Genomic DNA, 42435 nt, shown 5'->3' on the forward strand with positions numbered 1-42435 from the left:
TAAAAAGCCCGCCGAAGCGGGCTGTGGGCCTGCGGTACGTGCTTATTTTTTGGTAGCACTGGCCGCAGCGGCCGGTGCGCTTGCCGGCGTGGTCGCAGCGGCAGTGGCGGTCTTGGCATCCTTGTCGGCTTTTTTCCCGGTGGCTTTTTCCACCTTGTCGCCCTTTGCATTTTTTGCATCGGACCGGGCTGCGGCGGTCTGGCTGAATTTCTTGCCATTGACCGTGAGACCTTCGGCAGAGAACTTGGCCGCCGTTTTCTCGCCCACGCCGCCTACGCGGGCGATGAAGTCACTCCAGTCCTTAAAATTGCCGTTCTTGCGTTCGTCCAGGATACGGGTGGAGATGCCTGGGCCAATGCCCTTGATGCCGTCCAGTTCGGCCGCAGTGGCTTTGTTCACGTCCACCGCTGCGAAAGCGGCAGCGGCGTACAGCATGGTGATGATGAGCAGGATTTTCTTGAACACGATAAAGCTCCCCCGAGAGTGTGGTGTGATGGTTTTTGTCGCGGCATCGAGTTGCCGCGGCGCCATCTTATCCACGGCTGGCAAGGCCATGTTGCCAGTTGTTTCAGGGGCTCAGAGCTCTTCCACGCGGCGTGCCGGATAGCTGTCCCAGGTCTGGCAACCGGGGCATTGCCAGAAATGCTGGCGGGCCTCGAACCCGCAGGCCGCGCAGCGGTAGCGCGTCAGGGGCTTGACCGCGTGCTCCAGCGCGCGCTGGATCTGCGGGTGAAATTCTTCGTGCTCCAGCTTCTCGGTGGCCAGCCATTTCGCCGCGGCGACCAGCGAGCGTTCCTTGTCCAGGTGCTCCACGTAACGCTGCCGGGCGGAGGGGCGGGTAGCCTCGTCGGCGGCTTCCATGGCCACGATGCTCTCCAGCACATCCAGCGAAGGGGCCTGCGCATAGTGGGCCTTGAGCAGGGCGTGGACCTCTTCGGTGCGCCCGGCGGCCATGGCGGCCTCGACCATCAGCGGGGCGGCCAGTGGCAGTGCGGCGGGGTTGCGCTCGCCCAGGGCCTTGAGTGTGGCCAGCACTGCCGCCGGTTGGCCCATGAGGCGCTGCAGGCGCGCCAGCTCAATGCGTGCGCGTGCGGCTTCCGGGGCGGCTGCCACGGCCTGCTCCAGCAAGGCCTGTGCGCCGGGCAGGTCGCCCTGGGCGCTCAGCGCCAGCGCCTGCTCGCACAGGTAGTGGGCCTGGCGGGTGCTGAAGTCGCCCTGGTCGGCATCGTGCATCTTGCGGGCGATGGTGGCTGCGTGGGGCCAGTCGCGTGAGCGTTCATAAATGGCCAGCAGCGCCAGGCGGGCCTGTGCCTCGAAGGGCGTGCCTTCCAGGCGGTGCAGGGCTTCTTCCGCGCGGTCGAGCAGGCCGGCCTTGAGAAAGTCGAGCGCCAGCGCGTGCTGGGCGCGTTCACGGTCGGTGCGGGAGAGGTCGCCGCGCGAGAGCAGGTGCTCGTGCACGCGCACGGCGCGGTCGTATTCGCCCCGACGGCGGAAGAGGTTGCCCAGGGCAAAGTGCAGCTCCGACGTGTCGGGGTCGTTCTGCACGGCCTCGATGAAGGCGTCGATGGCCTGGTCCTGCTGCTCGTTGAGCAGGAAGTTCAGGCCTTTGAAATAGGCCTTGGGCGCACGGCGGTTTTCGGCGCGCAGCTGGCGCACGTCAAAGCGCGAAGCCAGCCAGCCCAGCACAAAGGCCAGGGGCAGACCCAGCAGGATCCAGGTCAGGTCAAATTCCATGGACGGAAGGCAGGTCTGGCGGTGGTGGCGGGGCGGGGGGCGTGGGGCTGGCTGCTGCGGGAGATGCGCCTGGCGTGGGCGCTGGCGCCGCTGCATGGGCACGCCGTGCAGCGGCGCGGTGCCGCCACCAGCGCGGCACCATGCCCAGCACGCCCACGACCAGGCCTGCAGAGAAGGCGGTCAGCACCACCAGCACCAGTGGTGCGCGCCATTGCGTGCCAAAAAAGAAGTGCACGGTAGCGTCCTGCTGGTTGTTCAGCGCGAAGGCAAACAGCGTAAAAAAAATGGCTGCCTTGAGCAGCCACAGGAGGTATTTCATCGGTCTCCCCAGTGGTGGGGCGATTCTAAGAGCTTGGGGCCTGAAGCGCGGCCCGGTAGTCTCACGCAAAAATAAAGGTAAAAAATGGCTCCAGCGCTTATCCATAAAGCGCCAGCAGCTATTATTTTTGAATGAGTGTGTTCCCGGATGGCGCGGAGCTTTCTTCCATTTCAGCGGTGCGCTTGTCCACGGCTTCCCGCAGGGCCTTGCCGGGCTTGAAATGGGGCACACGCTTTTCCGGAATGGCAACCGCTTCACCGCTGCGCGGGTTGCGGCCCATGCGGGGCGGTCGGTGGTTGACCGAGAAACTGCCAAAGCCCCGGATTTCGATGCGGTGCCCGCGCACCAGGGCCTCACCCACGGCGTCCAGAATGGTCTTGACGGCGTATTCGGCATCGCGGTGGGTGAGCTGGCCAAAGCGGGCGGCCAGTTCTTCGACGAGGTCTGAGCGGGTCATGGAATCTTGGGGCATGGGCGGGCTGCGCTGGGCAGGTCTTTCAAAAAAAGAGCGGGCGCCGAAGCGCCCGCTGTCTGACCGTATGAGGAGCCTTTGCACGAGTCATCGCGCAGAGACTTCTTGACGGGTCAGCGCTTTACTTTTCCGAGTTGTCCAGCTTGGCGCGCAGCAGGGCGCCCAGGCTGGTCGTACCGGCGCTTTCGCGGCTCGATTGCTGGCTCAGGTTGGCCATGGCGCCTTGTTCGTCAGCCATGTCCTTTTGCTTGATCGACAGCTGGATGTTGCGGGTCTTGCGATCCACGTTCACCACCACGGCCGTGACTTCGTCGCCTTCCTTGAGCACGTTGCGGGCATCTTCCACGCGGTCGCGGGAGATTTCCGAAGCGCGCAGGTAACCCACGATGTCTTCGCCGAGGTCGATTTCAGCGCCACGGGCGTCCACGGTCTTGACCTTGCCGGTCACCGTCTGGCCCTTGTCGTTAACCGTCACGAAGGTCGTGAATGGGTCGCCGTCGAGCTGCTTGATGCCCAGGGAGATGCGTTCGCGGTCCACGTCCACAGCCAACACGATGGCTTCGACTTCCTGGCCCTTCTTGTAGTTACGAACTGCGGCTTCGCCAGCTTCGTTCCACGAGAGGTCAGACAGGTGCACCAGGCCGTCGATGCCGGCAGCCAGGCCCACGAACACGCCGAAGTCGGTGATCGACTTGATAGGACCCTTCACGCGGTCGCCGCGCTTCGTGTCCTGTGCGAATTCTTGCCATGGGTTGGCCTTGCACTGCTTCATGCCCAGGCTGATGCGGCGCTTGTCTTCGTCGATTTCGAGGACCATGACTTCGACTTCGTCGCCCAGCGAAACCAGCTTGGCGGGAGCGATGTTCTTGTTGGTCCAGTCCATTTCAGACACGTGCACCAGGCCTTCGATGCCGGGTTCGAGTTCGACGAACGCGCCGTAGTCGGCAATGTTCGTGATCTTGCCGAACAGGCGGGTGCCTTGGGGGTAGCGGCGGTTCACGCCCATCCATGGGTCGTCGCCCATCTGCTTCAGACCCAGCGAGACACGGTTCTTCTCGGTATCGAACTTCAGGATCTTGGCCGTGATTTCCTGGCCAGCGGTCACCACTTCGGAAGGGTGACGCACGCGGCGCCATGCCATGTCGGTGATGTGCAGCAGGCCGTCGATGCCGCCCAGGTCCACGAACGCACCGTATTCGGTGATGTTCTTGACCACGCCCTGAACGATGGAGCCTTCCTTCAGGGTTTCCATCAGCTTGGCGCGCTCTTCGCCCATGGAGGCTTCCACCACAGCGCGGCGGCTCAGCACCACGTTGTTGCGCTTGCGGTCCAGCTTGATGACCTTGAACTCCATGGTCTTGTTTTCGTACGGCGTCAGATCCTTGATCGGACGGGTATCGATCAGCGAACCGGGCAGGAATGCGCGGATGCCGTTGACCAGAACGGTCAGACCGCCCTTGACCTTGCCGCTGGTCGTGCCAGTGACGAATTCGCCGGATTCCAGGGCCTTTTCCAGGCTCATCCACGAAGCCAGACGCTTGGCGGTGTCGCGCGACAGGATGGTGTCGCCGTAGCCGTTTTCGATGGAGCCAATGGCCACCGACACGAAGTCACCCACTTGGACTTCGACTTCGCCCTTGTCGTTCTTGAACTCTTCCAGCGGCACGTAGGCTTCGGACTTGAGGCCAGCGTTCACGACCACGAAGTTGTGCTCGACGCGCACGACTTCAGCGGTGATGACTTCGCCTGGGCGCATTTCCGTGCGCGTCAAGGATTCTTCAAAAAGGGCGGCAAAAGATTCGGACATGTGTTTCCTTGCCACAAACAGGATTCCGGCAGCACCATTGCTGTCGTTTTTATAGCTGTTTGCGGTGGTTTTTTGCGGCTGGGCCGCGGGTTAGGTTATCGATCCACACCACCGGTGCGCTGGCGCGCGAGAGGGGTGGCGTGGGCCTGTGGCAGGGCCTTGCAGACCTGCCTGGAGCCCGAGGGCTCCACGGTGTCAGCCCTTTGCCGCAGCTGCAGAAAAGGGCTGGCGCTCTTGCCACCAGGTCAGCACCTGTTCGACGGCTTCATCAATCGTCAAATGGGAGTTGTCCAGGACCAGAGCGTCCTGCGCGGGCTTGAGGGGTGCAACCGGGCGAGAGCTATCTCGCAGGTCACGCGCTTCAAGGTCCGCGCGAAGGTCGTCGATACTAGCCGAAAAACCCTTTGAAATCAACTGTTTATAACGCCGCTCTGCGCGGCAGGCGGCGCTGGCCGTCAGGTAGACCTTCAAAGGGGCCTCGGGGAAGATCACGGTGCCCATGTCACGACCGTCAGCCACCAGCCCCGGCAGGCGCCGGAAGCTGTGCTGCAGCGCCACCAACGCCTGCCGCACGGCGGGCAGGGCGGACACGCGCGAGGCGTTCATGCCGGCCTCTTCGGTGCGGATGGCCTCCGTGACGTCGTCGCTTCCCAGCCACACCCGGCCGGCCTCGAAGCGCACGGGCAGGGTTTCGGCCATTTGGGCAATGCGGGCCTCGTGCCCTGCGTCGATTTGCAGGCCGGCACGAAGGGCGGCCAGTGCGGTGATGCGGTACATGGCGCCCGAGTCCAGAAAACGATAACCCAGCCGTTGTGCCACGGCGGCGGCCACCGTGCCCTTGCCCGAGGCCGTGGGGCCGTCAATGCAGATCACCGGCACCCGGTCGGTGGCCGCGTGCGACACGGAGAACAGCGTCTCGAAGTAATCGGGAAAGGTCTTGGCCACGCACTTGGGGTCTTCGATGCGCACGGGCATGCCCGCCGGGTTGAACGCCGCCAGCGAGAAGCACATGGCCACGCGGTGGTCGTCGTAGGTGTGGATGCTGGCCGCTTTCCAGTCTTGGGCTTGGGCGGGTGGCGTGACGCGGATGAAATCCGCCCCTTCTTCCACCGTGGCTCCGAGCTTGCGCAGCTCGGTGGCCATGGCGGCGATGCGGTCGGTTTCCTTCACGCGCCAGCTGGCAATGTTGCGCAGCGTGGTAGTGCCCTCGGCATACAGCGCCATCACGGCCAGTGTCATCGCGGCATCGGGGGTGTGGTTGCAGTCCAGGTCGATGGCCTTGAGTGGCCAGCCCTGGCCCGGTTCACCCCGCTGGATGTGCAGCCAGTTGGGACCACCGGTGACCACCGCACCCATGGCGCGGGCCGCCTCGACAAAACGGATGTCGCCCTGGATCGAATCGAGGCCCACGCCATGAATCTTGATGCCATTTTGGCCGCCAGCGCTTGATGTGATTGCGCCAAGCGCTATGAAATAACTAGCAGATGAGGCATCCGCCTCAACATGGATGGTGCCGGGCGACTGGTAGCGGCTGCCCGCTGCAATCGTGAACCGCTGCCAGTCCTGGTGCTCGACCACGATGCCGAAGCGTGCCAGAAGCTGGAGGGTGATGGCGATGTACGGCTTGGAGATCAGCTCCCCCACCACCTCGATCACGATGCTTTGCGTGCCTGCCGCCAGTGGCAACGCCATGAGCAGGGCGGTGAGGAACTGGCTAGACACATCGCCGCGCACGCGGATGGGAGCAGCCAGTGCCAGCGCCGGGACGCCATTGGCGTGGGCGATGCGCAACGGCGGGTAGCCGTCGTTGCCCAGGTAGTCGATCTGGCAGCCAAGCTGGCGCAGTGCATCCACCAGGTCGCCAATAGGGCGTTCGTGCATGCGCGGAACGCCCGACAGCTCAAATTCACCACCCAGCAGCGCCAGCGCGGCCGTGAGGGGGCGCATGGCGGTGCCGGCATTGCCCATGAAGAGCTTGGCGGGTGACTGGGGCAGGCGGCCACCCAGGCCGGTGATGCGCACGGTGTTGCCTGCTTCATCCACCGTGCAGCCGATCTGGCGCAGCGCGTCCAGCATCACGCGTGTGTCGTCTGACGCCAGCAGGTCGTTCACGGTGGTCGTGCCATTGCTCAGCGCGGCGAGCAGCAGCACCCGGTTGGAGATGCTCTTGGAGCCTGGCAGGTGGACTTCACCTGCGGCGGCTTGCAAGGGCGGCAGATCGAGGAATGCGGTGCTGTACATCGTGGTGGTGTGTCCATTGCAGCTCAAAGAGCTTTTTTGCCAGAGCCTAAGCAACTGGCGTAGCCCAATCCCAGTGCACCCGTGGCGCTGGCTCTGCCAGGCCACCGGGTGCCTCCCCCTTGGGGGAAGGCGCCGAAAGCGACTCAGCGGGTCATTTCCGCTTTGCCCCCATGCGCCAATGCGCCCGGGTCTCGCTGGCCAGCGTCAGCATGTCTTCCAGCGCCTGGGCATCGCCTTTTTCCATGGCCTGCTCGATGGTGCGCAGCGCCTGCTGGAACAGTTTGGACTGTGCGATCAGCTCCTCGCGGTTGGACAGCAGGATGTCGCGCCACACCTTGGGGTCGCTGGCCGCGATGCGCGTGAAGTCCCGAAACCCCGGGCCCGCCAGCGACAGGAAGTCGTCCCCATGGGCTTGGCCAGTGATGCTGTTCATCATGGCAAACGCCAGCAAATGGGGCAGGTGGCTGACGGCCGCAAAGGCGGCATCGTGCGACTCGGGCGACATGCTGGTCACGCGGCTGCCCAGCGCGGTCCAGATGTCCTGGGCCTTTTGCAGCTGAGCGGTGAAGGTGCGCTCGGTGGGCGTGAGGATGACCTGGCGCCCACTGTAAAGGTCGGCCTCGGCATGTTCCACGCCCGAGACCTCGCGCCCTGTGATCGGGTGCGCGGGCACAAAAGAGCCCACCTGGTCGCGCAGTGCGCGGCGGGCCGCCTGAACCACGTCGGCCTTGGTGGAGCCCACATCCATGATCAGCATCTGGGGCGTAACCAGGTGCTTGATGGCCTTGAGCGTGGCCTCGGTTGCAGCCACCGGCACGGCCACCAGCACAATGTCAGCGCCCGCCACGGCCAGCAGGGCGGACGGCGCCTCGACATCGATCACCCCCAGCTGGCGCGCGCGGTCGGTGGTGGACGGCGACTTGCTGTAGCCCACCACGCGTTTGACCAGGCCGGCCTTTTTCATGGCGAGGGCGAAGGAGCCGCCCATGAGCCCGCAGCCGATCAGTCCCAATTGTTCAAACATGGCGGCGGCTCCTTACGACCCAACCGGGTAGGTGCCCAGGACCTTGTAGAACGCGCAAAGACTGCGCAGTTCTTCCAGGGCCCGGGCCACGTGGGGTTGCGCGGGATGGCCGTCGAGGTCGATGTAGAAGTAGTACTCCCACTGCCCGGTGCGCGCGGGGCGCGACTCAAAGCGCGTCATGGACACGCCATGGGTTTTGAGCGGCACGAGCAGATCGTGCACGGCACCAGGGCGGTTGGGCACCGACACCACGAGACTGGTGCAGTCCTTGCCCGAAGGCGGCGGCGTCTGCAGCGTGTGCGGCAGGCAGATGATGGCAAAGCGCGTGCGGTTGTATGCATCATCCTGGATCGCGTGGGCCACGATGTGCAGGCCGAACTGCTGCGCGGCACGCTCGCTGGACAGGGCGGCCCAGGCCGGATTGGTGGTGGCCAGGCGCGCCCCCTCGGCGTTGCTAGACACCGGACGGCGCTCGGCGTGCGGCAGGTGCTTGGACAGCCACGCCTGGCACTGGGCCAAGGCCTGCGGGTGCGCCAGCACGGCCTCGATGCCATCGAGCGAATTGCTGGTGCGCAGCAGGTTGTGGCGCACGAGCAGGCTGACTTCGCCCACCACGTGCGTGGGGGTGTGCAGGAAGAGGTCGAGCGAGCGGGTGACCACGCCTTCGGTGGAGTTTTCCACGCCCACCACCCCGTATTGCGCGCTGCCAGCGGCTGTGGCGTGGAACACCTCGTCGAAGTTGGCGCAGTACATCAGGTCGGCCGCGCCGCCAAAGAACTCGATCGCAGCCTGTTCGCAGAACGTGCCCTCGGGGCCCAGCACGGCCACGCGCTGGGGCGATTCAAGCGCCAGGCAGGCGGACATGATCTCGCGCCAGATGGCGGCCACGTGTGCACCCTTGAGCGGGCCGGGATTCGCGTGGGTGATCTTGTCAATGACCTGGGCTACACGGTCGGGGCGGAAAAAGGGCGTGCCCTCGCGCTTTTTGACTTCACCCACCTGTTCGGCCACCAGCGCCCTCTGGTTCAGCAGCGTGAGCAGTTGCTGGTCGATGCTGTCGATCTGCACGCGCAGGCTGGCGAGGTCGGGTGAGGCTTGCGGATTGTTCATGAATGGGAGATCTGTGCGGGGCTGTTGTTGGGTGGGTGAGCCACTGGCGCGCACGCCTTGTCAGGCGTGTTTTTGTTCAAATTCTCGCATGTAGTCCACCAGTGCCTGCACGCCCTCCAGCGGCATGGCGTTGTAGATGCTGGCACGCATCCCGCCCACGGACTTGTGGCCCTTGAGCTGAAGAAGGCCGCGCTCCTTGGCGCCCGCCAGAAACGCATCGTTGCGACTTTCGTCACGCAAAAAGAACGGGATGTTCATGCGCGAGCGGTAGTTGGCCGCCACTTTGTTGACGTACAACTGGGACTGGTCGATGGCGTTGTACAGCAGCGCGGCCTTGGCGATGTTGCGTTGCTCCATGGCGGCCACCCCGCTGAGGGCGCCTTCGGTCTGACGCTTGAGCCATTGGAACGTCAGCCCCGCAACATAGATGCCCCATGTGGGCGGCGTGTTGTACATCGACTGGTTGTCCGCCACCGTCTTGTAGTCGAAAGCGCTCGGACAGGCGGGCAGGGCATGCCCCAGCAGGTCGTCGCGCACGATCACCAGCGTGAGTCCGGCGGGCCCGAGGTTCTTCTGCGCGCCCCCGAAGGCCAGGCCGACACGCGACCAGTCCACAGGCCGGGACGCAACGTGGGAGGAAAAATCAATCACCAGAGGGGCATCACTGCCCAGGGCCTTCAGGTCGGGGAGCTCGTGGAACTCGGTCCCGTTGATGGTCTCGTTGCTGCAGATGTGCAGGTAACTCGCGCCCCGGCTGACCGTCCACGACGCCGGATCGGGCACGGTGGTGAAGCCCGTGTCTTCGGAAGAAGCCACGATGTTCACTTCGGATGCGTATTTGCGTGCTTCCTTCTGCGACTTCTGGCTCCAGCTGCCGGTCACGACAAAATCGACCGCGCCGGCGCGTGAGAGGTTGAGCGGAACGATCGCGTTCTCGGCAAGGCCGCCGCCTTGCATGAACAGGATCTTGAAGTTGGCTGGCACGGCCAGAAGCTCGCGCAGATCGGCTTCCGCCTGTTCGTAGATCGACAGGAACTCTTTGCCCCGATGGCTCATTTCCATCACGCCCATGCCGCTGCCATGCCAGTCCAGCATCTCGGCGGCGGCCTGCTCCAGGACTTCGGTAGGAATGGCGGCCGGGCCGGCCGAGAAGTTGTATGGGCGCTTCATATTCTTCGCAAAAAAGGCTGCCAGCGCTTACTGGGTAAGCGCTAACAGCTCCACTTTTAATAGCATTTCATGGTGTTGCGCGTTCGGTGCTGCAACACGCGGATCTGGCTCAGGCGTCGGGGGTGTCCGTGGCATCTGCCGCAGGCGGTACGCCACCATCGCTGGTGTCTTCGCCGTCCGCCTCAGCCGCATTGGCATCGTTTTCGACAATGCGCTGCAAGCCGCTCAGCTGGGATCCCTCGTCCAGCGCGATCAGCGTGACACCCTGCGTGGCACGGCCGAGTTCACGGATCTCGGAGACGCGGGTGCGAACCAGCACGCCCTTGTCGGTGATCAGCATGATCTCGTCGTCGGCATGCACCAGGGTGGCCGCGACTACCTTGCCGTTGCGCTCGCTCTGCTGGATGGCAATCATCCCCTTGGTGCCACGGCCGTGGCGGGTGTATTCAGTGATGCTGGTGCGCTTGCCGTAGCCGTTTTCTGTGGCTGTGAGCACGCTTTGCGTTTCATCTTCGGCGACCAGCATCGCGATCACGCTCTGGCCGTCCTCCAGCATCATGCCGCGCACACCACGCGCTGCACGGCCCAGCGGGCGCACGTCGTTTTCGTCGAAGCGCACGGCCTTGCCCCCATCGCTGAACAGCATTACGTCGTGCTTGCCGTCCGTGAGCGCTGCGCCGATCAGGTAATCGCCATCATCCAAGTTGACGGCAATGATGCCGCCCTTGCGCGGGTTGCTGAACTCGTCCAGCGCCGTCTTCTTCACGGTGCCCATGCTAGTGGCCATGAACACGTAGTGGTCGGCCGGGAAGGTGCGCATGTCGCCGGTCAGCGGCAGCACCACGTTGATCTTCTCGCCGTCTTGCAACGGGAACATGTTGACGATGGGGCGCCCACGCGATCCGCGCGAGCCGGCCGGCACTTCCCAAACCTTGAGCCAGTACAGCCGGCCGCGATTGGAAAAGCACAGGATGTAGTCGTGCGTGTTGGCGATGAAGAGCTGGTCGATCCAGTCGTCTTCCTTGGTCGCCGTGGCCTGCTTGCCGCGTCCGCCACGCTTTTGGGCACGGTATTCGGACAGGGGCTGGCTCTTGATGTAGCCGGTGTGGCTGAGCGTCACCACCATGTCGGTGGGCGTGATCAGGTCCTCGGTGGAGAGATCTTGAGCGCTGTATTCGACGATCGAGCGGCGCGCGCCGAGCTTGTGCTGGCCGAATTCCTGCTTGATGGAGGTGAGTTCGTCGCCAATGATGGTGGAGACGCGCTCGGGCTTTGCCAGGATGTCCAGCAGGTCTTCGATGACCGCCATGACCTCCTTGTACTCGGCGACGATCTTGTCCTGCTCCAGGCCGGTCAGGCGCTGCAGGCGCATTTGCAGGATTTCTTGCGCCTGGGTTTCAGACAGGCGGTACAGGCCGTCCTGGCCCATGCCGAATTCCTTTTCCAGACCGTCGGGGCGATAGTCGTCGGCGTTGATCACGCCACCGTCGGCACGCGTGCGGGTGAGCATCTCGCGCACCAGCTTGCTGTCCCAGGCGCGGGTCATCAGCTCGGCCTTGGCCACGGGCGGGGTGGGAGCGTTGCGGATGATGGCAATGAAGTCGTCAATGTTGGCCAGGGCCACGGCCAGGCCTTCGAGCACGTGGCCGCGGTCGCGTGCCTTGCGCAGCTCGAACACCGTGCGGCGTGTCACCACCTCGCGGCGGTGCTGCAAAAAGACGCTGATCAGGTCGCGCAGATTGCACAGGCGTGGCTGGCCGTCTATCAGCGCCACCATGTTCATGCCAAAGGTGTCTTGCAGCTGCGTCTGCTTGTACAGGTTGTTGAGCACCACCTCGGGCACTTCGCCACGCTTGAGCTCGATCACCAGGCGCATACCCGACTTGTCAGACTCGTCCTGGATGTGGCTGATGCCTTCGATCTTCTTCTCGTGCACCAGCTCGGCCATGCGCTCCTGCAGGGTCTTCTTGTTGACCTGGTAGGGCAGCTCGTCCACGATGATCGCCTGGCGCTGACCCCGGTCGATGTCCTCGAAATGGCACTTGGCGCGCATCACCACCTTGCCGCGGCCGGTGCGGTAGCCGTCCTTCACGCCATTGATGCCGTAGATGATGCCAGCCGTAGGGAAGTCGGGCGCTGGAATGATTTCCATCAGCTCATCGACCGTGGCCTCAGGGTTGCGCAGCATGTGCAGGCAGCCGTCGACGACTTCGTTGAGGTTGTGCGGCGGAATATTGGTGGCCATGCCCACGGCGATACCGGCGGAACCATTGACCAGCAGATTCGGGAGTTTGCTGGGCAATACCAGCGGTTCTTTTTCACTCCCGTCGTAGTTGGGGCCGAAATCAACGGTTTCCTTGTCAATATCCCCCAGCATTTCGTGGGCGATTTTGGCCAGGCGGATTTCCGTATATCGCATGGCCGCTGCATTGTCACCATCCACAGAGCCAAAATTACCCTGGCCATCCACCAGCATGTGCCGCAGCGAGAAATCCTGGGCCATGCGAACAATGGTGTCATATACGGCCGAGTCACCGTGAGGGTGGTATTTACCGATCACGTCGCCCACGATACGAGCCGATTTCTTGTATGGCCGGTTCCAGTCGTTGTTGAGCTCGTGCATCGCGAACAGCACCCGGCGGTGCACCGGCTTCAAACCGTCGCGCGCGTCGGGCAGGGCCCGGCCTACGATCACGCTCATTGCGTAATCGAGGTAACTGCGCCGCATCTCCTCTTCAAGGCTGATCGGCAGGGTTTCTTTGGCAAACTGGGTCATGGGGGACTGCGGTGGCGGCGAAGGACAGTCATTTTAGAGCGAAGACCGTGTAGCGACCGCGCAACATATCGACGCAATTCCGAATTTGTCCTACGGAGCCGGAGCGCCCTGCGCCGCTTTTGGTCTGTTACGTATGGCACAATCGTTTGAACGTTTCGGGTGATGGTCACCCCAAGCGTCCTGATTCGCAGCGCGGCTGCGGCTTTTTCCCCAAGAGGAGAACCATGAAGAAACTGAACAAAGTGGCGATGTTGTTTGCCTCTGCAGCGCTCGCAACCGCCGCTGGCGCACAAACCGTTGACAACTGGAGAGATGCTTCTGGCCAACTGGTCTGGAAGAACGGCACCAATGAATACTGCTGGCGCAATGCCAACTGGACGCCTGCAACGGCTGCTCCTGGCTGTGATGGCGCTATCGTCGCTGCACCAGCTCCTGCTGCCGCTCCTGCACCCGCTGCTGCTCCAGCTCCGGCTGCTGCTCCTGCGCCCGCAGCTGCACCAGCGCCCGCTGTGGCCACCAAGGTGACCTACGCTGCTGACGCATTCTTTGACTTCGACAAGTCTGTTCTGAAGCCCGAAGGCAAAGCCAAGCTGGATGACCTGGTTTCCAAGGTCAAGGACATCAACCTGGAAGTGATCATCGCCGTGGGTCACACTGACTCCGTGGGTTCTGATGCTTACAACCAGAAGCTGTCGGTGCGTCGTTCCGAAGCTGTGAAGGCTTACCTGGTGTCCAAGGGTATCGAAAAGAACCGCGTCTACACCGAAGGCAAGGGCGAAAAGCAACCTGTGGCTGACAATAAGACCGCCGAAGGCCGTGCGAAGAACCGTCGCGTGGAAATCGAAGTGGTCGGTACCCGCGCTTCCAAGTAATCCTCGGATTGCTTCACAAAAAAGCCCCGGTAACGGGGCTTTTTTGCGTCTGCGTCTGTTCGATAGGGTCCCGTGATGGAGAATCGGAAGAATGACTGACACCCTCAATGCAGATCCGGCCGAGCTGGCCAAGTTTTCAGAGCTGGCGCACCGTTGGTGGGATCCCGAAAGCGAGTTTCGCCCGCTGCATCAAATCAATCCGTTAAGACTTGACTGGATCAACTCTCAGTGCTCTTTGGCGGGTAAGCGTGTGCTTGATGTGGGCTGCGGAGGCGGAATACTGGCCGATTCCATGGCTCGCAAGGGAGCGGATGTGCTGGGCATCGATCTCGCGTCCAAGGCCCTTCGAGTAGCCCAGCTACATGCGCTGGAGGCCCAGACCGCTAATGTCGAGTACCGCGAAATCAGTGTCGAGGCGCTCGCCAAGGAGCAGCCGGCCAGTTTTGACGCCGTGACATGCATGGAGATGCTGGAGCACGTTCCCGATCCGGAGTCGGTCGTTCGTGCGTGCTCTGAACTTGTAAAGCCAGGAGGTTGGGTGTTTTTTTCCACCATCCATCGCAATGCCAAGGCATTTTTGCTTGCGATCGTGGGGGCCGAGTACGTTCTGAACATGTTGCCGCGTGGAACCCATGAGTACGCCAAGATGATTCGCCCCAGCGAACTTGCTGCACATTGCCGCAGTGCTGGCCTGCATGTCCAGCAAACACGGGGCCTGGAATACAACCCCATCACGCAGCGCTACTGGCTCAGTGGAGACACCGGCGTCAACTATCTGTTTTCCACCTGCCGTGGCGCTTGATGAACACCATGTTTTCCGCCGTTCGCGCTGTATTGTTTGATCTGGATGGAACCCTGATTGACAGTGCCCCAGATCTGGGTGCTGCCGCCGACAAGATGCGCACCGACAGGGGTTTGCCTTCCTTGCCCCTGGAGCGCTACCGTCCAATGGCGGGTGTCGGCGCTCGTGGCATGCTGGGCGAGGCATTCGGCATGAAACCTGACCATCCTGAGTTTGTGGCGTTGCGCGAAGAGTTCTTTATGAACTACGAGTTATGCATGACCGAGCGCACCAGCGTCTTTGATGGGGTGCATGAGCTGGTCGCAGAGATCCTTCGCCGCAATCTCGCTTGGGGGGTGGTGACCAACAAGTCTGCCCGCTTCACCGATCCGCTCACCCGCTCCATTCCATTGTTCGCGACAGCCGGAACGGTTATTAGCGGCGATACCACACCCCATGCAAAACCCCATCCCGCCCCTCTGCTTGAAGCGGCAGCACGCTTGAAGCTAGAGCCTGCCCAGTGCATTTATGTAGGTGACGATGAGCGCGACATCGTTGCAGGACACGCGGCCGGCATGGGCACTGTGGCGGCAGCGTATGGTTACCTGGGGGCCAAAACCGACCTGAAGCGCTGGGGTGCCCACGCTGAAATTAAATCTCCTGGAGAGCTCTTGCAATTACTGGGGAGCGCCTAAAATACAGGGCCTGGGGCTGTCCTGGTTTCGACGTGGGTTCGGAATCGGTGTGGTGCATGTCGAGCTTGAGTCACGCTCGTAAATCTCGATTTAACAAACTAACTGCAAACGACGAACGTTTCGCACTCGCTGCTTAATTGCCAGTGAGCCTTGCAACAGTTGGCCGATGGGCTGGGCAAGGGGGTTCTGAGCAATCAGTGCCTCCCGGCTGCAAGGATAATTACATGGGCTGGCTCTGATCCGGGTACCTTGGGTTGGAGCGAGAAAATAGGGTGCTGGCGGCCTGTGTAGCGTGCGACTGCGCGACACAGGCGGTGAGACTCAAATCAGATCGCTAAACATGTAGATCTGCCCGAAGAAGGCTTGCGGACGCGGGTTCAATTCCCGCCAGCTCCACCACTATTTGAAAAACCAACCTTTCTCGGTTGGTTTTTTTTCGCCCTTTCGCCCAGTGTTGGGACGGTGTCCTGGCATCGTCTTGAGAGCGCCACCCTGCGAGGGCGGCGTTTTTGCCCCCGCCGACGCCTCTCTGTTCTCCGTTTTCTCTGGTTTGCTCGGCTTGAAGTCCAGATTGATGCCGAGCAGTGTCATCAGATGCTGCGCGCTGCTGGGTTCGAATTCGAGGAAGTCAGTCTCGTTGTAACGAACGTGGCGTAAAAAACCTGTGCCAGACCGGAGCTCGCTGCCCAGCAGCTAACGCTTTTTTCATTGGCAACTAACAGCCAGCGTTTCATTACCCCAATCTCAGGACCAGCGTTCCGGGAGGGTTGCCGGTGCCAGTACAGGGATTGAGCCACGGCAATTTGGGTCGCGTCGATGGCTTTGCAACCGGATGCCGTTGCTGCTGTGCTCGGATATTGCTGTTCCGGTGCACGTTGCGGCCTTGACGGGTAGGAAATCGTCCTACAAATTGATGCGACTCATAAGACTTGAGCCAGCGGCGTTCCAAAAATACGATGAATCATCTGTATAGCTGGCACCGCCAGATGAAAGGGCCGTATGAGCAGTTGGTACAAATTGGCGCTTGGCAACGACGATGAGGCCTTTGAGCCAGCCCTGCGAATCCAGCAGATGTTCATGTCGAAATTCCTGATGTGTCCTCCCGGTTCTGGAAGGGCACTTTTTTCTTGCTATGACAAGCAGCACGACAACCTCTGGTTGTACTTCTCCCCCGCAGCGGAGGATATTGCGTTGCGGGTGTACGCAAAGCCGTGTAAACCGCCGACTGCATTGGAGTGCATCGGACTCCTGGCAGGGGAGGGAGATGCTCTGGGCGGTTCGGTCGAATTCCCCTTACTGAAGAAGGCGGCATGAGTTCAATGCGACAAGGGTTTATGCAAATTAGGTTTGCTATTGCCGCAATTGTGTAGGTCGGCTCCTGCAAACTTGTGGTCGTGGTTCCGACAGCGCACCGACTCGCACCATGCCCCAATGAACGAATTATTCGACGTTGGCCTTAAGAGGACTGCACATGTTTTCCTACCAGCCGCCTATTTCTCACCATCTCGAAGAAGGCAATGGGGCGCCATTTCTACAGATGGGCCAGCCCGCAGGAATTGCGTCGCAACGCCAGCAAACTGATGACCTGCGGGCATGGCGCAATGACAGCCACGGGCTGGAGCGGGAACTTCAGTTTACCGATCTGGACCATAAGGACGTGCAGGCGATGGGCTGATGGCCCGGCCTTTGACAAATCCATTTGCCAAATAGCGGGGTTATGTCGGTATTGACCTTACATATCCGACCGGAAGGCGCGCAGCAATATCTGGCCAGAGTTTTTGATGGAAAACTGCTCGTGGGCGTTCCCACCGTGCACGCGCAGATCGACGGTGCAATCGAAGCGTACGGCAGCGGTGGCGGCATACAGGGAGTGAGCGCTTTCAACATCTGGTACGGTGGCTGGAGCGTGGGCACCATCCCCCTTGCCCGGATGCGAACCGAGTCGACCGACCTGGCAAAACGTCTGTTGGTTTTATCTGCCGTAGTTCGCTGATTCGGTTGCTGCGCCTTTGGCATGTGTTGTGATCTTGTGCCTGGAAGAAACAAAACGAAATAAACCGATACCGCACCGAGACCTCATCTGTGGTGCGTCTTGGCACCATCAGGTTCATGTTCCACAGCATCCATGAAAAGGACTGCAACATGAAACCCTGGATCCACAAAACCCTGATCGGCATTTTTGGTGCCTCCATCGCCCTTGGCAGCCTGACCGCGTGTTCCAGCAGCCACCATCACCGTGGCCCGATGGGCGCCGAAAAGATGGCGGAGATGCGTGGCAAGGTCTTGAGCCGCGTCAGCAGCAAGCTCGACCTCAATGAAACGCAAAACATCAAGCTCCAAGCGCTCGCAGACAAGCTGGAGGCCCAGCGCGCTGCCTTCATCGGCGAAGTGGCAGACCCACGCACAGAGATCCAGGCGATCATGGCGGGCGCAACTTTTGATCGCGCACGGGCGCAGACCTTGATTGAGGAGAAGACCCGCGCCGTCCAGGCCAATAGTCCTGAATTCATCAACGCGCTGGCCGATTTCTACGACAGCCTGAACCCTGAGCAGCAACAGAAGGTGCGAGAGCTTCTGCAGCGGCGCAAGGGCTGGATGGCGCGCGGCTGAAAGCGGATGCGCGCAATGTCACCTTCACAGGAGCCCCTGTATCGCCTCGCGCAGGGCGTGCGCCAACATGGTTCTGCGCTGCTGGCCGGGGCAACTGATCCCCACGATGAGCTGATGTCGCTGGTGTGGGGGCCGCGTTTTGACCGGGAGCATGCACTGGGCCTGATCGCGCAGCAGCCGCAGGTCGCTGCACAGGCGTTGCCCGCACTACTGGCCGCTGCCGACCACTTTGACGCGCTTCATCCTGCGGTGCAGGGCCGGCTGCGCCGATTGATCGTGCGCCACCGAGTGTTGGGTGGGCACGCGGGAGCGGGATCCAGGCGCATGGAGCAGGCATCTGATGGTGTGAAAATTGCGCATGCACCGCATCCTGCTTATTGACGACGACGCCCAGCTGGGGCCGCCACTGGCCCTCTATTTCCGACGTTTCGAGCTGGAATTGGTCCATGCCCTTAAACCGAGTGACGGTCTCGCCCAGCTGGCGGCAGGCGGATTTGATGCCGCCATCCTGGATGTCATGCTGCCTGAAATGGACGGGTTTGAACTGTGCCGCACGATACGCAGACAGGGCGATCTGCCCGTCGTGATGCTGACGGCGCGGGGCGAAGTGATGGACCGCGTGGTGGGGCTGGAGCTGGGGGCCGATGACTACCTGCCCAAGCCGTTTGAGCCGCGTGAACTGGTGGCCCGGTTGCAGACCGTGCTGCGCCGACGCCGGGCCAGCTGGCCAGCCAGTGCGGGTGACGCGCTCCTGGAGTTCGATGGCTTGAGCATTGATGCAGCCCGCCGCAGTGTGACGCGCCTGGGCGCAGTACTCGACCTGACCGGTACCGAGTTCGATTTGCTGCACCTTCTGGCCCGGGAGCCGGGCAGGGTGTTCAGCCGTGATGACATCCTTAACCAGCTGCGTGGGCACGATGCCGAGCTGTACACGCGTGCGGTGGACATCGTGGTCAGCCGCCTGCGCAAAAAGCTCGAGCCGCTGGACTGCATCAAGACCCTGCGCAACGCGGGCTATTCCCTGGCGTTGCGCAGGGCTGCCAGTGCGGCAGGCGGGCCCTCTGCAGCAGCCTTGCCATGAAGTCCTCGGGTTCCGCGCCCGGCGGCGATGCGCACTGCCCCTGGCACCGGCGGGCGCGCGACGCTGTCGGATATTCGCTGCGCATCCGCCTGGTGCTGGTGTTCATGGCACTGGCCGTGACGGTGGCTGTGGCCTTCATGGGTGGAATGCAGAAGGTGGTGGCACTGGGGTGGAAAGAGGCTGCGCGCCCGCTGCTCATGGACTATGTGGACCGCCTCACCGCCGAGATCGGCAGCCCGCCCAGCATCGAGCGCGCCCGCGCCATTGCCGATCGGCTGCCCGTCACACTGCGCATTGAGGGGCCGCAGATCCAATGGGATTCGCACCCCGGCCAGCCGCGCCCGCACTGGATGAGCGACAAGGTCCAGCGCCAGGACCACTGGAGCCGCGATGACACCGGCTATCGACTGCTGGAGCGCACCACGGCCGATGGCCACCGCATCGAGTTCGGGCTCAATGCGCTCTCATGGGACAAGCGCCCGCGCATCGCCTGGGGCACGCTCACAGTCCTGCTCTTGCTCACGGCGCTGGCCTTTGTGTACGTGCGCCACCTGCTGCGTCCGCTGGATGACATCCGGCGCGGCGCGCGGCGTTTCGGCAATGGGGATTTTGGCGAGCCGATTCCGGTGCGCCATGGGCACAGGCCCGATGAGCTTGGCCAGCTGGCGCGCACCATCAACACCATGGGCGAGGACATTCACCAGATGCTGGATGCCAAGCGCGCGCTGTTGCTGGCCATGAGCCACGAGCTGCGCAGCCCTCTCACACGCGCGCGCCTCAACGCCGAACTGCTGCCCGAGTCGGCTGATGTGCAGGCCCAGCGTTCGGCCCTGATGCGCGACCTGGGAGAAATGGCCCGGCTTATCACCGACCTGCTGGAAAGCGAGCGCCTTGCAGGGCGCCATGCCGCGCTCTACCGCGAGCCCACCGATCTGACCGAACTGGCGCGTGAGGTGGTGGCAGAGCTGCAGGTGCGTCACCCCGGGGCCGCGGCGGTCGCATTGCGGGTACCAGCGCCATTGCCCGCCTGCATGCTCGACCGATCCCGCGTGCGACTGCTGATGCGCAATCTGCTGGACAACAGCCTGCGCCACAGCGACCCGACGGCCGCTGCGCCACAGATTGAACTGCGGGTGAGTCAAGGCGTGGTTGAAATCGAGGTGCGGGACCACGGCCCTGGCGTACCCCCCGAGCATCTGGTGCATCTGGCGGAGGCGTTCTACCGCCCTGATACATCGCGCCAGCGCACCACGGGCGGGGTGGGGCTGGGTCTGTACCTGTGTCGCCTGGTTGCACAAGCCCACGGCGGCACTTTGCTGGTGCGCAATGCGGAGCCGGGCTTGTGTGTTACTGCGCGCCTGCCGTGCTCGGAGGCGGTACAGCAACCAGCCCTTGACGGCGCACGCTGAGCGCGGCGTAGCACCCGGTTGGTGCGCAGATAGGCCCGGACAGTTGCGGCGGCGGGGATGGAGCGCAACGTTGCGGTGGGTTGGCCAGAATCCATCGGTTATTCAGAATGTTGGTCAAATTGCCTTCCAGCGCTTTGCTGTAAAGCGCTGACAGCTATTGTTTGTATAGTATTTTCGACCTCTGAACCCTCTCGCACAGCTGCGTTTTGGAGCCGCTGGCCCCGATCTTGCTGAAGATGGGAACCACCACCAAAGGGGATGCAGGTCTGGTGTTTACCCTGTATATACAGGTATGCTCCGCCTGTCATCATCGCAACCGGACGCGGGCGCGTCCCCGGATGGGTGGGCCAACGTACTTTCTTCATACACAGGAGCAGATGATGACTCGATCGGTTGCGAAATGGACGTCGCTGGCAGCGGCAACAGCATGCATGGTGGCCCTGGCCACACCGGCGCAGGCGCAGGACACCAAGATCGTGCTGGGCATGTCCGGCTGGACAGGCTTTGCGCCACTCACGCTGGCCGACAAGGCGGGCATCTTCAAGAAGAACGGCCTGGATGTGGAGATCAAGATGATCCCGCAGAAGGACCGCCACCTTGCGCTGGCATCCAAAGCCATCCAGTGCGCTGCCACCACGGTCGAGACACACGTGGCATGGAACACCAACGGTGTCCCCATCGTCCAGATCTTCCAGCTCGACAAGTCCTACGGCGCCGACGGTATTGCCGTGCGCAACGACATCAAGACGTTTGCAGACCTCAAGGGCAAGACGGTGGCGGTGGATGCCCCCGGCACCGCTTCGTATTTCACGCTGGCGTGGCTGCTGTCCAAAAATGGCATGACCGTGAAAGATGTGAAGACGCTGACGCTGGCGCCACAGCCTGCCGCCCAGTCGTTTGTGGCCGGGCAGAACGATGCCGCCGTCACGTACGAACCCTACCTCTCCACCGTGCGTGCCAACCCCGGCGCCGGCAAAATTCTGGCCACCACGCTGGAGTTCCCGCACATCATGGACACCGTAGGCTGCGCACCCGATTGGCTCAAGGCCAATCCCAAGGCGGCAAAGGCCCTGGCGGATTCGTACTTCCAGGCCCTCGAAATGATCAGCGCCGACACCGCCAAGTCCAACGAGATCATGGGCGCTGCGGTCAAGCAGACGGGTGAGGCGTTCGCCAAGTCATCGAGCTTCCTGCGCTGGCAAGACAAGGCCGCCAATCAGAAATTCTTTGCGGGCGAACTGCAGCAGTTCATGAAAGACGCCGCGGCGATCCTGCTGGAAGCTGGCGTGATCCGCAAGCTGCCCGAGAACTACACCGCCATGTACGACGACAGCTTCATCAAGTGACCGGCTGACCGCCGGAGCCCGACACCCACCAACCCGCCATTTCGAGGATCCTTCGTATGAACCGCACCCTGGGGGCTCAGTCCCCGTTGGTCGAGTCGGTGCCGCTACCGCGGCGCCGGCTGCGGCCGCTGGAACCTGTGAGCACGCGCACGAAATGGGTGCTCGGCGTGGCGTTCTTTGTGCTGTTCGTGGCCGCTTGGGCCGTGTTTACGCTGGGCGGGTTCGTGTCGCCCACGTTCCTGGCCAGCCCGGTCACCATGGTCCAGGAAGGCTGGCTTCTTTTCACCGAATTCGGCTTTCTGCACGACATCGGCATGACGGTGTGGCGCGTGGTGGGAGGGTTCACCATGGCCGCCATCGTGGCGGTGCCGCTGGGCATTGCCATGGGGGCGCACAAGGGGGTTGAGGCCTTCCTGGAGCCGTTTGTGTCCTTCTGCCGCTACCTGCCGGCGTCGGCCTTCATTCCGCTGTTGATTCTGTGGGCGGGCCTGGGCGAGCTGCAGAAGCTGCTGGTCATCTTTATCGGGTCGGTGTTCCAGATCATCCTGATGGTGGCCGTCACCGTGGGCAACGCCCGCCGCGACCTCGTGGAAGCCGCCTACACGCTGGGCGCCACACCCACCGGCATCGTGCGCCGCGTACTGATCCCCGGCGCTGCGCCCGACATTGCGGAAACACTGCGCCTGGTGCTGGGCTGGGCCTGGACGTACATCATCGTGGCCGAGCTGATTGGCGCCTCGTCGGGCATCGGCCACATGATCACCGACAGCCAGGCGCTGCTCAACACCGGCCAGATCATCTTCGGCATCATCGTCATCGGCCTCATCGGGCTGGTGTCAGACTTCGCCTTCAAGGCGCTCAACCACCGTCTGTTTGCCTGGAGTTTTGTGCGATGAGCAGCGTATCGATTCAAGCCGTGTCGCGCACCTTTGAAGGAAGCAAGGGCCAGCGCACGCAGGCCCTGCTGCCCGTGGATTTCGAGGTGCGCGACAACGATTTCGTCACCATCCTCGGCCCCTCGGGCTGCGGCAAGTCCACGTTGCTGCGCATCGTGGCCGGGCTGGACCACGCCACCAGCGGCCGCGTGCTGCTGGATGGGGTGCCTGTGGAAGGCCCCGGTGCCGACCGCGGGATGGTGTTCCAGAGCTACACGCTGTTCCCCTGGCTCACCATCGAGCAGAACATCCGCTTCGGTCTGCGCGAGAAGGGCATGCCCGAGGTGCAGCAGAAGGAACGCGCTGCGTACTTCATCGCCAAGGTGGGGCTGCGCGGCTTTGAGCAGCACTTTCCCAAGCAGCTGTCGGGCGGCATGCAGCAGCGCACCGCCATTGCCCGCGCGCTGGCCAACGACCCCAAGATTTTGCTGATGGACGAGCCCTTCGGCGCGCTCGACAACCAGACCCGCGTGCTCATGCAAGAGCTGCTGCTGGGCATCTGGGAGGCCGAGCGCAAGACGGTGCTCTTCGTCACCCACGACATCGACGAAGCCATCTTCATGGCCAACCGCGTGGCCGTGTTCAGCGCCCGGCCGGGCCGCATCAAGACCGAGCTGGCGGTGGACTTGCCGCACCCGCGCCATTACACGATCAAGACCAGCCCCGAGTTCATGGACCTCAAGGCGCGCCTCACCGAAGAGATCCGCGCCGAATCCATGGCGGCGGATCTGCACTGATCTGACCTTGCACCAGCCCCGCACCAGCCCATGAGCGCCCGTCCATCCCGCCGCACCACCGCCGCTGCACCGCGCCGCGCCACGACTGCCAAGGCCGTGGCGGCTGTGGCTGCGCCCGCGCAGGCCATGGCGCTGTACGAGCAGGTCAAGGACCACATTGCGCGCAAGATCCAGGAAGGCATCTGGCGCGCGGGCGACCGCCTGCCGTCCGAGAACGAGCTGGTCACCCAGTTCGGCATCTCGCGCATGACGGTGAACCGCGCGCTGCGCGAGCTGGTAGAGCAGGGCCGCATCGTGCGCGTGGCGGGCGTGGGCAGCTTTGTGGCCGAAGACAAGCCGCAGTCCACGCTGCTGCAGATCGCCAACCTCGCGAGCGAGATCCGCCAGCGCGGGCACGACTACCGCTGCGACGTGCTGGCGGTAGAGCGCATCTCGGCAACGCTCGAAGTGGCCGCCGCGCTGGACCTGCGCACCGGCGAGTCGGTGTTCCACTCGCTGTGCATCCACCGCGAAGACGGCCTGCCTGTGCAGCTCGAAGACCGTCACGTGAACCCGCGCCAGGTGCCTCAGTTCGCCGCGCAGGACTTCACGCTGCTGCAACCCTCCGAGTACCTGGTGCGCAACGTGCCCTTCGACCAGATCGAGCATGTGGTCGATGCCGTCATGCCCACCGCGGAGCAGGCCACGCTGCTGGAGATGTCGCCGCAGGAGCCCTGCCTGCTGCTCACCCGCCGCACCTGGTCGCGCGGCGTACCCATCACCGTGGTGCGCTGCCTGCACCCCGCTACCCGCTACCGCTTGGGCAGCCGTTTCCGAGCCGACGGCAACCCCGTCGCCGGTTGAAAGTTTTTCGCCAAAAGCTCAGAATTTTTTCGCTTGTACCTACTTGTATATACAGGATCAACGCCATGACAAAAGCCACCACTTCCTCCCTGACCCTGCTCCCCGGCCATGTGTCGTTGGCCTCGCTGCGCAGCATCTATGCCGCGCCCGTGCAATTGTCGCTGGACCCGTCCGCGCGGGCCCTCATGCAGGCGTCGCTGGCCACGGTGCAGCGTATCGTTGATGAAGACCAGGTCGTCTATGGCATCAACACCGGCTTTGGCAAGCTCGCCAGCACCAAGATTGCGCACGAGCGCCTGGCCGAGCTGCAGCGCAACCTGGTGCTGTCGCACAGCGTGGGCACGGGCGATGCGCTTGCGGACGATGTGGTGCGCCTCATCCTTGCGACCAAGGCCATCAGCCTGGCGCGTGGCCATTCGGGCATCCGGCCCGAGATCGTGGATGCGCTGCTGGCCATGGCCAACGCCAATGTGCTTCCTGTTATTCCGGCCAAGGGTTCCGTCGGCGCATCGGGTGACCTGGCGCCGCTCGCCCACCTGGCCTGTGTGCTGATCGGGGAAGGGCAGGCCAAGGTGGATGGCAAGGTGGTGTCGGGGGCGGAGGCCATGCGCTCCATCGGTTTGCAGCCGTTTGTGCTGGGTCCCAAGGAAGGGCTGGCGCTGCTCAACGGCACGCAGGTGTCCACCTCACTCGCGCTGGCCGGGCTGTTCGGCGCGGAGAGCGTGTTCGCTGCAGCGCTGGTCGCGGGCTGCCTGTCACTCGAAGCCATCAAGGGCTCGGTCAAGCCCTTTGATGCGCGCATCCACGAAGCGCGCGGCCAGGCCGGGCAGATTGCCGTGGCTGCCGCTGTGCGCGCCTTGCTCGACGGCAGCGCCATCGACCCATCGCACCCCAACTGCGGCCGCGTGCAAGACCCGTACTCCATTCGCTGCGTGCCGCAGGTGATGGGCGCGTGCCTGGACAACCTGCACCACGCCGCGCGCGTGCTCACCATCGAGGCGAACGCCGCGTCGGACAACCCCCTGGTGTTCGACAACGGCGACGTGATCTCCGGCGGCAACTTCCACGCCGAGCCGGTCGCCTTTGTGGCCGACATCATTGCGCTCGCCGTGGCCGAGATCGGCGCCATCTCCGAGCGCCGTCTGTCGCTGCTGCTGGATCCAGGCTTGTCAGGCCTGCCGGCTTTCCTGATCCGCGACAGTGGCGTGAACTCCGGCTTCATGATCGCCCAGGTCACCGCCGCCGCGCTGGCAGCCGAGAACCAGTGCCTGGCCAACCCCAGCAGCGTGACCAGTCTGCCCACATCGGCCAACCAGGAGGACCATGTCTCCATGGCCACCTACGGCGCACGCCGACTGGGCGACATGGTGCGCAACGCGGCCGTGATGGTGGGCATCGAGGCCATGGCCGCTGCGCAGGGCATGGAGTTCGACCGCAGCTTGAAATCCTCTCCGCTCGTCGAAGCACAGTTCGCCGCCATCCGCGAGCGTGTGGCCTACCTGGAGCAAGACCGCTACCTTGCCACCGACATCGAAGCCATGCGCGCATGGGCCCAGCAGTCCCCCTGGCCTGCCGCGCTCACGCAGTGTCTGCCCAGCTTCGCCTGATTTTTTCCACGCACACCCACTATTCACAGGAGCCCACCATGAACGCCAACGACGCCATCATCGCCGCCGCCTCCAACACCGACCCCCGCCACGACGCCAGCCGCGTGATCCGCGCGCCGCGCGGCACAGAACTCACCTGCAAGAGCTGGCTCACCGAAGCGGCCTACCGCATGATCCAGAACAACCTGGACGCCGAAGTGGCCGAGCGCCCGCAGGACCTGGTGGTGTACGGCGGCATTGGCCGTGCCGCGCGCAACTGGGAGTGTTTTGACCAGATCCTCGCCTCGCTCAAGGACCTGAACGACGACGAGACCCTGCTCATCCAGTCCGGCAAGCCCGTGGGCGTGTTCAAGACCCACGCCAACGCGCCGCGCGTGCTGCTGGCCAACAGCAACCTGGTGCCGAAGTGGGCCAATTGGGAGCACTTCAGCGAACTGGACCAGAAGGGCCTGTTCATGTACGGCCAGATGACGGCGGGCAGCTGGATCTACATCGGCACGCAAGGCATCGTGCAGGGCACGTATGAAACCTTTGCAGAAGCCGGGCGCAAACACTACGGCGGCTCGCTGGAAGGCAAGTGGATACTGACCGCAGGCCTGGGCGGCATGGGCGGCGCGCAGCCGCTGGCCGCTACCTTTGCGGGCGCGGTGTCGCTCAACATCGAATGCCAGCAAAGCAGCATCGACTTCCGCCTGCGCACGCGCTATGTGGACAAACAGGCGCGCGACATCGACCATGCTTTCGAGCTGATCCAGCAGCACACGGCTGCCAAAGAGGCCGTGTCGATTGCGCTGCTGGGCAATGCCGCAGAAATCCTGCCTGAGCTGGTGCGTCGTGCGAAAGCTGGTGGCCTCAAGCCCGACCTGGTGACCGACCAGACCTCGGCCCATGACCTCGTCAACGGCTACCTGCCCGCAGGCTGGACGGTGGCCCAGTGGCGTGCCGCGCAGCAGGACGTGACCCAGCACGAGGTGCTGAAAAAGGCCGCCGCCAAATCGTGCGCCGTGCATGTGCAGGCCATGCTCGACTTCCAGCACATGGGCATCCCGGTGGTGGACTACGGCAACAACATCCGCCAGGTGGCGTTCGACGAAGGCGTGAAGGACGCGTTCGACTTCCCCGGCTTTGTTCCCGCCTACATCCGCCCGCTGTTCTGCGAAGGCAAGGGCCCGTTCCGCTGGGTGGCGCTCTCGGGCGACCCGGAGGACATCCGCAAGACCGACGCCAAGATCAAGGAGCTGTTCCCCGAGAACAAGCATGTGCACCGCTGGCTCGACATGGCAGGCGAACGGATTGCCTTCCAGGGCCTGCCCGCGCGCATCTGCTGGCTGGGCTTGGGCGAGCGCCACATTGCGGGCCTGGCCTTCAACGAGATGGTGAAAAACGGCGAACTCAAGGCCCCCATCGTGATCGGCCGTGACCACCTGGACACCGGCAGCGTGGCCAGCCCCAACCGTGAGACCGAAGGCATGAAGGACGGCACCGACGCCGTGAGCGACTGGCCGCTGCTCAACGCGCTGCTCAACACCGCAGGCGGCGCCACCTGGGTCAGCCTGCACCACGGCGGCGGCGTGGGCATGGGCTACTCGCAGCACTCGGGCATGGTCATCGTGGCTGACGGCACCGATGCTGCGGCTCAACGCCTTGCCAATGTGCTGGTTAACGACTGCGGCAGCGGCGTGATGCGCCATGCAGACGCGGGCTATGAACTGGCCGTGGAAACTGCCAAGAAGCAGGGGCTGAAGCTGCCGATGGTGAAGTGATCAGCGCTGACCTGTATTGAAGAGACCTTGTTGAGTGGAGCCCACCATGACGACGCTTCCCACACCAGAAGCCCTGCAGCAAAGGGTTGCGCAGCGCCTGACGGCGGACGATATCGCCCGCTTTGACCGCGATGGCGCACTCTGCATCAAACAGCTGCTCACACCCGATGAAGTGGCGCTGCTGCGCGCAGGCATCGACGCCAACCTGGCCGCGCCCAGCCCGCGCGCCAAGGTAGCCAGCCGCCCGGACGACCCCGGCCGATTTTTCGAGGACTTCTGCAACTGGCAGGACATCCCGCAGTTTGGCCGCTTTGTGCAAGAGACGCCGCTGGCCCTGGCCGCGCAGCGGCTCATGCAGTCCCGCACCGTGCGGCTGTACCACGACCATGTGCTGGTCAAAGAGCCGGGCACGCGCCAGAAGACGCCCTGGCACCAGGACCAGCCTTACTACAACATCGACGGCATGCAGAACGTGAGCATGTGGATACCGGTGGACCCGGTCTCGCGCGCCGCGACGCTGGAGTTTGTGGCGGGTTCACACAAGGGCCCATGGCTCATGCCGCGCACCTTCATGGACAACCAGGCCAAGTGGTTCCCCGAAGGCAGCCTGCAGGACCTGCCCAACGTCGAGGCCGACCGCGACGCCTTCCCCATCGTGGGCTGGGAGATCGAGCCCGGTGACGTGGTGTGTTTCCACATGCTCACGCTGCACGCGGCGGGCGGGGTGGAGGGGCCGAACCGCCGACGCGTGTTCTCGGTGCGTTTTATGGGCGACGATATTCGCCACGCGCCCCGGCAGTGGAAGACTTCGCCGGAGTTTCCAGGCCTGGCCGACGAGCTGCCGGCGGGGGCCGAAATGAATCACCCGCTCTTTCCCGTGCTGGTATGACCCTGGCGTTTTTCGACCTCGCCACTGTGCCCGCCACGCCGTGGAGAAACGGCGGAGGCAGTACCCGCGAACTGGCCAGCTGGCCGCCCGCGTCTGCTGCAGCCGGAGGCATGGACAGCTTTGACTGGCGTGTGAGCGTTGCCACCATTGCGGCGCCGGGGCCGTTCTCGGCGTTTGCGGGCGTTGACCGGCAGATCATGTTGCTCGACGGCGATGGTGTGCATCTGGCCAGCAGCGGCTGGCAGCACACGCTGGCCGAGCGCTGGCAGCCGTTTGCCTTCTCGGGCGATGAGGTCGTGGACTGCGCCATGTTGGGTGGCACGTCTACCGATTTCAACCTCATGCTGCGCCGTGGTGTCTGCAAGGGCACACTGCAGGTGCTGCGCAATGAGCCGCCGCCGGCGTGGGCCGGGTTGTGCATGGTGCTCCAGGGGCAGTGGAAGGTGGTGCAAGCGGAGGCGGCCGCGCGCGTGTTGACTGCGGGGCAGGGCGCCTGGTGGATGGGCGCCGCGCCGCAACGCCTGCAGCCTGTGCGCGATCCGGGCCGCGCAGACCCCGTGCTGGCCTTTGTTGCACTGGAGCGTGGGGCACCCTGAATATTCGAATGAAATTGGCCTCTAGCGCTTATCTGTAAAGCGCTAACAGCTATCAATTATGTAGCGATTATGACAACATTCACAGCCCCCAGCGCCGACGGCCTCTGGTACGACGTGCGGCTCGTGCCCGAACTCTCGGTGCCTGACCAGCCCCTGGCCGCTGGCGATGCCGCCTGCATCGTGGTGCAGGGCGGAGCCGTGCAATGGACAGGGCCCGACTCCTCCCTGCCAGCCGCATATTCCGGCCTGCCGCGCCACGATGGCCGCGGTGCCCTGGTCACCCCCGGCCTGGTGGACTGCCACACGCACCTGGTCTATGGCGGGCAACGCGCCAACGAATTTGCGATGCGGCTCGCAGGCGCCACGTATGAAGAGGTGGCCAAGGCGGGCGGGGGCATTGTGTCGTCGGTGCGCGCAACGCGCGAGGCCAGTGAAGACGAACTCTTCGCGCTGGCCGTGCCGCGCCTGCAGGCCCTGCTGGACGAGGGCGTGTGCGCCATCGAGATCAAGTCAGGTTACGGCCTGGCGCTGGAACATGAGCGCAAGCAGCTGCGCGTGGCCCGCCGCCTGGGCGAGGCCTTTGGCATGGCGGTGCGCACCACCTTCCTCGGCGCGCATGCGCTGCCGCCCGAATACGCTGGGCGCAGCCAGGACTACACCGACCTTGTCTGCAACGAGATGCTGCCTGCGCTGGCGGCCGAAGGCCTGGTCGATGCGGTGGATGTGTTCTGCGAACGCATTGCCTTCACGCTGGCGGAGACTGAGCAGGTGTTCCAGGCTGCACAAAAGCTGGGCATCCCCGTCAAACTGCATGCGGAGCAGCTGTCCGACATGGGTGGATCGGCGCTGGCCGCGCGCTATGGCGCGCTGTCGTGCGACCACATCGAGCACCTGTCGGCCGACGGCATCGCTGCGATGAAGGCTTCAGGCACCGTGGCCGTGCTGCTGCCCGGCGCCTACTACACGTTGCGTGACACGCACCTGCCCCCCATTGCGCAGCTGCGCGAGGCCGGTGTGCCCATGGCGGTATCCACCGACCACAACCCCGGCACCTCGCCCGCACTCAGCCTGCTGCTCATGGCCAACATGGCCTGCACGCTGTTCCGCCTGACGGTGCCCGAGGCGCTGGCAGGCATTACCACCCACGCTGCGCGCGCGCTGGGCCTGCAAAGCACCCACGGCCTCCTCGCATCCGGCAGGCCCGCCAACTTTGTGCTGTGGCCGGTGGGCGAGGCGGCCGAACTGGCCTACTGGCTGGGCCAAAAGCCTGCCTGCACCATCGTGCGGCAAGGGCGCATTCACGGAGTCATGCCATGACGCAACAGCTGTTCGCCACAGATGCTTTGCTGCCCACGGGCTGGGCGCGCAATGTGCTGATCACCTGGGATGGGGCAGGGTGCATCACTGGCGTCACGCCCAACGCCCAGCCAAATGGTGCCGCCATGGCCCCGGGCCCCGTGCTGCCCGGCATGCCCAACCTGCACTCGCACGCCTTCCAGCGCGCGTTTGCGGGCCTGACCGAGTACCGGGGGGAAAGCCAGGACAGCTTCTGGAGCTGGCGCAACCTGATGTACCGCTTTGCGGCGCGCATCACGCCCGAATCGCTGGAGGCCATTGCCACCTGGCTGTACGTGGAGATGCTGGAGGCGGGCTACACCAGCGTGTGCGAGTTCCACTACGTGCACCATGACCAGGATGGCACGCCATATGCCGATGACGCCACGCTGTCGCTCGCACTGCTGCGTGCAGCGCAACGTGCGGGCATTGGCATCACGCTGCTGCCGGTGCTGTACCAGACGAGCGGCTTTGGCGCCAAGCCACCGCGTGCGGACCAGGCACGCTTCATTCGCAGCACCGACAACGTGCTCTCATTATTGGAGCGCCTTGCGCCCGCTGCTCAAGCGCAAGGGGCCGTTTTGGGCCTCGCACCGCACTCATTGCGCGCGGTGCCGCCCGGCAGCCTGGCGGCTGCCGTGCAGGGCCTCACGGCGCTCAACGCGCAGGCGCCCATCCACATCCACATTGCCGAGCAGACGCAGGAGGTTCAGGATTGTGTGGCCTGGAGCGGCCAGCGCCCGGTGCAGTGGCTGCTGGAGCACGCACCCGTGGACGAGCGCTGGTGCCTGGTGCACGCCACGCACATGACCCCGCAGGAGTACCAGGACGCAGCGCGCACGGGCGCCGTGGCGGGCATCTGCCCCACTACCGAGGCCAACCTGGGTGACGGCATCTTCGACATGCCGCTGTGGCTGCAGCACGGCGGGCGCTGGGGTGTGGGCTCGGACAGCCATGCCTGCGTGAATGCGGCAGAGGAATTGCTGATGCTCGAGTACGGCCAGCGCCTGTCGCTGCGCCAGCGCAATGTGCTGGCCGCCGCAGCGCAACCCGAGGTGGCCACCGCCATGACCTTGCAGGCCGTGCAGGGCGGGGCGCAGGCCGCAGGCCGCGCCATGGGTGGGCTGGGCAGGGCCTGGGTGGTCGGGCCAGCAGGCCGACCTGGTGGCGCTGGATGCGCGGCACGTGGCGCTGCGCGATTTGCCTGCGCATAGCATGCTGTCGGCCCATGTGTTTGGCAGCCACCGCACCTCGGCCATCGACAGCGTGTGGGTGGCGGGGCAGCGGCGCATCACGGGCGGCCGACACACGCTGCACGATGCGGCGGCCCATGCGTTTGTAGCGGCGCGCTCGGCCACCATTGCATCCGATTGAATTCATATCCGTGAGCTTGTGATGACCGATACCTCTCCACCTCCTTTTGTCTTTTACCCCGGTACCGCGCCGCTGCTGGTGTCCATGCCCCATGCGGGTACCTATGTGCCGCATGCGCTGGCCGCGCGCTTCACCGACGAGGCACGCCAGGTACCTGACACCGACTGGCACATGGAGCGCCTCTATGCGTTTGCCAAGGACATGGGCGCGTCCATCCTCGTGGCCACGTACTCGCGGTATGTGGTCGATCTGAACCGCCCGCCCGATGGGGCCAGCCTCTACCCTGGCCAAAGCGTCACCGGCCTGTGCCCGGTCGATACGTTTGACGACACGCCCATCTATGCCCGGGGCGATGTGCCCGATGATGGCGAGGTGGCCGCGCGCCGCGATGCCGTCTGGGCGCCGTACCACGCGCAACTGCGTGCAGAGCTGGACAGCATCCGTGCGCAGCATGGTGTGGCGGTGCTGTGGGATGCGCACTCCATCCGCTCGGTGCTGCCGCGCTTCTTTGAAGGCAAGCTGCCCGACCTGAACCTGGGCACGGCCAACGGCGAGAGCTGCGACCCGGCGCTGGCGCAGGAACTGCTGGCCATCGCCAAAGAGGCCCGGGGCTACACCGCCGTGCTCAATGGCCGCTTCAAGGGCGGGCACATCACGCGCCAGTATGGGAACCCCGCGCAGAACATACACGCGGTGCAGCTGGAGATGACGCAGTGCAGCTACATGCAGGAGGCCCTGCCGTTTGACTACCTGCCCGAGGTGGCAGCGGGCGTGCAGCCACACCTGCGCCGCATGTTGGAGGCTGCGATGGCCTTTGCGGAAGCGCAATCAGTTTGAAATGGGCACCCCGCGGCGGGAGGGATCGGTGCTAGTATGGCTTGGTCGGTCCGCCATGGACCGCCGTCTGGGCCCGCATCACGCAGAGGCCCGTTGTAGCGGGAGGAGCCGCACCCCATGGACCCCACCGCTTATTACTACATGCCCCTGTTCAAGCCCGGCGCTTTTGTGCAATGGAATCACCAGCGCGAAACCGTGAGCCATGTGGTGGTGCGCCGCAATGCACTGATGGTGTACCTGGTGGGCCACGATTCCCCCGTGCACCCAGACGCACTGCACGTGGCGCCCACAGCCTTTCAGCTCACACGCGCGCCCGACCGGCTTTGAAGGCGGGCAGCCCCGCTGAAGGCGTGAGCTTTAGACGCCAGCGCGCTGCGCCATGGCTTCACCCAGCTGGATGGGGCGCGCGGGCGCCCATTGCGGGTTGAATTGCAGCGGCCCCTGCGGGAACAGCATCACCACGGTGGAGCCGAGCAGGAAGCGGCCCATTTCCTCACCCTTCTGCAGACTCACCTGGCCCTTGGCGTAGTCCCACTGCCGCAGCACGCCGGTGCGTGGCGGGTTCACCTGCCCATGCCACACGGTGGCCATGCTGCCTACGATGGTGGCGCCCACGAGTACCAGCACAAACGGCCCTTGGGCCGATTCAAAGAAGCACACCACGCGCTCATTGCGCGCGAACAGTCCGGGCACGCCGCGTGCCGTGGTGGGGTTCACCGAAAACAGGTCGCCCGGCACATGCACCATGCGCGTGAGCTCGCCTGTGCAAGGCATGTGGATGCGGTGGTAGTCGCGTGGGCTCAGGTACAGCGTGGCGAAATGGCCGTTTTCAAAACGGGCTGCGGCGGCCGCATCGCCACCCACCAGGGCGGTGGTGGAGTAGGTGTGCCCCTTGGCCTGGAAGACCTGGTCCTTGGCAATGGGGCCGAACTGGCTGATGGCGCCGTCCACAGGGCAGATCAGGTCGGCCTGGGCCAGCGGGCGGGCGCCTGGCTTGAGCGCCCGCGTGAAGAAGTCGTTGAACGACGTGTAGCTGGCAATGTCGGGATTCGCCGCTTCGGCCATGTTGACGTTGTAGCGAGCGACAAACCTGCGGATCACCGACGTGGTGAGGCCCCCGAGGCGGGCCGACGCAAACTTGCCCGCCAGGGTGGTCAGTGCCTGCTTGGGCATAAGGTATTGCGGCAGAACTGCCAGGCGATCAGACACGGGCGAACCCCTCGAAGACGAAAGCGGACGATTCTATCGGCGCGCGCAGGGCCGCCGCCGATTCATACACCGAGGTACTGCTCCAGCAGCTGGGGCTCGGCATGCAGCGCGTCTGAGCTGCCCTCAAACACCACCTGGCCCTTGACAAGGATGACATTGCGGTCGGTGATCTGCGTCACATGTTTCCAGTTCTTGTCCACGATCACGCTGCTGATGCCGCTGTCCTTGATGAGGCTGCAGATGCGCCAGATCTCGCGGGCGATCAGCGGGGCCAGGCCCTCGGTCGCTTCGTCGAGGATGAGCACATCCGGGTTGGTCATCAGCGCGCGGCCAATGGTCAGCATCTGTTGCTCGCCCCCGCTGAGCTGCTGGCCACCGTGGCCGAGACGCTCCTTCAGGCGCGGGAAGGTCTCCAGTACACGCTCGTGGGTCCAGTCGCGCTGGCCGCGTGTGCCGGCGCGCGCGGCCATCTGCAGGTTTTCGACCACGCTCAGGTTGCCGAAGATACCCCGGCCCTCGGGCACGTAGGCAATGCCCAGCCGGGCCACTTCGTAGGGCGGCTTGCCCGTCACATCGCGGCCCGCCACGGCCACGCTGCCCGAGCGGGGCTTGACCAGGCCCATCAGCGACTTGAGCAGGGTGCTCTTGCCCATGCCGTTGCGGCCCATGAGGCCGATCGTCTCGCCCTGGCCCACCGTGAAGTCAATGCCGTGCAGGATGTGGCTGCTGCCGTAGAAGGTGTGGATGCCCTTGGCATCGATCCATGGAGTGCTCATCTCAGTGGTCCTCACCCAGGTAGGCAGCCTGCACCATGGCATCGGCGCGCACCTCGGGTGGCGAGCCATGTGCGATTACTTCACCGTTGACCATCACGGTGAGGTGGTCGGCCAGTGCAAACACGGCATCCATGTCGTGCTCTACCAGCATGATGGCGTGGGCGGGCTTGAGGCGCTGAAGCAGCTCGACCATGCGCTCGGCCTCGGCCACGCCCATGCCGGCCAGGGGTTCGTCAAGCAGCAGCACCTGGGGCTCGGTGGCCAGGGTCATTGCGATTTCGAGCTGGCGCTGTTCGCCATGGCTCATGGCCCCGGCGATGGCCATGCGCCGGTTTTTCAAGCCAGAAAGCTCGATAGCGCTTTCCAGGCGTGCGTTGGTAGCTCTGTTTTTTATAGTGTCTGAGCGGGTGTCCTGCCACCAGCGCAACGGGTTCCAGGGCTGTTGTGCATCGCGCGACTGGGCGGCCAGGCGCACGTTTTCGTGCACGGTGAGCGGTAGAAAGATGTTGGTCTTCTGGTAGCTGCGGCCCAAACCCTGGCGCGAGATGCGCTCGGGCGCCCATCCAGTGACTTCGGTAGCACCCAGGTGCACCTGGCCCGACGTGGGCACAAGGTCGCCCGAGAGAAGGTTGGTCAGCGTGGATTTGCCCGCGCCGTTCGGGCCGATCACCGCATGGATCCGGCCGCGCCACAGCTCGACCGACACGCCATTCACGGCGGCGAGACCGCCAAATCGTTTGGTGAGCTGGCGCGCCGAGAGCAATACCTCAGCCATGGCGCTCGTCCTCCGTCGCCTGGGTGGCCCGGCGCTGCCCCAGCATGCCCAGCAAGCCGCGGGGCGCCGCCACCACCACCAGCACAATGAACCCGCCCATCAGCAACTGCCAGTGCTTGGTGATGTCCTTGAATACATGCAACAGGTATTCGAATGCAAAAGCACCGACGATGGCGCCCGCAAAGTTGCCCATGCCGCCCAGGATGACCATCATGATGGCGTGGGCGCTCATGTGAAAGCCCATCAACTCGGGGTTCACGTAGCCTGTCTGGGCACCCCACAGATATCCAGCCAGGCCCGCCAGTGCGCCCGCCACGGTGAACGCGGTGAGCTTGTAGCCGCGGGTGCCAAAGCCCATCGCGCGCATACGGTGCTCATTGATGCGGATGCCCGCCAGCGCACGGCCCAGCGGGCTCCACAACAGGCGCCGCAGCAGCACATAGACCAGCACGACCAGCGCCAGGGTGAAGTAGTAAAACGTCTTGCGACCTTCCAGGTCGAACGGCAGCCAGCCCAGGATGGACGCATCAGGCCGGAAGTTGATGTACAGCCCGTCTGATCCCCCCAGCACCTTGTTGTCGAAGAACAGGTAGAAGACCATCTGCGCGAACGCCATGGTGACCATGATGAAGTAGATGCCATGGGTGCGCACCACAAAGAACCCGATCACCAGCGCCACGAGGCCGGACACAGCCACTGCGAGCGGCAGCGACCACCACAGGCTGACCGGCATGTCCGCAGGGGTAAGAAAGGCGAGGGCGTAGCCCGCCACGCCAAAGTAGGCGGCGTGACCGAGCGACACCAGGCCAGTCACACCCTGGAGCAGATCCAGGCTCATGGCAAAAATGGCCATGATCATCATGCGCGTGACCATCTGAACGTAGAAGTCGGTGCCGACCACAGGGAACAACAGCAGCGCAGCCAGGCCGAGCCCCAGGGCGAACTGCACGCTGCGCGGCAGCGCTTCAATATTGGCGCGGGGCGTGCTCATGCGGGTGAACCTGGTCGAGAAACGGGTAACGTTTGCGTAACAAAAAGCGGGGGGTGTGCTGTCATTGTTTGAAAAGGCCTTCGGGTTTCCACAGCAGCACGGCGGCCATCAGCATGTAGACCAGCATCCCGGCCATGGAGGGGAGCAGTACCTTGCCGAAGGTATCGACCAGCCCCACAAGCAGGGCGGAGATCAGCGCGCCCCGCACCGATCCGATGCCGCCGATGACCACCACCACGAAACACATGATGAGCACCGACGAACCCATGTTCGGGTAGACGCTGGAGACGGGTGCGGCCACCATGCCCGCCACCGCTGCCAGGCCCACACCGAGCGCGAAAACGATGGCGTGGATGAGCTTGATGTTCACCCCCAGTGATTCGGCCATGTCGCGGTTGAAAGCTCCAGCGCGAATCTTCATGCCCAGGCGGGTTCTGGAGATCAGCAGATACAAACCAATCGCCAGTGCAATGCAGACGCCCGAGATGAACAGGCGGTATATCGGGTACGAGAGGGTGTCGGTGAGTGGTATGGACCAGTCCAGCACTGCCGGGATGGCGACACCGTGCACGTCATCACCCCACAAGATGGACCGCAGCTCCTCAAAGATGTAGATGAGGCCGAAAGTCAGCAGCACCTGATCGAGGTGGTCGCGGTGATAGAAATGCCGAATCAGCAGCCATTCGAGCGCGAGACCGAACACCACGGCCAGAGCCGCGCCACCCACAATTGCCAGCGTGAGGCTGCCAAAGTAGCCCGAGAGTGAATACGCAAGGTAGGCACCCAGCATGTAAAAGCTTCCGTGTGCCAGGTTCACCACGCCCATGATGCCGAATATGAGCGTGAGCCCGGCGGCCAGCATGAACAGCAGCAACCCGTACTGCACGCTGTTGAGCAGCTGGATCAGAAAGGTAGCGAAATCCATGGTGGGCAAACAGACTGGAGATCAGGTGGCGCGGCGTGTGGCCAGCAAAAGGGTGCCCATCAGTGTGAACAGGCCGCCCGAGATGCGGTTGAACCAGCGCATGCGTGCGCCAGAACGCAAAACGGGTGCCAGCCTTGCTACACCCAGTGCACAAAGCGTGAGCACTGTGCATTCAAAAGCTGCAAAGGTGCTTGCCAGCACGGCAAACTGCGGCGCAAAGGCGGCGGTCGGGTCCAGAAACTGGGGGAAAAACGCCGTGAAGAACAGCAGGGCCTTGGGGTTGCTGCCGCCCACGATCAGACCCTGGATGTAGAGCTTGCGCGCGGGCACAACGGCCTTGGCCTGTGTGCCGCTGGCGGGCATCTTGTCAAACACCGTGGTCGGGCCGCGAAACGTCTTGATGCCAAGCCAGATCAGATATGCCGCGCCCGCAGCCTTGAGCACCCAGAAGGCAGTCTCCGATGCCGCCAGCAATGCGCCCAGGCCCAGGGCCGAAAGCAGCATGGTGCCCAGCACTGCCGTCACGCTGCCTGCAGCAGCGGCGAGGGCCTTGCGCGGGCCGTACTGCAGAGAATTGGTCATGCACATGAGCATCGTCGGGCCGGGCGAAAGAACCAGCAGGGCCACTGCGGCGAAGTAGAGCAGGTAGGTACTGAGCGACATAGGATCGGGTGGAAGGCAGGTGGCCGCAAGGTCCGGGCGCACAGCAGACAGTCCTGCCCTGGCGGCAGTCCATCAATGCATTGTGTCAAAGCTGGGGGCGAGCCGGACCCGAGGTCCAGCACGCGCCGTGTCCCGGGCCGTGGGTGAGCGCCTCAGCCCATGCGGCAGCCGGCACCGCTGTCGGCCAGGGCCTTGGCGGCAATGCCGATCACCTTGTTTTCCTTGTTTTCGACGCGGCGCAGGTAGATGTCCTGCACCGGGTTGTGTGCCTTGCTCATCGTCCACTTGCCGCGCGGGCTGTCGATGGTGGCGCTCTCCATGGCCTTGATGATGGCTGGCTTGGCAGACAGGTCGCCCTTGACGGCGTTGGCACCCTGCACCAGCAGCAGACCGGTGTCATAGCCTTGCACGGCGTACACATCGGGCTGGCTGCGGAAGGCCTTGGCGTATTCCAGGCGGAACTGCTTGTTGCGCGGGGTGTCCAGCGAGTCGCTGTAGTGCATCGTGGTGATGATGCCTTCGGCCGCCGGGCCTGCAGCCTCCAGCACCCCTTCGGTCAGAAAGCCCGATCCATACAGCGGAATCTTGTCCTTGAGCCCGGCAGCTGCATAGTCACGAATGAACTTGGCCGCACCACCCCCGGCGAAGAAGCACGCAACCGCATCGGGCTTGAGTGCGGCTATCTCGGTGAGCAGCGCCTGGAACTCCACATTGGGGAACGGCAATCCGAGCTCTTTGACGATCGTACCGCCTGCCTTGGTATAGCTGTCCTTGAAGCCCTCGAAAGCTTCGTCGCCCGCAGCGTACTTCCAGGTGATCCAGACGGCCTTCTTGTGGCCCCTTTCCACCATGGCCTTGCCCAGGGCCAGCGTGGGCTGGGAATTGCTGAACGACGTACGGAATACGTTGGGTGCACACAGGGCACGGGTGGCTGCGTGAACGCCCGCATTGGGGATCAGGTTGAGCACGCCGGTGTCGCGCGCCACTTTCTGGATGCCCATCTGCACGCCGGAATGAACGGTGCCTATCAGCACGTCGACCTTGTCACGCTGGACCAGCTTGCTGGCGTTCTCGACGCCTTTGCTGGGTTCGGATTCATCGTCCACCTTGAACCATTCAATATCACGCCCACCGAGCTTGCCGCCTTGCTGGTCGATGGCAAGCCGGACACCGTTCTCGATCGCCACCCCCAACTGGGCAAAGGTGCCTGTGTAGGGCAGCATGAATCCCACACGCACTTTGCCACTCTGAGCGCGCACGATGGAGGGCAGCAGCAGCCCTGTGGATGCTGCGCCGACAAGGGTGGCGCTGCGGCTGAGAACGAGGCGGCGGGTGGTCATGGATCTGTCTCCTTTGTTTAGGCTTAAAGTAATTTACTCCAAGCAATCTGTGGTGAATACCTATGGGTTACCCGTACCGGCGGACCCGTCTTCACAAGGTTCAACGGTGCCTGGCGGCCTATCTGGTGCGTCGCTTCGAGCAGTGCCTCATCTGTTCATTGAGCACCCCGCGCAAAGGGTGGCCTTGCGTGTCTCGACCTGCTCCGTGTCTATGAATTCAACTGCATTTCTAGTGGTGATATGCAATATAAGTCATAAAAATCCATTGAACCTCGTTTCCACTCCGGGTCGAGGCTTGCAAAAAATTGGAATCGCCCGCAGCGGGTTGCAGATGGTTGTCTGCGTCATCAGGGCGAGACGTGGGAGTGCGGACAGGCATCGGCGACACTTGCGGTTGCGAAAGCTCGTTAAGTTATTCACCGGGGACGTCGCCTGTCCCCAGACTGTCTATCCCAGGACGTCAGCGCTATTTCTATCTTGTCTTCATGTCCGGTTTTCAACCCTCCACATCATCCCCACCCCAGCCTCCAGTGCGTATGCGCCTAGTCAGATGGTTGGGGCATTTCTGGCCTGCTCCCCTTGGCATTGACGGCCGTGAAAGGCTACGTTTCATCGCTGGCGCGGTCTTCGGCGTTCTTTTGACGGCTGTGCTCAGCCGGTGGTGGGCGGGTGCTGCGGGGTCAGGTCCGTGGATGGTGGCATCCCTCGGAGCCAGCGCGGTGCTGGTTTTCGGGATGCCTTCCAGCCCGCTGGCGCAGCCGTGGCCGGTGCTGGGAGGGAGCACCTTGTCAGCGCTGGTTGGAGCCATCTGCTCGTCTGCGATTCCCGATATGGCGCTCGCAGGTGCCGTGGCGGTCGGACTTTCGGTTGCCCTGATGGTGCCCTTGCGCTGCCTGCATCCGCCGGGCGGGGCCATGGCGCTGTATGTGGTGTTGACCGCGGGGGATGGATGGCACCTGGCGGCGTTTCCCATCCTGTTCAACGTTGTGGTGCTGGTGGGTACGGCCGTGGTGTACAACAGCCTCACTGGACGCAGATATCCGCACCCCCAGCGCGTTGAAGCGGACGGCGATGTGGCGAATGGGGCTTTTACAGCCTCGGATGTGGATGCAGCGCTGGCCCACTACAACCAGGTGCTGGACGTCAGTCGCGCTGACCTCGAGGGCCTTTTGCATCTTGCAGGGCGTGCCGCGTTCCAGCGAACCTTGGGTGAGGTGCGTTGCGCTGACATCATGTCGCGGCCGCCGTTTGCGGTGGAGGCCGGTGTTTCATTGAAACAAGCCTGGGAATTGATGCGGTCCAAGCAAATCAAGGCGCTGCCCGTAGTGGACGGGCAGAATCAGGTGATCGGCATCGTGACGGTCGCGGATTTCATGCGGCTGGCGAATCTGGACACGCACGAAGGTCTGGGGCAGCGCTTGCGGTCGCTGGTGATGGGACGGGGAAGCCAGCCCAAAGACGTGGGCGAAATCATGACCCATCCGGTTCAGGTGGCACGCACGTCGCAGCACGCCATGGATCTGGTCCCCTTGTTCTCCCAGGGCGGACATCACCATATCCCGATCGTGGATTCGCAAGAGCGCCTCGCAGGTGTCATCACACAGACGGATCTCGTGCGTACCCTTGCCTCGGCGGTCCGGGGTCGTGATTGACGCCCTTCGCAACGCCAGAGAGGGCGGGTAACGGTGGTTTGAACCAAGGCCATAGGCAACGCGCAGTACATCGCGGTACAATTGAAAGGCTTTGCACAGCGCCCATGCTGTCCATTGAAGCCGTCTCCCCGGCCCTCTGCCTGATCTGCGCCCCGGGTGCAGCGACTCCCACCGCCCCGCAATGCACCGCGTGTCGACCATCGACCGCGTCGTAGGTGCCGTGGTGGGTGCATCCAGCGTTCAGGCGCCGATCACAGAATATTTGTTGGAAGAGATTCAGAACATGGCTAAAGAAGAACTTATTGAAATGCAAGGCTCCGTGACGGAAGTCTTGCCTGACTCGCGCTTTCGCGTCACGCTGGACAATGGTCACCAGCTCATTGCCTATACGGGCGGCAAGATGCGCAAGCACCACATTCGTATTTTGGCGGGTGACAAGGTTTCGCTGGAGATGTCTCCGTACGACCTTTCCAAAGGGCGCATCACATTCCGCCACCTCGCTGGCCGCGGCCCTGGCCCTTCCAGCAGCAACCGTTGAATTTTTTGCTGGCAGTGGTTCCCTTTTAAAAAAATCACAAAAAGCATTTGTGAACTTCAAAATGAGGGTGATTGCCGGGTTACAATACTAGCTGTCGGAGCGTAGCGCAGCCTGGTAGCGCATCTGCTTTGGGAGCAGAGGGTCGCGAGTTCGAATCCCGCCGCTCCGACCAATGTCTGAAGGCCTTGCAGCACACGCTGCAAGGCCTTTTTTCTTTGGCACCCCAACCACTCTGTATCGAGTTCATCGGTTTGGCCTTTGGTGCCAGCCAGGACCGTGTAAATGCGTACCATCGGCTCCTCTGGCGGGTACTGGCCCGCGCCCAGCTTTTGACGGTATTGCCATGCACCGTGCGCCTTCCTTGTTGACCGACCCATTTGCCACGTCACAGCGCTCACCGCGCTACGAGGGCGTGGATGCCCTGCGCGGGCTGGCCATGGTGTGGATGACGATTTTCCACTTCTGCTTTGACCTGAGCCACCTGGGGTTCTGGCCCCAGAATTTTCGCGCCGATCCGTTCTGGACGTCCCAGCGGACGGTGATCGTGAGCCTGTTCCTGTTCTGTGCCGGGCTGGGGCAGGCGATCGCGCTGCACCAGGGGCAGGGGTGGCTTCGTTTTGGTCGGCGGTGGTTGCAGATCGCTGGCTGCGCATTGCTGGTGTCTGCGGGCTCTTTCGTGATGTTTCCTCAGAGCTTCATCCATTTTGGGGTGCTGCATGGCATGGCGGTGATGCTGCTTGTCGCACGGTGCACGGCAGGCTGGGGGCGCTGGTTGTGGCTGGCGGGGCTGGTTGCGCTGGCGCTGCCGTCTGTCGCGCACCTGTTGCTCTCGGGGCCCTCGGTCGAGGCTGCACCCTGGTTCAATGGGCGCGCTTTCAACTGGTTGGGTCTGGTGTCTCGCAAGCCTTTCACAGAGGACTATGTTCCCGTGTTTCCATGGCTGGGCGTGCTGTGGTGGGGGCTGGCGTCTGGCCAGTGGGCCATGGCCAGGGGCAGGCAGCATTGGCTTCCATGGAAGCTGCCGGGTGGCCTGCGGCCGCTCGCGACGCTGGGACAATGGAGTTTGAGCTACTACATGTTGCACCAGCCGGTCATGATCGGGGTGCTGATGGTGGTGGCCTGGATGTCCAGGGGCGTGCAGGGGTAGGTTGGGACCAACCGTGGCTCGCCGGCGCTGTCTGGCGCGCCCACAAAAAAAACGCG

At 63.5% G+C, this 42435-nt stretch carries 42 protein-coding genes, 1 tRNA gene, 1 other RNA gene and 1 pseudogene; 27 read left to right on the forward strand and 18 right to left on the reverse strand.

Annotation, left to right across the window (positions count from 1 at the left end):
* Positions 1-42: 42 nt before the first annotated feature.
* The 10 genes from KYG_RS14320 to gyrA all read right to left on the reverse strand — a co-directional run bounded on the left by KYG_RS14320 (position 43) and on the right by gyrA (position 12653).
* Positions 43-465, reverse strand: a complete 423-nt coding sequence (locus KYG_RS14320; protein ID WP_008905632.1) for a helix-hairpin-helix domain-containing protein — start codon at positions 463-465, stop codon at positions 43-45.
* Between the two features lie 111 nt (positions 466-576).
* Positions 577-1734, reverse strand: a complete 1158-nt coding sequence (gene lapB, locus KYG_RS14325; RefSeq protein WP_008905633.1) for a lipopolysaccharide assembly protein LapB — start codon at positions 1732-1734, stop codon at positions 577-579.
* Positions 1724-2053 carry a lipopolysaccharide assembly LapA domain-containing protein gene (locus tag KYG_RS14330; protein ID WP_008905634.1) on the reverse strand — a complete coding sequence of 110 codons (330 nt, stop codon included), beginning with the start codon at positions 2051-2053 and terminating at the stop codon, positions 1724-1726. Before KYG_RS14330 ends, lapB begins: the two co-directional genes overlap by 11 nt.
* Before the next feature lie 121 nt (positions 2054-2174).
* Positions 2175-2525, reverse strand: coding sequence for an integration host factor subunit beta (locus KYG_RS14335; protein ID WP_008905635.1), 351 nt, complete (start codon positions 2523-2525; stop codon positions 2175-2177).
* Positions 2526-2646: 121 nt separating this feature from the next.
* Entirely contained in the window at positions 2647-4347 is a 1701-nt protein-coding gene (rpsA, locus tag KYG_RS14340; protein WP_255344430.1) for a 30S ribosomal protein S1, read from the reverse strand.
* A gap of 180 nt (positions 4348-4527) precedes the next feature.
* Complete coding sequence (locus tag KYG_RS14345; protein ID WP_008905637.1) at positions 4528-6573, reverse strand: bifunctional 3-phosphoshikimate 1-carboxyvinyltransferase/cytidylate kinase; 2046 nt, start codon at positions 6571-6573, stop codon at positions 4528-4530.
* A 151-nt stretch (positions 6574-6724) separates the two neighbouring features.
* A complete protein-coding gene (locus KYG_RS14350) occupies positions 6725-7597 on the reverse strand; it encodes a prephenate dehydrogenase/arogenate dehydrogenase family protein (RefSeq protein WP_008905638.1) in 873 nt (290 codons plus the stop codon).
* A gap of 12 nt (positions 7598-7609) precedes the next feature.
* Positions 7610-8707 carry a prephenate dehydratase gene (pheA, locus tag KYG_RS14355; RefSeq protein WP_008905639.1) on the reverse strand — a complete coding sequence of 366 codons (1098 nt, stop codon included), beginning with the start codon at positions 8705-8707 and terminating at the stop codon, positions 7610-7612.
* A gap of 60 nt (positions 8708-8767) precedes the next feature.
* Positions 8768-9877 carry a 3-phosphoserine/phosphohydroxythreonine transaminase gene (gene serC, locus KYG_RS14360; RefSeq protein WP_008905640.1) on the reverse strand — a complete coding sequence of 370 codons (1110 nt, stop codon included), beginning with the start codon at positions 9875-9877 and terminating at the stop codon, positions 8768-8770.
* Positions 9878-9986: 109 nt separating this feature from the next.
* Complete coding sequence (gene gyrA / locus KYG_RS14365) at positions 9987-12653, reverse strand: DNA gyrase subunit A (RefSeq protein ID WP_008905641.1); 2667 nt, start codon at positions 12651-12653, stop codon at positions 9987-9989.
* Between the two features lie 224 nt (positions 12654-12877).
* Between gyrA and ompA the strand changes: the two genes are divergently transcribed.
* From ompA to ssrA, 4 genes are all read left to right on the forward strand, one after another.
* Positions 12878-13525, forward strand: coding sequence for an outer membrane protein OmpA (ompA, locus tag KYG_RS14370; protein WP_034694746.1), 648 nt, complete (start codon positions 12878-12880; stop codon positions 13523-13525).
* A gap of 91 nt (positions 13526-13616) precedes the next feature.
* Positions 13617-14327, forward strand: a complete 711-nt coding sequence (gene ubiG / locus KYG_RS14375; protein WP_008905644.1) for a bifunctional 2-polyprenyl-6-hydroxyphenol methylase/3-demethylubiquinol 3-O-methyltransferase UbiG — start codon at positions 13617-13619, stop codon at positions 14325-14327.
* Between the two features lie 8 nt (positions 14328-14335).
* Positions 14336-15001 (forward strand): HAD family hydrolase, encoded by a 666-nt coding sequence (locus KYG_RS14380; RefSeq protein ID WP_008905645.1) that lies wholly within the window; start codon positions 14336-14338, stop codon positions 14999-15001.
* Positions 15002-15013: 12 nt separating this feature from the next.
* Positions 15014-15400: a transfer-messenger RNA gene (ssrA, locus tag KYG_RS23875) on the forward strand.
* On the opposite strand, the gene KYG_RS24465 is transcribed toward ssrA, so the two are convergent.
* Positions 15401-15592, reverse strand: coding sequence for a hypothetical protein (locus KYG_RS24465; RefSeq protein WP_139019390.1), 192 nt, complete (start codon positions 15590-15592; stop codon positions 15401-15403).
* 408 nt (positions 15593-16000) lie between these two features.
* On the opposite strand from KYG_RS24465, the gene KYG_RS14385 reads away from it, so the two are divergent.
* From KYG_RS14385 to KYG_RS14470, 19 genes and pseudogenes are all read left to right on the forward strand, one after another.
* Positions 16001-16315 (forward strand): hypothetical protein, encoded by a 315-nt coding sequence (locus tag KYG_RS14385; RefSeq protein WP_008905646.1) that lies wholly within the window; start codon positions 16001-16003, stop codon positions 16313-16315.
* A 157-nt stretch (positions 16316-16472) separates the two neighbouring features.
* A complete protein-coding gene (locus tag KYG_RS24470; RefSeq protein WP_008905647.1) occupies positions 16473-16676 on the forward strand; it encodes a hypothetical protein in 204 nt (67 codons plus the stop codon).
* A 42-nt stretch (positions 16677-16718) separates the two neighbouring features.
* A complete protein-coding gene (locus KYG_RS14390; RefSeq protein ID WP_085942588.1) occupies positions 16719-16994 on the forward strand; it encodes a hypothetical protein in 276 nt (91 codons plus the stop codon).
* 149 nt (positions 16995-17143) lie between these two features.
* Entirely contained in the window at positions 17144-17611 is a 468-nt protein-coding gene (locus KYG_RS14395; RefSeq protein WP_034694757.1) for a Spy/CpxP family protein refolding chaperone, read from the forward strand.
* A 15-nt stretch (positions 17612-17626) separates the two neighbouring features.
* Positions 17627-17992 (forward strand): hypothetical protein, encoded by a 366-nt coding sequence (locus KYG_RS14400; RefSeq protein WP_237707269.1) that lies wholly within the window; start codon positions 17627-17629, stop codon positions 17990-17992.
* Positions 17970-18692 (forward strand): response regulator transcription factor, encoded by a 723-nt coding sequence (locus tag KYG_RS14405; protein WP_008905651.1) that lies wholly within the window; start codon positions 17970-17972, stop codon positions 18690-18692. The genes KYG_RS14400 and KYG_RS14405 overlap by 23 nt, the downstream gene beginning before the upstream one ends.
* The gene (locus KYG_RS14410) at positions 18689-20101 is read left to right on the forward strand and encodes a cell wall metabolism sensor histidine kinase WalK (protein WP_008905652.1); all 1413 of its coding nucleotides are present in this window, start codon (positions 18689-18691) and stop codon (positions 20099-20101) included. Before KYG_RS14405 ends, KYG_RS14410 begins: the two co-directional genes overlap by 4 nt.
* Before the next feature lie 380 nt (positions 20102-20481).
* On the forward strand, positions 20482-21447 hold the full coding sequence (locus KYG_RS14415; protein WP_034694763.1) for an ABC transporter substrate-binding protein: 966 nt from the start codon (positions 20482-20484) through the stop codon (positions 21445-21447).
* A 56-nt stretch (positions 21448-21503) separates the two neighbouring features.
* Positions 21504-22343: an ABC transporter permease gene (locus tag KYG_RS14420; protein WP_008905654.1), complete on the forward strand. Its 840-nt coding sequence runs from the start codon at positions 21504-21506 to the stop codon at positions 22341-22343.
* Entirely contained in the window at positions 22340-23119 is a 780-nt protein-coding gene (locus tag KYG_RS14425) for an ABC transporter ATP-binding protein (protein ID WP_008905655.1), read from the forward strand. Before KYG_RS14420 ends, KYG_RS14425 begins: the two co-directional genes overlap by 4 nt.
* Before the next feature lie 30 nt (positions 23120-23149).
* A complete protein-coding gene (hutC, locus tag KYG_RS14430) occupies positions 23150-23962 on the forward strand; it encodes a histidine utilization repressor (protein ID WP_008905656.1) in 813 nt (270 codons plus the stop codon).
* 65 nt (positions 23963-24027) lie between these two features.
* Entirely contained in the window at positions 24028-25569 is a 1542-nt protein-coding gene (hutH, locus tag KYG_RS14435; RefSeq protein WP_008905657.1) for a histidine ammonia-lyase, read from the forward strand.
* Between the two features lie 38 nt (positions 25570-25607).
* A complete protein-coding gene (hutU, locus tag KYG_RS14440) occupies positions 25608-27332 on the forward strand; it encodes a urocanate hydratase (protein ID WP_034694764.1) in 1725 nt (574 codons plus the stop codon).
* Positions 27333-27378: 46 nt separating this feature from the next.
* Positions 27379-28221 carry a phytanoyl-CoA dioxygenase family protein gene (locus KYG_RS14445; protein ID WP_008905659.1) on the forward strand — a complete coding sequence of 281 codons (843 nt, stop codon included), beginning with the start codon at positions 27379-27381 and terminating at the stop codon, positions 28219-28221.
* A complete protein-coding gene (locus KYG_RS14450) occupies positions 28218-28817 on the forward strand; it encodes a HutD family protein (RefSeq protein ID WP_008905660.1) in 600 nt (199 codons plus the stop codon). The genes KYG_RS14445 and KYG_RS14450 overlap by 4 nt, the downstream gene beginning before the upstream one ends.
* 69 nt (positions 28818-28886) lie before the next feature.
* Complete coding sequence (gene hutI / locus KYG_RS14455; protein ID WP_008905661.1) at positions 28887-30134, forward strand: imidazolonepropionase; 1248 nt, start codon at positions 28887-28889, stop codon at positions 30132-30134.
* Positions 30131-31526: pseudogene (locus KYG_RS14460) on the forward strand (formimidoylglutamate deiminase). Before hutI ends, KYG_RS14460 begins: the two are co-directional and overlap by 4 nt.
* Positions 31527-31547: 21 nt before the next feature.
* Positions 31548-32363, forward strand: a complete 816-nt coding sequence (gene hutG / locus KYG_RS14465; RefSeq protein WP_008905662.1) for an N-formylglutamate deformylase — start codon at positions 31548-31550, stop codon at positions 32361-32363.
* 117 nt (positions 32364-32480) lie between these two features.
* Positions 32481-32690, forward strand: a complete 210-nt coding sequence (locus KYG_RS14470) for a hypothetical protein (protein ID WP_008905663.1) — start codon at positions 32481-32483, stop codon at positions 32688-32690.
* A gap of 30 nt (positions 32691-32720) precedes the next feature.
* Here the strand turns inward: KYG_RS14470 and asd are convergent, their stop codons facing one another.
* From asd to KYG_RS14505, 7 genes are all read right to left on the reverse strand, one after another.
* Positions 32721-33572: an archaetidylserine decarboxylase gene (asd, locus tag KYG_RS14475; protein ID WP_034694750.1), complete on the reverse strand. Its 852-nt coding sequence runs from the start codon at positions 33570-33572 to the stop codon at positions 32721-32723.
* Positions 33573-33634: 62 nt separating this feature from the next.
* A complete protein-coding gene (locus KYG_RS14480; protein WP_008905665.1) occupies positions 33635-34348 on the reverse strand; it encodes an ABC transporter ATP-binding protein in 714 nt (237 codons plus the stop codon).
* 1 nt (position 34349) lies between these two features.
* A complete protein-coding gene (locus KYG_RS14485) occupies positions 34350-35123 on the reverse strand; it encodes an ABC transporter ATP-binding protein (RefSeq protein ID WP_008905666.1) in 774 nt (257 codons plus the stop codon).
* On the reverse strand, positions 35116-36114 hold the full coding sequence (locus tag KYG_RS14490; protein ID WP_008905667.1) for a branched-chain amino acid ABC transporter permease: 999 nt from the start codon (positions 36112-36114) through the stop codon (positions 35116-35118). Before KYG_RS14490 ends, KYG_RS14485 begins: the two co-directional genes overlap by 8 nt.
* Positions 36115-36175: 61 nt before the next feature.
* Positions 36176-37039 carry a branched-chain amino acid ABC transporter permease gene (locus KYG_RS14495; protein WP_008905668.1) on the reverse strand — a complete coding sequence of 288 codons (864 nt, stop codon included), beginning with the start codon at positions 37037-37039 and terminating at the stop codon, positions 36176-36178.
* Between the two features lie 21 nt (positions 37040-37060).
* Positions 37061-37702 carry a LysE family translocator gene (locus KYG_RS14500; protein ID WP_008905669.1) on the reverse strand — a complete coding sequence of 214 codons (642 nt, stop codon included), beginning with the start codon at positions 37700-37702 and terminating at the stop codon, positions 37061-37063.
* Positions 37703-37854: 152 nt separating this feature from the next.
* A complete protein-coding gene (locus KYG_RS14505) occupies positions 37855-39042 on the reverse strand; it encodes an ABC transporter substrate-binding protein (protein ID WP_008905670.1) in 1188 nt (395 codons plus the stop codon).
* Between the two features lie 692 nt (positions 39043-39734).
* Between KYG_RS14505 and KYG_RS14510 the strand changes: the two genes are divergently transcribed.
* The 4 genes from KYG_RS14510 (at position 39735) to KYG_RS14525 (ending at position 42379) form a co-directional block, all read left to right on the forward strand.
* Complete coding sequence (locus tag KYG_RS14510) at positions 39735-40694, forward strand: HPP family protein (RefSeq protein WP_008905671.1); 960 nt, start codon at positions 39735-39737, stop codon at positions 40692-40694.
* 283 nt (positions 40695-40977) lie between these two features.
* Entirely contained in the window at positions 40978-41232 is a 255-nt protein-coding gene (gene infA, locus KYG_RS14515) for a translation initiation factor IF-1 (protein WP_008905672.1), read from the forward strand.
* Between the two features lie 95 nt (positions 41233-41327).
* Positions 41328-41404: transfer RNA gene (locus KYG_RS14520), tRNA-Pro, on the forward strand.
* A 171-nt stretch (positions 41405-41575) separates the two neighbouring features.
* Positions 41576-42379, forward strand: a complete 804-nt coding sequence (locus KYG_RS14525) for a DUF1624 domain-containing protein (protein WP_008905673.1) — start codon at positions 41576-41578, stop codon at positions 42377-42379.
* Positions 42380-42435: the final 56 nt, after the last annotated feature.

Source organism: Acidovorax sp. NO-1, from assembly GCF_000238595.1.
Taxonomy (GTDB): domain Bacteria; phylum Pseudomonadota; class Gammaproteobacteria; order Burkholderiales; family Burkholderiaceae_C; genus Acidovorax.

Coding starts and splice junctions, on each gene's coding strand:
- lapB (WP_008905633.1), bottom strand. CDS start 1,734: ATGGAATTTGACCTGACCTGGATCCTGCTGGGTCTGCCCCTGGCCTTT.
- KYG_RS14330 (WP_008905634.1), bottom strand. CDS start 2,053: ATGAAATACCTCCTGTGGCTGCTCAAGGCAGCCATTTTTTTTACGCTG.
- KYG_RS14335 (WP_008905635.1), bottom strand. CDS start 2,525: ATGCCCCAAGATTCCATGACCCGCTCAGACCTCGTCGAAGAACTGGCC.
- KYG_RS14345 (WP_008905637.1), bottom strand. CDS start 6,573: ATGTACAGCACCGCATTCCTCGATCTGCCGCCCTTGCAAGCCGCCGCA.
- KYG_RS14350 (WP_008905638.1), bottom strand. CDS start 7,597: ATGTTTGAACAATTGGGACTGATCGGCTGCGGGCTCATGGGCGGCTCC.
- pheA (WP_008905639.1), bottom strand. CDS start 8,707: ATGAACAATCCGCAAGCCTCACCCGACCTCGCCAGCCTGCGCGTGCAG.
- serC (WP_008905640.1), bottom strand. CDS start 9,877: ATGAAGCGCCCATACAACTTCTCGGCCGGCCCGGCCGCCATTCCTACC.
- gyrA (WP_008905641.1), bottom strand. CDS start 12,653: ATGACCCAGTTTGCCAAAGAAACCCTGCCGATCAGCCTTGAAGAGGAG.
- ompA (WP_034694746.1), top strand. CDS start 12,878: ATGAAGAAACTGAACAAAGTGGCGATGTTGTTTGCCTCTGCAGCGCTC.
- ubiG (WP_008905644.1), top strand. CDS start 13,617: ATGACTGACACCCTCAATGCAGATCCGGCCGAGCTGGCCAAGTTTTCA.
- KYG_RS14380 (WP_008905645.1), top strand. CDS start 14,336: ATGTTTTCCGCCGTTCGCGCTGTATTGTTTGATCTGGATGGAACCCTG.
- KYG_RS24465 (WP_139019390.1), bottom strand. CDS start 15,592: ATGACACTGCTCGGCATCAATCTGGACTTCAAGCCGAGCAAACCAGAG.
- KYG_RS14385 (WP_008905646.1), top strand. CDS start 16,001: ATGAGCAGTTGGTACAAATTGGCGCTTGGCAACGACGATGAGGCCTTT.
- KYG_RS24470 (WP_008905647.1), top strand. CDS start 16,473: ATGTTTTCCTACCAGCCGCCTATTTCTCACCATCTCGAAGAAGGCAAT.
- KYG_RS14390 (WP_085942588.1), top strand. CDS start 16,719: ATGTCGGTATTGACCTTACATATCCGACCGGAAGGCGCGCAGCAATAT.
- KYG_RS14395 (WP_034694757.1), top strand. CDS start 17,144: ATGAAACCCTGGATCCACAAAACCCTGATCGGCATTTTTGGTGCCTCC.
- KYG_RS14400 (WP_237707269.1), top strand. CDS start 17,627: ATGTCACCTTCACAGGAGCCCCTGTATCGCCTCGCGCAGGGCGTGCGC.
- KYG_RS14405 (WP_008905651.1), top strand. CDS start 17,970: ATGCACCGCATCCTGCTTATTGACGACGACGCCCAGCTGGGGCCGCCA.
- KYG_RS14410 (WP_008905652.1), top strand. CDS start 18,689: ATGAAGTCCTCGGGTTCCGCGCCCGGCGGCGATGCGCACTGCCCCTGG.
- KYG_RS14415 (WP_034694763.1), top strand. CDS start 20,482: ATGACTCGATCGGTTGCGAAATGGACGTCGCTGGCAGCGGCAACAGCA.
- KYG_RS14420 (WP_008905654.1), top strand. CDS start 21,504: ATGAACCGCACCCTGGGGGCTCAGTCCCCGTTGGTCGAGTCGGTGCCG.
- KYG_RS14425 (WP_008905655.1), top strand. CDS start 22,340: ATGAGCAGCGTATCGATTCAAGCCGTGTCGCGCACCTTTGAAGGAAGC.
- hutC (WP_008905656.1), top strand. CDS start 23,150: ATGAGCGCCCGTCCATCCCGCCGCACCACCGCCGCTGCACCGCGCCGC.
- hutH (WP_008905657.1), top strand. CDS start 24,028: ATGACAAAAGCCACCACTTCCTCCCTGACCCTGCTCCCCGGCCATGTG.
- hutU (WP_034694764.1), top strand. CDS start 25,608: ATGAACGCCAACGACGCCATCATCGCCGCCGCCTCCAACACCGACCCC.
- KYG_RS14445 (WP_008905659.1), top strand. CDS start 27,379: ATGACGACGCTTCCCACACCAGAAGCCCTGCAGCAAAGGGTTGCGCAG.
- KYG_RS14450 (WP_008905660.1), top strand. CDS start 28,218: ATGACCCTGGCGTTTTTCGACCTCGCCACTGTGCCCGCCACGCCGTGG.
- hutI (WP_008905661.1), top strand. CDS start 28,887: ATGACAACATTCACAGCCCCCAGCGCCGACGGCCTCTGGTACGACGTG.
- hutG (WP_008905662.1), top strand. CDS start 31,548: ATGACCGATACCTCTCCACCTCCTTTTGTCTTTTACCCCGGTACCGCG.
- KYG_RS14470 (WP_008905663.1), top strand. CDS start 32,481: ATGGACCCCACCGCTTATTACTACATGCCCCTGTTCAAGCCCGGCGCT.
- KYG_RS14480 (WP_008905665.1), bottom strand. CDS start 34,348: ATGAGCACTCCATGGATCGATGCCAAGGGCATCCACACCTTCTACGGC.
- KYG_RS14485 (WP_008905666.1), bottom strand. CDS start 35,123: ATGGCTGAGGTATTGCTCTCGGCGCGCCAGCTCACCAAACGATTTGGC.
- KYG_RS14490 (WP_008905667.1), bottom strand. CDS start 36,114: ATGAGCACGCCCCGCGCCAATATTGAAGCGCTGCCGCGCAGCGTGCAG.
- KYG_RS14495 (WP_008905668.1), bottom strand. CDS start 37,039: ATGGATTTCGCTACCTTTCTGATCCAGCTGCTCAACAGCGTGCAGTAC.
- KYG_RS14500 (WP_008905669.1), bottom strand. CDS start 37,702: ATGTCGCTCAGTACCTACCTGCTCTACTTCGCCGCAGTGGCCCTGCTG.
- KYG_RS14505 (WP_008905670.1), bottom strand. CDS start 39,042: ATGACCACCCGCCGCCTCGTTCTCAGCCGCAGCGCCACCCTTGTCGGC.
- KYG_RS14510 (WP_008905671.1), top strand. CDS start 39,735: ATGGTGGCATCCCTCGGAGCCAGCGCGGTGCTGGTTTTCGGGATGCCT.
- infA (WP_008905672.1), top strand. CDS start 40,978: ATGGCTAAAGAAGAACTTATTGAAATGCAAGGCTCCGTGACGGAAGTC.
- KYG_RS14525 (WP_008905673.1), top strand. CDS start 41,576: ATGCACCGTGCGCCTTCCTTGTTGACCGACCCATTTGCCACGTCACAG.